Here is a 54,421-nt window from a genome sequence, read left to right on the forward strand (position 1 = left end):
TTCTAATGCGAAGTGACACTTCTACGACTGGTGCACCATAAAGTTTCTCAAATTTTCCGATTTTGTACTGGGTAAATTCACCGTAATGGACTATTGTCTTTAAAGAAAGAGGTATTTCGATCGCTAACTGTTGAGATAAGCGTTGTAATTCCTTCTGAAAATTACCGTAGATAAGCTCTATCTGCACTAATGTCTCTTCAAATGTTGGCATGTTTTGGTATTTATAAAAAAGAATGGCATCGCCTTCAATTTCAGAAATTTCAAAACACAGAATATTACTGTCCATTATTACTTTAAGTAAATTTTCTATTATATATTTTCCAACAAACATATTCGACTTGACTACAAAATCTGTAAAGCCTGAAATATCCGGTATCATCAATACACCTTTTGGGTTATCAGTATGCTGTTCTTGTATCATTTTATCATAATTTCAATTTTAAAAATGTAGAGGCATATTGAGCCTCTACATTAATTGTTAATGATTACTGTTTTATTTGTCCGATGGCTTTGTGATAAACAGCTTCAGCAATTTTGTATCTTACTTTTGCATCCAGCATACTGCTGTACGCACGCTGCCAAAGTGTTTCTGCTATCAATACATCTTCTCCAGTGATAGTTCCTGCTTGAAAACGATCATTACTTAATTTTAGATTTTCATCCGCTTCAATTAGTGAAGCCTGCATTAAATCTATATTGTTTGCCTGCAGTTGAAGGTTAAGTGTTGCTTGCTCTATCTCCACATTAATCTGGCTTTGAAGTTCTTTCAATCCATATTCTGCCGAACGTATGTTAGCTTCCTGTTGCTTTACTTTCTCTCGTTTACTTCCCCAATCGAATACGGGAATTTTTACGCTTAACATTCCGAAATAAGTAAGCATACTGTTTTTGGTTGGATCTCCAAAATTAATACCTTCTTTTCCAAATGCAGCCATTCCGTTAAGTGATAAACCAACTGTCGGTTTTAGATCGGCTCTGAGCATATTCTTTGTAAGTTCACTCATTTTTATGGCACTTGTGGCTAAGTCTACTTCAGGACGATGTGCTTGTGTGCTTTGTAACATCTCATGGTTTCTAAATTCATCGTCACTCAACGTACCAACTACATCAATATCCGTTTGTTCTATTCCAGTTAGCTGGATTAATCTTTTTTTAGCCACTATGAGTTTGTTCTCAGCCGCCTGTAATCGAGCTTCATTTTCATTTTGAAGTACTTTTGCCCGAAGCACATCATTTTTATAAATAATACCTGCCTGGAATTGATTATTTAAAAAAGTATAATGGGAAGCTAATTGCTTTTTGACCTGTTGCTCCATCTTTATTTCTTCTTTAGCCTGTACAACAATCCAATAAGCGGTTTCAGTAGCTAACAATACATCGTCTTCGACCAATCTCTGTTGAGCGATACTCATCTCTATATTGGTTTCCGCCATTTGCTTACCGTACTTAATCTTTCCTCCTGTATAAATTGGTTGAGTAACACTTACCATTGGGGCGAAACCGTACTCAGGAAGCATTGTATTTAAAGGCTCACCAAAGTAAAATGCAGTTGCAGAAGCATCTATTTTGGGTTTTGCCGTTACGTCTGCTATTTGTTTCTCTGATCTGGAAGCAGTTACGTCTTCTCTGGCTTTACCAATCCTGTGATTGTTTTTCAATGCAAGCTCTTTACTTTCTGCAAGGCTCAATTGCTGTTGGGCAAACAGGTTATCTGTTCCCTGTAAAACAGCAAGAGCACATACAAAAGCTTTTACGAATGTTTTATATTTTCTTTGTAACATGATTTATTTTTTTGTCAATTAACTTTCGTGATGAAAATCATATTTATCGTGTATACCTTTATTCAAGGATTTCTTTGACGGTTTTACGAATCTGCTATACAATACCGGAACTATAAATAAGGTAGTAACCATAGAGACTAAAATACCTATTGATATTGTACTCGAGATCGGCCCCCATTCGGGAGAACCACTCGACATTAGCGGGATCAATCCAATAGCTGCTGCCATAGAAGTCAGGAAGATTGGGCGCATTCTTCGCTTAGCTGCTAATAGAGCCGCCTCTTTAATCGTATGTCCATGATCACGCACCAATTCATCAGCGTAGTCTACAAGGATAATTCCGTTTCGAACTACAATACCCAATAAGGCTGTAATACCGATAATTGCCATAAAACCAAATTCATAACCTGTAAGAAATAATCCCAGCATCGCTCCAAGTAAACTCAATGGGAATGATGCCAGTACGATGAACACTTTGCCCACTCGTTTGAATTGGAATAGCAGAACTAAGAATATCAACACGAAACTTATCATAAAAGCTTTTCCCATTTTAGGACCGCTTTCCAGACCATCTTCATACTCTCCTCCATAGGCAATTTTAACTCCTTTTGGTAGTTCTAAGCTATCGATTTTCGGTTGTGCCTCGGCGAACACTTCAGCAGGTTTTCTACCCAATTGTGCTTCAGAAGAAACAGTTAATGTCCGCAATCCGTTACGGTGTACAATAGCTCCCGTATGCCATGAAGGTTGTAAATCCACCACTTGTTTTAAAGGTACTTTCGCTCCAAATGATGAGGTGATGTACATATTTCCCAAAGCATCCAGATTTTGCCTGTCAGCTTCGTCCGTACGCAATAGTATATCTATGGCTTTGTTACCTTCCCACATTTGTGATATAGGAAAACCTTTTATTTTAGCACCTAAAGCCTGTGCAATCTGTGCTTTGGTAACACCTAATCGCAACGCGATATCTTCTTTTACCACAGCCTTAAGACCTACATAATCATCCTGATAATCTGTACGTACCCAATTTGCTCCTTTTGTGTTTTCTAGTATTGTCGCTACTTCTTTGGCTACTTTTTTCTGTTGCGTAATATCTTTACCAATCACACGGATCTCAATCGGAGCAGGCTGTTGTTTTTTACTTAACTGTCTAACGCGGACATATCCATTTGGCAGGAAATTATTGAATTTTTGAACATATTCATCTATCATTTCATTTGTAGCATCATTACTTTCTGTATTGATAAATATTTGCGCAAAATTTTCTCGCGGGTTTTCCGGTGAATATGTTGAATAAAATCGTGGTGAACTTGTACCAATAAAACTTGCTGTGGTAACAATACGCTTGTCTCCTGCGATTTCCTTTTCAATCTTTTTAACCGCTGCTTCTGTTTCGTGAATATTTGTACCGTTGTCCATCCACAATTCAAGATTAAATTGATTTCTTTCCACAATTGGGAAAAACTCGGTTTTCACTTGGCTTCCTACCACAAATGAAAGGAAGAAAATCGCCAGACCTGCAAACAAAGTCGTTTTCTGATATTTCATACAGAACTCTATAGCTCTGTCAAAACCATCCTGCATTCTATCTAAGAAATTCCGTTTTTTAGGTTTTTGTGCATCATGGTTTTTCAATCCTTTTTTAAGGAAATGATAACACATATATGGTGTAAGAAACAACGCGACTAAGAATGAAACTGCCAAGGCTATACTAACCGTAATTGGTATCCATTGTACGAACTCTCGTGTCATTCCTGTTAGTGTAAATGCTAATGGTAAGAATGATAGAACAATAGTAAGTGTCGCAGTGAATATCGGAACCATAAGCTGTGTTGCACTTTGCCAGGCAGCAGTCCATGATGGTACTTTTTCATCTACTTTCTCTATATAGTTGTCTACGACAATTATGGCATCATCGACAACCATTCCAAGTACAATAATCAATGCAGCTAAACTAACCTGGTGCATTTCTACACCTATCATATTCAGAATGGCAAATGTTGCCAAAATGGTTACAGGTGCCGCAATAGCAGAAATAGTAGCTACTCTAAACGGAAGCAAAATCATTACCACCAGAATAACGGCTCCAATGGCAATTGCAAACTCAATAAAGAAATGCCCTAAGTTCATATCTACTACAGCAGGCTGATCTACAATGGTATTGACCTGTACATCTGCAGGTAAAACTTCTTTTACTTCTGTTACTTTTTGGGTCAATGCTTTACCTAAGTCAACAATATTCTGACCAGGTTGCATCTCTACAGTAAGCATCATTACATCATTACCAGCTACAGTAATTTTACTTTTTAGGTCTTCATATCTTCGTTCTATTTTGGCAATATCTTGCAAACGGATATTACCACCTTGAGGAGAACTATATACAATCAGATTGCCGATTTCATTTTCATTTTGGTACTGAGCATCTGTAAAAATCAATAAGCGATTTTTGTCAATTTCAATATCTCCACTTGGGATCGTAACATTCTGCTGGCTCAATGTGGAAGCAATTTCATTGATGCCAAAACCATATTGTTTTAATACATCTTCACGAAGTGTGACATATATCTGTTGCTTCTGACCTCCGTAACGTTTTATTTTTGAAACTTGAGGAATCGTTTTAATACCGTCTTCCAATTCATCCAGATAATTTTCCAATTCGGCATATGTACGTCCAGGTGCAGACACAGCAATCATCTGAACCACCACGTCACCAAAATCACTGTTCACATACGGCCCTTGTACGCCTCGCGGAAGTATCAAAGGCATATTGGCATCTAAACCGTGCTGTAAAGTATTCCAGAATTTTTTAGTATCCTTGACGTAATCTTGCAATTCAACTGTAATTACAACCTGCCCAGGTTTACTTTCTGAATGTGTTTTTTCCTTCTTTATTTCTTCAAAACCGAACAGATATTGTTCCAGTTTATCTGTTACTTCTTTCTCAATCTGTTCTTCGTCACTTCCTGGATAAAAAGCAACGACAAGCCCTTGTCTAACTGTTATACGCGGGTCTTCGCTTCTTGGCATTGTCAATAATGAAATCAGACCTGCAAGCACCATGATAACGGTAATCGCTATCGGTACTTGTGGAAATTTCATTGCCGCTTCAATGAGGTTTATCTTTCTTTTCATAAATTATTCTGTTTTTGCGGTTGGCGCTTTCGCTGAGGCTGTTTCAGTTTTTACTTTTTGTCCTTCTTTCACATTGTTTTGTCCGGCAAGAATAATAGTTTGATTTTCATCAAGTCCGTTGGTTATTATAACCTCATCGCCTGCAATTTTACCCACAGTAACTCTTGTCAGTTTTGCATTGTTATTCTTGTCTATCACATACACATGAGGGATTTTATCAACATTGTTTATGATAGCTGTAAGTGGTACACGCACTTGTTTAACTTTAGCCGGAATACCTGCAGATACTTCGCTAATCATCCCAGGCATTAAAATACCTCCAGAATTGTCAAGACGTACTTTTAAAGTATATGCTTTGGAAATTTCATCAGCGACAGGATTGATAATTGTGATTTTACCTGTGAAATTGCGTTGCAGTGTAGGTATGTTTACTTCTACCTGCATACCTTGTTTGAAGTTTCCTATTTCGCTTTCCGGTACTGAAAACTGAGCGTATACAAGATCTGTTTTAACAATTGTAAAAGCCGGCACTCCTGGTGCTGCCATACCTCCGATTTCAGCTGATTTAACTGTAATTATTCCATTAGTAGGCGACATTAAACGGCTGTCGGCAATACGCTTTTTATTAATTTTTTTATTTGCCTGTGCCTGTGCAACTTTAGTTTTGATATCGATGTAATCTTTTTCAGGAAAACTTCCTTTTTTATACAATTCATCAAACCTTCTGAATGCATCCTCGCTCTGTTCTAATGTAGCATTGGCTATTTGCAAGGCCGCTTCATATTCTGTAGCATCTATACTTGCTAAAAACTGTCCTTTACTAACTTTTTGACCTTCATTGACACTCACATTATTGATTGTTCCGGTAACAGCGAAGCTCACGGTGGTCATATTATCTGGAACGATGGAACCTGAATAAACAACAGATTCTTCTGTTTCTGAACTTTGGATCGTACCTACTGTTACAACCGGAGGCTCATCTTTTAATTGTTTTTCTTCTTTTTGTTTACAACTCTGTATCAAACCTATCCCTATTAGGAAAAGGAATAGTAAACCTATTTTACCTGTTTTCATCATTACATTTATTTTGTTACGTTTATTTTAACTTTAGATTTCAGGGACAAAGGTCGGTTTACAACATACAAACAGCTATACGAAATGACCGCTAAAAGTTGTGAAATTTACTTTTCATAAGGTGTAATAATTGACATAAAACGAAGAGCTACTGAATGATCAGTAGCTCTTCACAGTTACATTTAACTTAAATAACAGGACGTGAATAATTCAGTCTTTTGATTTAAAGAATCAAAGTTTGATTATCCCTATCCTTTAGCTGTTTAAAATAGCTTGATGTAAAGCCTGTATGCTTTTTCAATTGATTGGAAAGGTATGCCTGACTACTATAACCTAATACATTAGCAATCTCGGTCAAAGACATTTCTGTATTCATCAAAAGTTCTTTTACTTTTTCAATCTTACAGTGAATAATGTACTTTTCAAGTGTTATTCCTTCTTCTGAAGAAAACAATGCACTCAGTGTATCGTAATTCTTGTTTAACTTATTACTTATAAGAGCTGTAAATTTTGTAGGTATTCCACTTTCCAATTGCATATTAATACCATTATCAACCAACTCTTTAATATTGTTTATTGCTTTTTGGTTTTTATTATACATTAATTCAAAGCCATTACTTTTCAGCATCGCTTCGATTGCTCCCAGTTTTTGCGAAAAAGCTACTGTATCTTTTATTATCGCTTCTCCTAGTTTTACATCCACTACTTCAAAACCCAAAATAGTTAACTCTTTTTCAAGAACATACATACATCTATTGCACACCATTCCTTTTATTAACAGTGTCATAAGCTCTATATTATATTTAAAAAACAAAATTCAGCATTTACTAAAAATAAGACTTTATGATATTTCGGTTTTCTTTTGTGATATTTTAAGAAAGTATATTCAACAACATTAAATATCATAAACTAATCAAGGAAAAGTATATATCCAGTACCATTAATCATAACGAATTTTGTAATAGACAATATCCATTAAAATGAATAGTAAAGAAATAAACGAACATCCAGTTTTAGATATATTGAAAGATTATAACGCAGGTAAAACCGGTCTGGAACTTTTTGAGAAATATGGTATATATGGTACAAATATTTTTGAATTGAAATCAAAATATAAGGATTTAAGATCCGATATCCTTTTAGAATTGGTAAATTTAAACGAAGAAAATAGCCGATTAAAAATAATGTATGCTGACTTGTCCGTACAACACCGAAAATTAAAAGATTTGTTGCAGGAGGATTTCTAAAAGTACAGCGATAGGATAATAGTAACTTAATAATATTATGATATGACAAATGTAATGTACAAATATGCCACAGTGTTGGTAGCGATTGAAAATCTTCGCAAGGAAGGTTACGATGTAGATTTTAATCTTGAAGACAACTGCTTAATTTGTGGCAACAATAAATATACTATTGATGACTTTGAAATTGAGCAAGTCTACCGATATGAGGGAGATAGCAACCCCAGTGATGAATCTACTGTTTATGGAATAGCCTCAAAAGATGGCTTAAAGGGAATTTTGGTCACTGCTTACGGTGCTTATACAGATGGAATGAGTGCTGCGATGCTTAGGAAATTATCCCTTAAAAATGAGTAGAAATTGTATTTTCAATTAAATTTAAGTACTTAAGAGAAAGTTATTAGAGGAAATTATGTTCACGTTTCAAAAACAATACATTAGCATAACTTTTTGATTAATGAGGATATAAGAAAGCCAGGTTAATTTGTAGTAACTTGGCTTGTGAAAATACATAAATGGGGTTTATTATTTGACTGTTGTTCCACCATCTACGGGTAAATTTACCCCTGTAATGTATTTTGCTTCATCTGATGCCAAGAATAATGCGGCATTCGAAATATCTTCAGCCATTCCCAATTTTTTCATAGGAATAATTCCTAGAAAATAGGCTTGATAGTCTGGACTATTCAAAAATGCCTCGCTCAAAGGTGTTAAGATATAGCCCGGATTAATGGCATTTACCCTAATTCCAAAAGGTCCGAAATCTACTGCAGCCGCTCTGGTAATGGCTGAAACCCCTCCTTTGGAAGCCGTATAAACTCCGGGGCCTGACATTCCAGTTAAAGCGGCAATCGAAGAAATATTCACGATACTCCCACCTCTTTCTTTCAGGTGTGGTAGTGCGGCCTGCATTCCCAGCATCACGCTGTTTATGTTGATGTCATATGCTTTTTTCCAGGTGTCTTCGGTTTGATCTTCAAAAGGAACTGCCACTGAAATCCCAGCATTATTGATTAAAATATCCAGTTTTCCAAAAACGCTGATTGTTTCTGGAAGTACTTTTTCAAACCAGTCTTCCCGTTTTGATACGTTATGTACTAGAGCAATGGCATCACCACCATCTGATTTGATTTTTTGTACAATAGTTTCTAATTTATCTTTTTGAATATCGGTCGCTACTACTTTTGCTCCTTCTTTGGCAAAAGAATAAGCCATAGCTTCCCCCATTCCGGAAGCTGCCCCAGTTATTATTGCTACCTTATTATTTAGTCTCATATATCTTATTATTTTTTTGCTGCGTGATGTGCTATAATATAACCAAATACCAATCCCTGCCCGATGGTTCCGCCAGCTCCGGGATATTTATTTCCAAAAATATTTGAGGCATTATTTCCCAAAGCGTACAAGCCCTGGAAAGCGGCCTGATTGGTTTTCAATACTTGTCCATGTTCGTTTGTCATCATTCCACCGCATGTTCCCAAGTCTGATAAAACGATTTTTACCGCATATAATTTTCCAGAAAGCGGTCGAAGACAATTATTAGGCATTTGTGTTGGATCTCCATAATAACGGTCGTAAGCGCTGTTGCCTTTTCCAAAATCGGTATCTTTTCCTGTAGCTGCAATGGTGTTGAACCTGCCAAATGTTTCCGTAAACGCTTCGACAGGTAATCCCACTTTTTGAGCCAGTTCAGATGCATTTTCAGCCGTAAAAGCAATTTTTGCATCAAACCACTCTTGTGGAATTTTCATTCCCGGAAAAAGTGTGCCGGCAAGCAGATAACTATTTCTGTAGTTCTGATCAAAAATCAACCACATATCTTTTATAGGCGTTCCATACTTTTCCTGTTCTAAAACGATTTGTCCAAAACTCATATAATCCACCGCTTCGTTTATAAACCTTTTTCCCGTATAGTTTACCAAAAATGATCCCGGAAGCGAACGCTCTGCCAATAATACTTGTGGTTCGCCTTCTTCTGTTAATGGAGCTATAGCAGGAAACCACCATGTTGAAGTCATATTGGTAATTTCTGCTCCAATCTTTTCTCCTAACAGAATGGTATCACCTGTATTGCCTTCGCTACCTAAACTTACATTTTTTAAAGAGGGAGATTGGTATTGGTGGCGCATTAGCATATTATGATCAAATCCGCCTCCTGCCAAAACCACACCTTTCTTCGCATTTATCTGAACCAATTTTCCGTTTTGAACCGCTTTTATTCCAGTTACTTTATCACCATCAAACAATAATTCTGTAATTGAAGTATTGGTCCAAACCGGTACACCTGACCGAAGCAAACCAGCAAACATCCCTGAAGCCAGTGCCTGACCACCACCAACTAATCGTTTTCCAATCAACAATCCGCCAATTCCCTGAATTCCTCTTTTCAGCATAATCGGTATAGACTTAAATGGTGTTTTTGTCATTAAGTTGAGCCATTTGTAATCGTAACCTGTCACTGGAACTGGTACAGGTGCCTCAAGTTGACCGGGGCGAAACCTTGCTGTGTCTTTTCCTAATAAGTTCATATTGAAAGGACGACATTCGCAGGTTCTTCCTAAGACTTTACCACCTACAACTTCTGGAAAATAATCTGAATATCCTTTTGCCCAAAAGAATTTCATAGGCGTGGTTCTCTCCAACATTTCTACTGCTGCTGAACCATTTTGCAAGAAGTTTTCCCAACGGGATTTAGGAGCATTATCTCCAACTAAATTCGTTAAATATGTTTCTCCATCTTTCAATGTATCATCGGAACCATCTTGTTTCAAAACAGGATTTGCCGGTATCCAAAATGCACCACCGGAGCGTGCAGTAGAGCCACCAACCAAAGCTGTTTTTTCGATAACTAATACTTTTAATCCTAATTCATGGGCTGCTAGTGCAGCTGCCATACCGGTTCCCGAACCTACAACTACCAAATCTACGGTAATATCTGTGGCTGTTGGCCCCGGGATTATTTCTTTCTTGCTCATATTCAGTCTTTTTTAATTATAATTTATACAGGTAGTTTAGACGAAGTAGCGTATTCGGGTATAAAAACACAGTTGGTTGTCTGAAAAACAGTAGACATACATTTATTGCATTGAATACATCTTCCTCTTCCCAACGGATTATCTTTTAATTTATTGATGATATCGGGCTCGCGAAGTAATGCCCTTCCCATCGCAACAAAGTCAAAACCTTCCTGCATAGCCGTTTGCAAATGCACATAATCATTAATTCCTCCCAACAAAATCAGTTGAGCTTTTTTCACTACTGTCTGGAATTGCCGAGCCGATTTAAGCATATAAAGATGTTCGTACGGGTATTCACCTAACACTAATTTTCCAAACCATTTTACCCCCAATCTGAAAATTCCTTTCTGTGTTTTTGACATGCCCTCTAAATCAGTTTCACCTCTGAACAGATACATTTGATTTTTTACCGAAGATCCCATCGTTAACTCAAACGCATCAACAGCGCCTGTTTCGTCCAGAATTCTTGCTGTTTGTGTGGACTCATCTAACCAGATTGAGTTTTTAATACCATCATCCATAGACATTTTAACAATAATTGCCAAACGGTCTTTCACCCTTTCTTTTACGGCAAGAAGGATTTCTTTTGCAAAACGTGTACGATTTTCAATAGAACCGCCATATTCATCTTTTCTTTTGTTGATCCAAGGACTGAAAAAAGAAGATACCAGATACAAATGCCCAAAATGAAGTTCGATCGCATCAAAATTGGCATCGGCAGCAACTTCTGCGGCATCCGCAAATTGCCTGATAATGGTTTTCATTTCCTCTCGGCCGATTTCACGACAAACCTGAAAACTAGAAGGACTTCTAAACCTTGACGGAGCAATTGGTTGTACACCTGTGATTTGTTTGGTGGCTACGGGACCGGCATGCCCTAACTGTGCGGAGGCTTTTCCGCCAGCCTTATGCATCGCCTGTGTAAATTGTTTGAGGCCTGAAATATTTTCACGAACCATCAAAATTTCTCCCGGTGCTGCAAAACCTTCTGCGGAAATAGCGCAGTAGGCAATAGTTGTCATACCAACCCCTCCTTTTATAAAGCCCTCATGAAAGTCTATTAATGATTGTGTAACTTTTCCGTCAGGGCTTCTGCCTTCACTGGTTGCCGCTTTTATAACCCGATTCGGAAGAGTAATGGGTCCTAATTTTGCGGGTGAAAATACTTTATCAGGATTAATTGCATTCATAGGATATTGAAGTTATTGTTTCTTATCAAAGATAAACAAATAACAAATAAATGTTACATAGTGTAACATTTAAAAAATTATTAATTTTGCACCAATTAAAATCATTATATGAATTTGAAAGCTAGATCCGATTCTGTTCAAAATAAAGTAAAAATTGTAAAAACTGCTTTGAATCTATTCATGGAGAAAGGAATAGATATTCCATTGACTGAAATTGCCAAAGAATCTGATGTTTCCAGAATGACTTTTTATCGTCATTTTCCGGATCGGGAAGCTCTTGTGTCGGCAGTATTTCATTACAATCTAGATCAACTTGATTTATACGCTAAAGCATTGCAAGAAAACAAAAATGGATTCTATCTGTTGTTAAAAAAGGTATTGATACAACGGGTGGAATATCATAACTTTTTACCTTATATCAACGGACAGGAACAAACCTTGACTTCTTCCAGATTGTTTGAGATTTTCGAAAAACCAATTCAACTCGCAAAAAATAGCAACTTATTACGAGATGACTTTTGTTGTGAAAAAGATTTACTGATATTAATATCAATGGTAGGTGGCGCAGTTGCATATGTTCAGATGTCTGGTCAATCTGCCATTGAGCGAACATTAGAATTGCTTATGAACGGAATTAAAGTAGTTACAAAAGAGTAAGTTGCACATCTCTAGCTATTTCGATATGTCGTCAGTATTTTAATATCAAATTAAAGGCTTAACAGCATATTATTTAATCAATATCGTTTTTCTTATTCACGATACAGTTACACATACATCCGCATTTGTCGGATAGCTTTGGCACAATAAAATTATTCCCTCGGCAATATCCTGTTCTGTCAGAGCCCCATTATGGAGCATCCGTACTTCGCCATCTGTTTTTACTGCCCAACAAGCCCCACAGGTTCCGTTTTTGCAGGAACTCGCTACTTTGATATGATGCTCTTTCATTGCATCCAAAAGAGATTGCTTCGGCTGCACCTCAATGAGTGATGTGCATTCATAGGTCTGCTTTTCATCATTCTCGTAGTAGTCCTCATAGTAATTTACAATCACATCTTTTACAACACCGTCAGTTTCCAAATCTCCCACATCAACTGGAACTGGGTCGAAATATTCCAAATGAATATTTTCTTCTGGAATATTCAATCCTGTTAAGGCATTTTTATATAAATCCATTAAGCCGGTAGGTCCACAAATGTAGTAATGGGCATCGTTTATTTCAGGAACAAGTCGTTTGATTATGGAACGAAGTACCAATAGAGAGAATCGTCCTGCAATATGATTGATTTTAGTAGAGATAAATTCGGGGGAAGTAAAGGAATAGCATATTTCGAGACTTTCATTTATCTCTAAAGTTTCCAGTTCATTATAAAAAATAGTTTCACTTGGCGTTTTATTACTGTATATCAGTAAGGGAATTTGACGACTACTATCAATACTATTGAGCATAGAGAATAAAGGTGCGATACCGCTACCACCGGCCAAAAGAACTATTTTGGATTGTCCAGCTATTGTATCTTCCAAAACAAAATTCCCAAACGGTGCTTCAATTTCCCATATTTCTATTTGGTCTGCATTTTCAAAAATATAGTTACTCATTTTTCCTCCAGTTACTCTTTTTACAGTAATAGCTGGATTAGGATCTGAGGGTTTGGAACTAAATGAATACGAGCGAATTACCATCTCTCCATCTATGTTGCATCTGATGTTTAGATACTGACCAGGCAAGTAGGAAAATTGTTGTTGATCGGTTTCAAAGTATATGGTCAGAGTATCCTGTGTTTCCTTCACAGTTTTATGGGTTCGCCATGTAAATTTCTTCATTTTAAATAATTTCTATCTGCTTTGTTATCTTTAAAAGGAAACCTCTACTTGTTGTTCACAAAGAGAGGTTCATCAAAACATGATATTTGATAATTAAATTTCGTTTTACTTTTCTTGCTGTCTTCTGATAATTGCCAGCTTGTTTTTTCTTATCTGTTTGAAATGGGCAGACGTTAATCCTGTATAGGTCTTTAATTGCTCGGTAAGCTCCGAAGCTTTTTTATAACCTAACGATTTTGCAATTTGCGTGATAGTTTGCTCGGTATATACCAGCAATTCTTTTACCTTTTCAATTATTCGCTTTGTAAATATAATTTCAAGGCTGACATCACATTTTAAAAGAAACAGATTGTTCAGTTCTTGATAATCCGTATTGAGTTCGCTTGTTATCTGAATCGCAAACGGAGCAGATGAACCTGTATCCAATTGGGTCTGAATAATCTGATCTGCTACCCGGTGTACTTTCGTTATTACATCCGAACAGTCACCTAATTTTAATTGATGTAACATAACTTTTTATGTTAGAGATTGGGAAACACTGTTTTGGTACCCTAAGAGTAAATGGAGAAAAGCCCAGGGATATATTCAGCAAATCCCCGAGCAATATTGAACTTACACGCAGCAAGAGCAGCTTGACGTTTTTTCGCTATCTCCGCCATCTACTTTGTAGCCAGCTTTCTCAATAGCCTGGACCAACTCTTGTTTCACACTATCATTCTCTATTGAAACAGCAAGTTTCCCTGCTTCTAATTTTTCAATAGTAACGCCATTAATATCTTTGATTGCTCCATTTACTCTTGATTGGCAGTGAGCACTTTGCATGTCTGGTATGCTTAATTCCAAATTTTTCATTTTATCTTATTTTTAATGTTTAACAAATTTCCGTCTTAATTTGATACTTATTATTATGGTATTCCTTGTAAGATTTGTGACTTTTACTGATTTTAAAATTATGATTTTATTCTACAATGAACTTACCCTTCATATAGATGTAGTGGCCTGGGAAAGAACATAAAAAATCATAAGAACCTTTTGCAGGAGCATTAAAAGTAATTTCGGTAGTTTGTCCGCCACCAATCATATCTGTTTTGGTAATAACGGCTTTTTCCATTTCTTTTGGAATATAGTCATTATCTTTAGCATTGATTGCTGCATTAGCGAAAGCATTGAAGTCTGTACCTTGTGCAAGAATAACAACATTATGTCCCATTGCTTCAATTGGTGCTTTTCCGGTATGCTTAAGAATCAACTTTACAGTTTGTCCTTCTTTTACTTTAAGTTCGGTTTTATCAAATTTCATATCATCACCGCCACTGATGGTCAACTCAACTTCGTTTGCTTGTTCCGTCGGGACAGTTGTTTGTTCTAATACAGGCTGATTGTTTTCTTGTACACTTTGTTCTGTTTTCTTATTATTGTTACAAGCAGTAAATATGATTACTGACAAGCCTAAAACTAACTTTTTCATTTTCTATGTATTTTTAAATTGTTATCTTATACTGCAAATTTCAGTACATTTGTTATCCTAAATATTATGCAATTCCTTTTTAGATTTATGATATTTACTGAATTGTAAAATTGTATTGTTGATGCAATGCAAAACCCCCATTGTAATTATTACAACGGGTGTCTGTTCCTCTAATTTTATAAGGTTACTTTTGACTATTTGGAACGCTCAATACGATAATAGTACCAAGAATTGCAGGAATTGCCCATACTGCGAAATTAGCAAAGTTGGACAGTTCTGATGCGATAAGAATACCGCCAAGAATGATTGCAACTGCTGCACCTATACGACCTACTGCAAGGATAGTACCTAAAGCTGTACCACGAGTGGCATCGGGATAATAGGTAGCGATAAAGCCATTCAACAAAATTTGTGCACCTATGGAGCCGAAACCAACTACGGCTACAAGCAAGTAAGTAAGGCTCATAGACCATCCATTACCGTCGCCTGTACTAAAGCCAAGAGCCATTAGGAATAATGCAATGCCTGCCATCGCAAATGCCGCTGAAACAACTCTTTTTGCTCCGAACTTGTCTGCCAATGGGGAAGCAATTAGCGAACCTGCTACTGCTCCAGCATTCGTGACCAACAAGAACGTTAATGCTGAAGTAGCCGAATAACCTGCAATAGTTAATAACGTAGGCAACCACGTATTAAGTCCATAGATTAAAATCTGACCAGAAATAGCTGCGAGCAAAAACACAATTGTAATCAATGCCCAGCGACCTGTAAAGATTGCCAATAAAGGATTGCGTTTTTTTTCGACTTGCCGAACTTCTTTTTTAATTGGCGAAGTTGGTTCTATGGGTGTTAAGCCATATTCTGCTATAATTGTATCTGCTTCTCTAATGCGACCTTTTGATCTTAAATATACCGGACTTTCAGGGAGATAATAGAGTAATAGTGGTACAACGGTAATTAATGGCAATGCACCGATCCCTAACATTCCACGGAAACCAATTGTTTCTACTAAACCGATAGCCAACAATGCGGCGAAAATACCTCCCATAGAATAACCGGAAAACATTAAAGCGTTATTGAAATTTTTACGCCCTGCTCTTGAAAACTCTACTGTTGTAGCTACTGCTGTAGGGATTACACCACCGAGACCTAAACCAGAAATAAAGCGAAAAAGCCCGAACAGAAACGGTGTAGGAGCCAACGCCGTCGCAATCATAAAGAGAGAAAAAAATGTGACTGCTCCAATTAAAACTTTTCTACGTCCAATTAAATCTGTAAGGTAGCCAACAGTAAGTGACCCTATTGCCATTCCCACAAGAGCCAGACTATTTATAGAGCCTGTTTCAGCGGTAGTTAACCCCCATGCTTCATAAGCTAGAATAGATTTTACTATTGTTCCGTATACTACTAAATCATAGCCATCAAATACTAAGACGATAAATGCTAATGCAATAACAATGGATGGGGATTTTTTTATTTTAGTTTTAGAGTGATTGGACAAACCTGTCTCAAGGGCACTCTCTTGAATATTTTGTTTCATTATTAATATTTGTAAGAATTAAAAAATTGTTTATCAATTTGAGTTGGATTGGTATTTGCCAAACCCAGAAAAAGTAAAGTGTATTATCGGGTTTGAATATAGTCCTCAACAGTGACAACAACAATCAGATTTCTCACTGTGGTAGTGAGTTAATCCAAAAATAATTCTATTAATAATGTTCAACATTTTGTTTTTACTTTAATTATAACTTCTATACTGCAAATTTCGGTATTGCAACCAAGCTTTCCATTATACTTTTCTTTATTAGTTTTATGATATTTACTGATTGTACAAGACATAAAAAAAAGAGGATGTAATACCCTCTTTTTTTTAGAAAAATACTTATTAGATTATGCTGCCATCATTTCTTCACAAGCTTGAGCACATTTTCTACAAGCTTCGGCACATTCTCTACAATGCTCCATTCCCATAGCAACATGTTTTTCACATTCTTCAGCACAAGCGTTGCAAATTTCCATACAAAGTTTGCAAATGTCTTTACTAAATTTACCGTCAAGACTTAGAATATTGGCTGCTGCCTGACAAATTGCAACACATTCTAAATTGAGTTGAATACATTTTTTTAGATGAGCTACTTCTTTCTCATTTAAGCAAGCAATAGCACACTGGTTACAGATCGCCACACAGTCAAGGCAGGCTTCTATACACGATTGGAATTTTGTCTGTATCATATCTATATATTTTTGTGAATACTAAATTTAAAACAAAATAAAGTCATTTTAGTTCTTTTTAAGTTAACTTTAATAAACTTCAACGGTATTTTTATAGGTTCTACATCAACATTCCTTTAATATATTCAACTGCAAATACTGTTCCTTAATAAAAATAGCCTCTTTCAATTTGTCATATCGGCTGGGTAATTGTTCTGAAATTTGATAGTAATTTTTGAGTATGATATTTTTTCTAATATATATTGTTCTCAACAAACTTATCTCAGACACCAGATTTTTCCTATCATTCTTATTTTTTATACTTAATCCAATCAGTTCATAAATCTTATCAAGTTCCTCTGCTATTACTAATTCCAATACCGTATTAATCCCACCAAAGAAACTAAAAAACTTACTTTTAGAAATGTTGGCAACTGAGGTAATATCAGATATTTTAACGTCTTGTATGTTCTTTTTCATCAGAACTGTCCTTATATTTCCAATAGCTTGGTATACAAGGCTAGCATTTCTTCTATCAATATTCGTCATATGAAAAATTCCTCCATTTATTTTGACCATACACAAATCTAGTTGTCTGCAAGGTAGCAAAAGTGCAATTTGACTATTAACAATTGTAATTTTTACGGATTTTGGGCAAATAAAAAGCGGTAGTTCCTTTTCAGAAACCACCGCTTTAGCAAACGCAATAAAGCTACTCGACCTTATTATTTTTTCAACTTGTCCGCAGGCGGATTATAATCAGGTAAAGAGGTTACCCTTACCGTATCTACCCCAGTAATATCCCAGGTAATAGGAATCATCGTCATATACTCGCATTTAGGACACATATCACCTTCAGAGCCTACCATTTCTTTATGTCCGGGACAACCGGTAATCAAGTGTCCGTGTGCATCGATCAATTCACCTTTTTCATTTCTGTCTTTGCCCGCAATTTTATCGACAGACTTCTCAACTTGTTGTTCTGTAGCATGGTTATGTCCATCGCCTTCTGCGTGTGCGTGTCCATCTTTTCCTGCTTTTGTATCACCTCCACAAGCAGTAAAGAAAATGGCTAAAGAGGCTAAAGCCGATATCATTAATTTGTTCATTTTCATTTTATTTATTTTTTAAAGATTAAAGCTTATTTAAGTACTATTGAATGATTCTTAAGTTTAATGCTGATGGTCATGTGCTGAAGGAACAGCTTTTACATTACATAATATTGAATTATCATGTTGATGTTGGGGTGTCTCTAATTGAATAGTTACGTGATTAATACCTAAATGTTCCAATTCATGTTCTATTTTCCGAAGAAGTGTCTCACTTTGACCTATTGTCATTTGTTCATCTACCACAGCGTGACAAGTAAGCGCATTTAACCCACTTGTAATTGTCCAAATATGCAAATCGTGAATAGCTTGGACACCCTCGGTTTTTAAGATTTCTTCTGTTACCTTCTCAATTTCGATATTATCGGGTGTCCCTTCCATCAATACATGAACAGATGATTTGGTAACCAGATATCCACTTCTTAAAACCAAGACAGAGACGATAATACTTGCTAAAGGATCTGCCCAACCCCATCCGAAAAACATAATAAGTAAGGCTGCGATAATTGCCCCTACAGATCCTAGCATATCACTGATGACATGCAGATAGGCACCACGCATATTGAGGTTTTCTTTTACATCCGCTCCACGCATCATTATCCAGGCCACTAAGATATTAACCAGTAATCCTATAAATGCTACAATCAACATTCCGCTAGACTGGATTTCTGGCGGACTCTGAAAACGTTCAACAGCCTCATAGATAATATATCCAGAAATCAATATTAGTGTTGCACCGTTGATAACGGCTGCCAATATTTCAAAGCGTTTATATCCATAGGTTTTAGCATAATCGGCTATTTTGCTACTGAATTTAAAAGCCATTAATGCAATGAATAGTGAAATGGCATCACTTAACATGTGTCCAGCATCCGCTAATAAAGCAAGACTATTTGTCAAAAATCCTCCCACAACTTCTACAGCCATATAAGCTGTAATAATCACCAAACTAATGGTTAGTGTCTTTTTGTTTGCGCTATGCGAGTGATTATGCTCTTGTCCCATAATTTTATAATTATTGTTTTGCTGCTGCAAATATCAGCAGCAAAACGTGTTAAACTATTTCGATATTTTTTGTTTGATTTGTAAGATTTACTTCTTCCACTTCAAACGCAAACTGTTACTAACCACACTTACACTACTTAAAGCCATCGCAGCTCCTGCAATCATCGGATTCAATAAGAAACCATTAATTGGATACAATATACCTGCTGCAATTGGAATGCCTATAAGGTTGTAAATAAAGGCCCAGAACAAGTTTTGTTTGATGGTAGCTACTGTTTGTTTAGACAATCTGATCGCTTGTGGAATCTTAGTCAAATCGGAAGAGATGATGGTCATTTTTGCTACGTCCATCGCAATATCCGAACCTTTACCCATTGCGATACTTACATCGGCTGTTGCCAAAGCGGTACTATCGTTGATACCGTCACCAACCATTGCAACTACTTTGCCTTGGGCCTGTAGTTCTTTTACAAATTCTGCTTTCTGATGTGGTAATACTTCAGCTTTGTAATGACCAATTCCAGTTTGCTCGGCAATAGCTTTTGCTGTGGCTTCATTGTCGCCAGTAAGCATATACAGATCAATACCCATATCTTGCAATTCTTTGATTGCAGCTACTGAAGTTTCTTTGATTTTATCAGAGATAGCCACTACAGAAAGTGCTTCTTTACTATTGGCAAACCAAATTACCGTTTTTGATTCTTTACCCCATTCATCAGCTTGAGATTGTAACTGAGCAGGAATACTAATGTTATTTTCAAACAATAACTTTTTGTTTCCAACATAGTAAGTTTCGTTATTGTAGTCGGCTTTTGCACCTTTACCTGTAATACTGTCAAATCCACTCAAACTTACGGTTGATATACCTTCTAAGTTTTTCACCACCGCTTCTGCCAATGGATGTTCTGATTGTTTTTCGATACTCAACAAAATATTTTTAGTCGTATCATCATTGTTCAACCACGTAATACCGGTTACTTCTGGCTTACCTTCGGTAATGGTTCCTGTTTTATCTAAAATGATAGCTTGCACTTTTTTAGCCAATTCCAAACTTTCAGCATCTTTAATTAAAATACCACTCTCAGCCCCTTTACCTACTCCCACCATAATAGCTGTTGGTGTAGCTAAACCTAAAGCACAAGGACAAGCAATAACCAATACTGTAACAGCTGCTAACAGACCTTGTACCACACCATTGTCACCGCCTAAAATTAACCATAGAATAAAGGTAAAAATAGCGATACCAATAACCACGGGAACAAAAATACCTGCAATTTTATCAACCAGTTTTTGCACTGGTGCTTTACTACCTTGTGCATCTTGCACCATTCTGATGATTTGTGCCAACATAGTTTCTTTACCCACTTTCACGGCTTCAAATTGGAAGCTTCCTTTTTGATTGATGGTTCCGGCAAATACTTTTTCTTTCTCTTTTTTCAATACAGGAACGGGTTCGCCACTCAACATACTTTCATCCACATAAGAATTACCAGATATCACCATTCCGTCCACTGCGATTTTCTCACCTGGCTTTACTAAAATAATATCGCCAGCATTTACATCTTCAATAGCCGTTTGTTTTTCTGTCCCATCTTTTTGAATGACGATAACGGTTTTAGGCTGTAATCCCATCAATTTTTTGATAGCAGTCGAAGTATTTCCTTTTGCTTTTTCTTCCAATAATTTACCTAAAAGAATGAAGGCTATAATAACCGCTGCGGCTTCAAAATACACGTGGGGGTGAATGCCTCTTGCCATCCAGAAATCCATAAACACCATATTGAAAACACTGAACAGATAGGCGATACCGGTGCTCAACGCTACTAAAGTATCCATATTGGCAGATTTATTTTTGGTTTGCTTCCAGGCATTGATAAAGAAATCACGACCAATCCATAACACTACCGGAGTAGAAAATACCAACATAATTTCATTGGCATAAGGCATATCCATAAAGAACATTCCTATAACAACTACAGGTAATGATAGAATGATCGCCCAGGTGGTTTTATTTTTTAACTGTTTGAATTTCTTTTCGTGGATGGCTTCTAAAGTTTCCTGTTGTTTAGACTCATCTTCAATCAACAAGTCATAGCCTCCAGCTTGAACAGCTTTTCGAATAGCATTGGCATCTGTCATATTTGGAAAATATTCAACAGATAGATTACCAGTAGCAAAGTTTACAGATGAATTAACCACGCCTGGCACATAACGCACCACACTTTCTGCACTACCTGCACATGAAGCACAAGTCATCCCCAAAACCGGAAAACTAGCTTTTACTGTTGGTACACCATAACCTAAATCTCTTATGGCATTTACAGCATCAGCGACTACTTCTTCATCCTTAACCGTAATAGCCGCTCTGTGATTATTTATTTCTACTTTGTGACTTTCAACTCCCTTTACTTGTGCAAGTCCTTTTTCTACGATTAATGCACAATGTTCGCTTTCTACATCCTCTAGAGGTATGTAAATTATTTCTTTATTTGTTGCCATATTTCGATTGCTTTATTTTACAATACAAAATTGACAATAAATTGATAGATATTTATTGTGAAATTATGGGTTTGATTTGTAAGATTTACTTAAACCTCATCTAAAGGCTTACGTTTGTCTTCTCGAATTTGTTTAAAATGGCTAGGTGTAAGACCTGTTACCTTCTTGAACTGATTACTTAGATAAGCCACACTTGAATAGTTCATGCGATCGGCAATTTCACTTAATGATAACTCATCATAAACTAAAAGTTCTTTTACTTTTTCTACTTTTTGAGCTATAAAATATTTTTCAATAGTTGTACCCTCAATATCAGAAAACAAATTAGAAAGATAATTATAATCATTATGTAATGCATCACTTAAAACATCGGAAAGATTTGTTTTTACGTCATTGTCCTGATGATGTACCAATTCAATGATAACGTTTTTTATCTTCTCAATCATGCGACTTTTCTTGTCATCAATGACCTGAAAACCTAAGGGATCTAACGCACTTTCTATTGCTTCTCGTTCTTTTGTAGTCAGATCTTTCACGAGAGAAACTTCTCCCAATTTTATATTACTAGCCTCTAAACCGAGCTTATCGAGTTCGTTCTGAACAACGAGAATACAGCGGTTGCAGACCATATTTTTTATAAACAATGTCCCCATATATCACAAAGTCAGTTTTTAATTTACATAAATACACAAATACAAATTTATGATTAATAATTTAGTATTTATCGTTTATGGGTGGTTAAGTGATAAACCGCCGATGAAAAACGATTAAAATCTTTCCCATTGTAGGGACACATTGGTTATTAAATTACTATTTATTGGTAAAATTTGTGTGATACCGATATTGATAGTAAAATCTTCCTTTATGAGAAAGTCAATAAACAATATTGTTAGCGAAATTCAGGAGCAAGAACGGAAACTCTCAGTCACGTGCTCGGGACTAATTGAAGAAGCTTTTCAAATGACGGTCTTTCTTCAGGAGCTATTGGTTTCGGCAAAAGAATATGTGTTAAGTTCGGGATTTGAGAACGAGGCAAAAGAGATTGAATTCTTTAAAATGACTAAGCCCCAAATCCTCGGAAAGCTAATTTACTATAATAAACTGTACCGGATAGAAACCTCGTGCCCGGTCAATAATGGAAAAATCTACCGCAACTATTTCTCGAAACATTTAACAGAGCTGAAGATTGAGTTCAGGGAACATATCTGCAATTCCCACTTTTACCGATACTACCGTTCAGGCAGAATAGATAAAGATCAAGAATATTTTAAACGGGGGCAGATAAATTACCTCGAAGGGCTTAATAGTTATGTGTTTGAAATCGACCCGCTTTTCTCAACCTATTACGATTACAAATTAGCTCGTATTCTCTCCAACGACCTGTTATATGCCTACCTCTTAACCAAAATCAGTCCCGAAGAAAACTCTGATACATTTTTCAGCAGCACCAGCGAAATTAAAGAGCTATCTTGGACGGACAGCAAGAATGCTTTGATTGAGCTAACGTATGCCCTATACGCATCTGGTGCTATTTCGGACGGTAAGTTAGGCATCCGGAAGCTCACTGCTATTTCACAAGTGTTGTTTCGAATACCACTGACCGATGTGCATCACGCATTCCACCGGATGAAAACCCGTGCAGGTTCTCGAACCTTGTTTTTAGATCAGTTGAAACAGGCATTGGAAGAATATATGGATAAAGACTTATAAACACTCCAATCAATAAAGAGTTTGAAAGCGATACGCATCCCGTATTGCTTTTTTGTGTTTGCATCTGCCCATATATGCCAACTGGCATAAGGGCTTGTTTTACCATGGCTCAAATCGGAAAATCTAACGAAAGCCTTATTTAATAAGGCTTTCCGTCAAATTGTAAAATTTTCAAAAAACCGCTAAACCAATTGGCAAGGCTTGGCAGACAAACACTGCCACCTTTCTCAATTTTGCATTGTAAACATTAAAGAGCAATGCGATGAAAATTATAACTATTGAAGCAGCAGCAGGGATACAGCTTAATAACTGGATAAATACTATTGCTGATTATCTACAAAGGCTGAATGATACAAGCTATGATGACTTATGGCAAAAGGCAGAAAGCTGAAAACAGACAAAAAAATAAATCCTTAAAAACATGTGCTATGAATATTGATAGAATGGAATTTATATCGTGGATGGAACGCATCATGGACAGATTTGATATGTTGGGCGACAATATTAACGATTTAAAAAAGAAACGAAATACCATTGATGGAGAGGAACTACTCGACAATCAGGATATTTTGCAAATGCTGAAAGTCAGTAATCGTTCTCTGCAACGTTATCGCTCTATTGGGAAGCTCCCATATTACACGATTAGCGGGAAATTGTATTATAAATTATCAGATGTACATCAGTTTATCAGAGAGAGCTTTAATAAATAGAACAGAACGCCAATGAAAGCCAAACATTTCCATTGACTGCCACTTTAGGCTAAGCAGGAAGCACTTCCTTTACTTTCGGCATAAAAACTTTAAAATTTTCAGATTATGAGCGAAGAAACAAAGAAACAGGAAACTTCCGAGCAATCTGTTCAGAACGTACCAGAACAACTGTCGGACATACTGTTAATATTGGATAAGGAAAAAATGAAAATCCAAGCCGTAAAGAGCATTGACGAAAACGGCAAAATGGAAACCGTTGACCCTACCAAAAAGAACCAATCTGATTTTATGCGTGTGGACAAACACGGCGATTTCGTTTCCAATTTCCTATCCAATTTTTGGAGACAGCTAAAAGATCCTACCAATTTCACATTCTTTAAAGTGCCGGCAGGAGAAGCTGTAGAAAAGGCAAAAAAATTTCAAAAGCAGGTAGATAACCCTACACCGGAGGGTAAAAAAGAAATGGAAAAACACGAGGTGAAAAATGAACCCGAAAAAGAACAAAAACAAGAAAATAAAAATGATATGGCAACAACACACACAACACCAGAAACAAACGAATACCGTTTCAAGCCGGAACAGATTGATTGGGAAACAATGAACAATCTCGGATTAAGCAAGGAATACCTTGAAAAAAAGAACCTCCTTGAACCATTATTGAAAGGTTACAAGACTAATGAGCTTGTACCTATTAGTATTAATCTTGGCGGTGCAGTAGTACGCACAGATGCCCGTTTATCGTTACAGCCTACACCAGATGGAAGTATCGTGGCGGCAGTACATGGTATCAGACGTGAACCCAACCTAAACTTTGAGTTCTTTGGACACAAGTTTAACGAAGAAGACAAAAAGAACTTGCTCGATACGGGTAATATGGGGCGTGTGGTAGATTTGAAAAATCCCAAAACAGAAGAAATGATGCCGTCCATTATCAGTGTGGACAGGCTTACCAATGAGCTGATTGCTTTAAAAACAGAATTTATCAAAATCCCTGATGAATTAAAGGGGATAAAACTGAACGATGTGCAAAAGCAAACCTTAATGGAGGGGAAACCTCTGTTTATCGAGGGAATGATTTCTACAAAGGGAACCACCTTTGATGCAAATGTTCAGTATAATGCTGACAAAAGATTTGTTGAGTTTTTGTTTGACAGAAACAACAATAACCAGCAATCCCAAAATAAGCAACAAAGTAATAAGCAAACCAGTCAACAAAAGCAATCGCACGAAGCTCCGAGAACTTTCAGAGGTAAGGAACTGACTGATGAGCAGTACAACAAATTCAAAGACGGACAAACCGTATATATTGAGTTGAAAGACAAAAAGGACCAGCCCTACCAGGGTTACATCACTTTCAATAAACAAGATGGAAAAACCAATTTTGAGTTCCCAAATCAATATAAGGAACGTGTAAAACCTACCGAAGCTCACAAAACACAAACTGCGGTTAATTCTGAAGGAAAAACCAACGAAGCAACCAAAAATGTGAAAGAACCTTTGCAAAAAGAACAGCAAAAACCGAAGAATGAAAAGCAACAGGAGCAACAGGAAAAACCGAAAGCTCCAGCAAAATCAAAAGGTAAAAAAGTGAGTTAATTATGAAAACAGTTATCGCAGAAAAACCAAGCGTAGCAAGAGAAATAGCCAGCCTGTTGGGAGCATCTGATAAAAAAGACGGCTACTTAACGGGTAATGGCTATTTTATTACGTGGGCATTCGGTCATTTAATTGGCTTAGGAATGCCCGAAGATTACGGGATTTCGGGGTTTGATAAGACTTCATTGCCTATCCTCCCGAACCCGTTCATATTGACCGTTAGAAAGGTCAAAAAAGACAAGGGCTACCAAGCCGATACGGGAGCATTAAAGCAACTGAAAATCATCAAAGAATTGTTCAACAAAAGCGACAGCATTATCGTTGCTACCGATGCAGGACGTGAGGGCGAGTTGATTTTTAGGTATATTTACGAGCATCTAAAATGCTGTAAACCCTTTGAGCGACTTTGGATTAGTTCACTTACCGAAAAGGCAATCAAGCAAGGCTTTGATAGCTTGAAAGACGGCAAAGAATTTGACGGATTGTATCAGGCTGCGCAAGGCAGAAGCCGGGCCGATTGGTTGGTGGGCATCAATGCTACACAAGCATTGAGTATTTCGGCAGGCAATGGTATTTATTCGTTAGGTAGGGTGCAAACGCCTACATTGGCTCTTATTTGTAAACGCTATTTGGAAAACAAAAATTTCTCTATTAAGAAGTATAGGCAAATTCAGCTATCACACAACAAAGAAAATGTTGATTTCAAAAGCCTTTCCAAAACCAAATGGGAAAACCAAAAACTTGCCGATGATACATTGAAAGCCATTCAGCGAAGCGATACGGCAACAATTACATCGGTAGAAACCAAAAGCGTTACAGAGCAACCGCCTTTGTTGTTTGACCTTACAGGACTGCAAAAGGAAGCTAATAAAAAGCTCAACCTTTCTGCCGAAGAAACCCTGAATATTGCCCAAAGCCTTTACGAAAAGAAGTTTATCACTTACCCACGCACCGGAAGTAAATATATCCCTGAAGATATGTGGGCTGAAATTCCCAACCTTGTAAGAGCATTGCAGAATAATGAGCAATTTAAACAAGCGGTATCAAAAGTAAAATGGGGTCGGTTTAATAAGCGTATCGTAAACGATTTACGTGTGACAGACCACCACGGTTTACTTATTACCGACAAAATTCCGTCTGCTCTCAAAACGGACGAAACGAAAGTTTATAATATGATTGCCTTTCGACTGCTCGAAGCCATATCACAACCTTGTATCAAAGAAGTAACAGATATAGCGTTGCAAGTATCGCATTACGATTTTACGTTGAAAGGCTGTAAAGTTTTGGAAGCAGGTTGGCGTTTGATAAAGGGAACTTTCTCGGACGAAGACACTGAACCAATTCAGGACTTACCCGATTTAAAAAAAGGTGACGAACTGAACATTAAGGAAGCCATTTGTTTAGAAAAGAAAACCAAACCGCCTGTGCTTTATACAGAAGCCGGGCTATTGTCGGCAATGGAAAATGCAGGAAAGGAAATTGAAAACGAGGACGAACGGAAAGCCCTGCAAAATATCGGTATTGGCACGCCTGCTACAAGGGCAGCGATAATCGAAACGCTGTTTACCCGCAACTATATCCAACGAGAAAAGAAATCCCTGATACCCACTGAAAAAGGATTGCAGGTATATGAACTAGTAAAAGACCGCAAAATTGCAGATGTGGCAATGACCGCTGAATGGGAACTTGCCTTGCAGAAAATAGAAAACAATGAAGCTGATGTCGGAGCATTTCAAACAGAAATGGAAAAATATGCAATATCTATTACCGATGAACTATTGCAAACTTCCATTGCTCAAAACAACCTGCCTAAACTGAATTGCCCGAAATGTAAAAGCCAGCAACTCATCATCCGGGATAAAATTGTAAAGTGCCCTGATGAAGTTTGTAATTGGATACAGTTCCGTAATGTGTGTGGCGTACAAATTAGGATAGCCGATATTGAAAGTCTTATCAATAAAGGTAAAACTTCACTTATTAAAGGAATGAAAAGCAAGGCAGGAAAGAAGTTCGATGCCTTTATCATATTGGATGAAGAATACAAAACCTCTTTTGAATTTGAAAAAAACAAAAGTTACAAAAAGTAATGGAAAACAAACCTACCATTAGCACAATGGAAATCAAGAGCCTGATTTATTCCTTACGTGGAAAGCAAGTAATGCTAGATAGCGACCTCGCTTCCTTACACCAAGTGGAAACAAAGAACCTCAACAAAGCGGTAAAAAGAAATATGAAAGGTTTCCTATTTCATTTTGCTTTCAATTGACAGATGAAGAATTTGAAAACTTGAGGTTCCAAATTGGAACCTCAAGTTTAAACTATGGTGGAAGACGTTATCTACCTTATGCTTTTACCGAACAAGGTATTGCAATGGCATCTGCTATACTTCGTTCACATATTGCTATTAAAGTGAGCGTTGAAATTATGGAAGCTTTCGTAGAAATGAGAAGAATGCTAATCAGTAACGCCTCTTTATTTCATCGTTTGGATAAGATTGAATTGAAGCAATTACAAGCCGATCAAAAATTTGAGAAAATCTTTAAGGCTTTGGAAAACGACAAGCTCCACAGCGAAAAAGGTATCTTTTACAACGGACAGGTTTTTGATGCCGATGCTTTTGTTTCTGATATTATCCGTAGTGCTGGAAATTCCATTATCCTGCTTGATAATTATGTGGATGATACGGTGCTGACCTTATTGAGTAAGCGCAATACAAATGTAGCCTCCACCATACATACCAAATCTATCAGCAATCAATTACGGCTGGATTTACAACGGTACAACATCCAATATCCTCCCATTATTGAGATTGAGATTTTCTCCGATGCTCACGACCGATTTTTGATTATTGACGATACGGAACTTTACCATATCGGGGCATCACTCAAAGACCTGGGCAAAAAATGGTTTGCCTTTTCACGAATGGATATTGAAGTTTGCAGGATGCTTCAAATATTGAATAAACAATAAAAACCTCTCGTTTCTATAAAGAGTTTGTTTATACCATTCTCAAATTTCAATTGAATGATTTTCTAAATTCTAAAGGAGATTGGTTAGTCTTACTTTTGAATATTCTATTAAAAGATTGAGAATGCTCAAAACCTAATCCATATGCAATTTCACTAACCGTCAAATCTGTTGTTGAAAGTTTTTCTTTAGCTTTTAAAATCAGTTTATCGTGAATGTGTTGCTGCGTGGTCTGTCCTGTCAATATTTTAAGTAAGCCACTTAAATAGTTTGGCGACACGTTTAATTTATCCGATACATATTGAACTGTAGGAAGTCCTCTTGAAGCCAGATCGTTGTCGTTAAAGTAATCGTTTAATAATTTATCCAGTCTGTCCAGGATTTGATGATTAGTGATTTTTCTTGTCAGAAACTGCCGCTCATAAAACCGTTCGGCATAATTGAGCAACGTTTCTATTTGTGAAATAATAATATGCTGGCTGAACTTATCCATATTCGTGTGATACTCCTGCTGAATACCCAGAATAATATTCTTCAATAGTAATTCTTCCTTTTCCGATAGGAATAATGCCTCGTGTACATCATAACCAAAGAACTCGTATTTTAAGATCTTATCAGCGAGGCTCGTATGCCATAAAAAGTCAGGGTGAACAAGCAATATCCACCCTGAAAAATCGGGCGTTGCCTCTTTATCTATTTCAAAACTAAATAACTGCTTCGGTGCAGAAAAATACATAATCCCCTCATCAAAGTCATATTCCTGTTGCCCATATATTGCCTTAGAATACGAAGACCGTTTGAGCGATATGGAATAAAAATCGAGCATCCATCTATAATCACATACGTTGCCTATATGTCGAATGTCGGCACAATTAATCACACTGATAAGAGGGTGCTGTGGCTTGGGCAACTCCCTGACCTTATGGTATTCGCTAATGGTTTTTATTCGATATGTAGGCTTATTTTGCACAGTATAAAGATATTTATTTTTTATTGAAGACGGTTGCAAATTCGCCTGCAAAATCGGTCAATTTTACTTTACCCAATGATTGCGGTTTGTACAAATTGTAATCTTCGTAGGCATCCGTTCTTCGGCTGGCGTTCATTTCTGTATAACCTTTGGCAACCTGTGGATTGAAACCAATAGCCAACAGAGCATTTAAAAATTGTTCATCAGAAACCATCTGCCATTTCAGATCGGGTTTTCCAATTGCCTCGCCCAGCACTTGAGCCACTTTGTTTGGAGAAACTTCATCGCTGGCAATATAACGAATTGTCCTGCCGTTAAATGGTTTTTCCATCTCTTCTACAATGGCACTGGCAATATCTAAAGGCGAAACCCAAGGTTCTTTTTTATCGCCACCATAATTTTGGATAATTGCCCCCTGTGATTTGATAGCAGGTATAAATGCAAACATGTTATAGTAAAAGCCAACAGGTCGCATTTCTTTCAGGGAAACCGATTCCGGTAATTCTTTTAAAATCTGCTCTACCTCATAATGAATTCGGAGCATTCCGTTTCCGTGATCTGTATGTGCACCGATACTGCTCAAATGCACCACTTTGGTTACACCTGCCAATAGAATAGCCTGTACGTAAATATTAGCTATCCTTATCCTGTGTGCGTAAACATCGATAGTTTTATTGAAATAATTTGCGGGCGGTTCCATCAGATAAACGATGTTTGCACCTGTAAAAGTTTTCACAAGAAAACCTACGTCTTCAAGCGAGCCAACAGCAGGAACTGCCCCAATAGCTTCGATCTCATTTTGTCTGCCGACATTACTGCTGATAACCGTTACGGAATGTCCTTTTGCTACCAACCCTTCTGCAAGTGGTTTTCCGATATGCCCTAAAGAACCTGTCAATACAATTTTCATATTTTAAAATTTAATTATTGACAAAGTTCAGTGGTTTAAAAATCCGGGATGTAACCAAATCTATCTTTGTTGTAACCGAAAAAATAAGTATAAAAATTTCTCTATATCAACGACCGTTTTTAAATTATTGACAAGACAGAGCTTTACCACATCGGGTCATCACTCAAAGACCTCGGCAAAAAATGGTTTGCCTCTTCCCGAATGGATATTGAAGTCGGCAGGATGCTTCAAATATTGGGTAGTCAGTAAGTGTGTTAGCAATTTAAGTGGATTTAATATTTTTATCCTTTACAAATTGTTTATTTATGATTTCCATTGAGTTCAGTTAAGCGTTTTCCTTGGTGATTTGAAAATCTGCGGTTCTTTGGTTCGCCAATCATTTGTTTACCGTAAATACTAGTGTGGCCTGACAAGAGATACGAAATTACACAAGCGATAGCTACATATACACCACATTCAACACCAAATAGTTCAATTGCCATAATAATACAAGCTAATGGTGTATTGGTTGCTCCTGCAAATACAGCAACAAATCCCATTCCTGCCAAAAGTCCTGTTGGTAACGGAATGAATAAACTTATAGTATTTCCCAAAGTTGCTCCGATAAAGAATAACGGCGTTATTTCGCCGCCTTTGAAACCTGCCGAAAGTGTGATAATAGTAAAAGCCATTTTCAACGCAAAATCATATGCAGGTAATTGTTGGTCAAACGAGTGAACAATAGTTGGAATACCTAACCCAATGTATTTTGTTGTGCCGATTGCCCAAACCGCAAAAGCCACAATCACTCCGCCAACTAAGGGACGAAAAGGAGCAAATTCAATTTTTGATTTAAAAATCGCACTTGTTTTATGAATGACCTTGCTAAATGTTGCGGAACATAACCCAAAAATAATCCCTGCAATAATTGCATATATAATATTTAGAAATGAAATGTTGGGTACAAAATTGATGTGATAATGTGTGTGATGTGTCTGCCAAAGTTTGGTAACTAAATCGGCAATAATTCCTGCGGCAAATGCAGGAAAAATAGCATCATATTTCAGTCGTCCGATTAGAAAAACTTCCAAACCAAAGACTGCACCTGCTAATGGTGTTCCGAATACGGAGCCGAAACCTGCGGAAATAGCCGAAATAATTAAAATTTTTCGTTCGCTCTCTGTCAATCGAAAAGGTTTGACAAATTGGTCGGCAATAGCACCCGCCATTTGTAAAGCCGTCCCCTCACGTCCTGCCGAGCCGCCAAAAAAATGCGTAGCAATAGTTCCGATATACACATACGGAGCCATTCGGAACGAGATAATTTCTTTTGGATTGTGAATGGTGTCAATAAGCAAATTATTTCCTGCTTCAATGTCTTTGCCCAAATAGTAATAGAGCAAACCGATGAAAAAACCACCAATTGGCAATAATGCAATTAACCATAAATGATTTTCACGATAATTTGTAACCCAGTCCAATGATTGCAGAAAACCTGCTGAAGCACTACCAACACAAAGTCCGATAAGCAAACATAAAAATGTCCATTTAAGGATGTAGGAAATTGAAGGATACTTTCTGAAAAATACTTTCGTAGATAAATTGATTTTTTGACCGAATGACTTTTTGTTATTTATTGACATAACCAACCCGATTAAAATGTTAAACATTTAATTTAATCAGGCGTCATCAGCTTTTAAAAGCGGTTGGGTAAGGAAGAACACCATTTCCTTTTGGAACGACAAATGTATTAAAAAAATATTATAATATATCTGCCGTAAAGAAATATCCTTTTTGTCTTTTCATTCTATTACGCCAAATACCGCCTCTCAACGCCAAACCTTGCAACATTCACAAAGGCATTTGCTTCCGCTTATAATTTTAGGCTTCAAGCAAAATTCTAAACAAAATTATAGTATGAGTACACAGCAAAAAGACCTATCGTATTTCAGGTTACGACTGCAAGAATTATTAAACAGCAGCTTCCCTGAAAAGGCACACGACCAAAAGTTTATCGACCAACGTTCATCGTGGGCTGCCAATGCTTATGAGGTGGCTTTCCGTTCGGGAAACGTAGTTGAGCAATGCAACGAGATTGCCAATTATATCCTGTTTGAAAATCTGCATTTCTCCAAATTCGATACGGTTTTCCAAGTCGTATGCAATGAGTTTGATACCCTAATGGCAGACGAAGAACTACGACCGTTCGCTCTTAAAATGTTCACCGTCTGTGAGCCTGTTTTCTCCAACTATAAATTAACTGATGATTTCGCTTACACCTATGAGTTTGATGCTCTTTATACCGAAGTAACTGGAACCATTGCAATATGGATAGAGAAAAATGGGCTTCAGTAAAAAGCAACATCTCCAACAAAACATTGATGCCTTACGAATTGCTTTTAAACTGGAAAAGGAGAACCGTCAAGCCACCGTAGGCGAAAGACTGCTAATGATGCAATACAGCGGATTTGGCGGTCTTAAATTCGTGCTGAACCCCATAGCGGATGATATAGACATCAACCATTGGAGAAAAACCGAACATAACCTTTTCCCGATTGTGCAGGAACTCCACCAACTGCTAAAAGAAAATCCCCAAGACGAAAAGCAATACCGCAGGTACGTGGACAGTATGAAAAGCTCGGTACTAACCGCTTTTTATACACCACCGCAGGTGATAGATGCCATTTCGCAATCAATGCGTGATAAGGGTTTGCACATTGACAAGTTCCTTGAACCATCGGCAGGTATCGGATCATTTGTCGAATCCTTTGCAGGGAACGAAACCAAAGTTACAGCCTATGAAAAAGATGTGCTCACAGGAAAAATATTAAAACAGCTTTATCCCGAAAGCACTGTCCGTATAAGCGGTTTTGAAGAAATACCCGAAAAAGAACAAAACAGTTACGATGTTGTTGCCAGCAATATCCCTTTTGGCGATACTTCTGTTTTTGACCTTTCGTATTCTCGTAGTAAAGAGAGTGCAAAAGTTCAGGCTGCCCGAAGCATTCACAATTATTTCTTTCTGAAAGGTAACGATATGCTCCGTGAGGGCGGTTTACAGGCTTTTATTACCTCACAAGGGATTTTAAACAGTCCGAATAACGAGCCTATACGCAGAGCGTTGATGGAAAACAACGATTTGGTATCCGTAATTCGCTTACCCAATAATCTATTTACTGATTATGCAGGTACTGAGGTCGGCAGTGATCTTATCATTCTCCAAAAGAATACAGCAAAACAAAATCTGACCGAAAGAGAAGATTTATTTTGCCAAAGTACGAAAACAGGCTACGGTACGCCAAGCAATGCTTTGTTAGATAAAAGTGGACAAATTGTACATACACATTGGAAAGTAGCTACCGACCCTTACGGGCAACCTGCTTTAATCTATACACACAACAAGGGTGTTGAGGGCATTGCAAATAGCCTTGAACAGATGCTTTCCGATGATTTTGGAAAGCATTTAAACTTGTCTTTGTACAAAGAAAAACGGAATGATGAACCTATTGTTCAAATTCCGACACAGCCCATTGTTACACCTCCAGTTATTGAACGTGAAATTCAAGAGCGTGAAATCATTCAGCCGGAACAACATCGTTTAACACAATCAGCCATCATACTGGAAAGTCCGCAGGAATTAAAACAGTTAAGCATTTTCGACCTGTTTGAAAATGATGATGAAAACATAGCGGTTTTAACTCCACCAAAGAAAGCAACGAAATCTAAAAAGCAAACTACCAAAAAACAACGGGCTAACATTGGTCGCCAAATCGACCTGTTCAGTTCAGCAATGCAGCAACCTTATACGCCTTCAGTTTCCAATGGCTCGGTCAATAGAACCGTTCCACCCAACGGAACAAAACAGGAAATTATTCGCGATTTATTTTCGCAGTCTAACGGAAATGACCAGGCTGATAAACCAGCTATTTCCGTACCTGTTCTTGCAGCCATTCCTAAGCCTGCTCCGTATAGTGGCGAATTGCAATCGTTCCATCGTAACGATTGCCTTGTGGTTGATAATGGTTGGGTAGGTCATTTACAGGAAGTAGATAAAGTGGATAAAACTGCAATGTTCTACCCATTGCAATTACCTTCTTTACAGAAAGCAAGAGCCGAAGCGTATATCGGAGTACGTGATATTTACCAACAGCTTTACAATAAAGAAGCGGAACTACAAACCGAACATAAGGCAGAAAGAGAAAATTTAAACCAACTGTACGATGCTTTTGTAAAAAGGTACGGTAGTCTGAACAGTGCCGATAATATCAAGCTGATTAAGACGGATAGTGCCGGAAAAGAAATCCCTTATTTGGAGCGTGTAAAAGGGAGTGTTATCCATAAAGCGGATATTTTCAGCCATCCTGTAAGTTTTTCCACGACAACATTAGCAACCGATAATCCCGAAGAAGCATTAGCATCCTCATTGAATAAATACGGAAGTGTTGATTTGGACTATATGTCCGAAATCAGCAGTATGTCTGCAGATGCCTTGAAAGATGCTCTGCACGGTCGTATTTTTTATAATCCCCTGCAAAGTGAATACGAAATTTCCGAACGCTGGATAGCCGGTAACGTGGTAGAAAAAGCACAGGAAATAATAGAATATGTAGAAAGCAATCCCGAAAATACCGAAGCAAAGCACAGCCTTATGGTATTGGAAGAAGCCCGACCAAGACGTATCGAATTTGAGGAACTGGACTTTAACCTTGGTGAACGCTGGATACCCACAGGTATTTATGCCAAATTTGCTTCGCACCTGTTCGATGCGGAAGTGAATATCCATTATTCCGACAGTTCCGATAATTTTTCCGTAATCTGTAATCGGGGCAATCAAAATATATGGGTAAAATATGCGGTAAAGGCTGAAAGCAGGACGTTTGATGGCGTTGCTCTGCTCAAACACGCTCTTGTCAATACGACGCCCGATATCACCAAAAAAGTCGAAATAGACGGCAAGGAAGTCAAAGTAAAGGATATGGAAGCCATACAGATGGCAAACACTAAAATTGACGAAATACGTACCGCTTTTACCGATTGGTTACACGCACAGAGCAATGAGTTTAAAAAAAGGCTAACCGACCAATACAATGATAAGTTTAATTGTTTTGTTCGCCCAAACTATGATGGAAGCCATCAGGAGTTTCCGGGATTAGACCGTAAAGCATTGGGCATTGAAGACCTGTACGGAAGTCAAAAAGATGCCGTATTGATGATTAAACTCAATAACGGTGCTATCTGCGATCACGAAGTAGGTGCAGGAAAAACATTGATAATGTGTACGGCAGCACAGGAAATGAAGCGTTTGGGACTTGCTCATAAACCAATGATAATCGGGCTGAAAAGTAATGTGCACGAAATCGCCGAAGCCTATCGCACTGCCTATCCACACGCTAAAATCCTCTTTCCGGGCAAAGAAGATTTTACACCGCAAAAACGCCTGCGAATTTTCGGAGATATTAAAAACAACGATTGGGACTGTGTGATTTTAACACACGACCAATTCGGTATGATACCGCAATCGCCAGAAATTCAAAAGGAAATCCTCGAAATAGAATTGGATAATGTGGAGCGAAACCTCGATGCGATGCAGTCGCAGGGAGCTGAAGTAACAAGAGGTATGCTTGCCGGGTCCATTAAACGGAAAGAAAACCTCGAAGTAAAGCTAAAGACTTTACAGCACGATATTGAAAATCGCAAAGATGATATTGTCGATTTTAAAATGATGGGCATAGACCATTTATTTATCGACGAGAGCCATCAGTTTAAAAACCTGATGTTTAACACCCGTCACAGCCGTGTAGCTGGATTGGGTAACGTGGACGGTAGCCAAAAAGCGTTAAACCTGCTGTTTGCAATCAGAACCATACAGGAGCGTACCGATGCAGATATGGGTGCAACCTTTCTTTCGGGTACAACTATCAGCAATTCATTGACGGAATTGTACCTGCTCTTTAAATACCTGCGACCACGGGCATTGGAAAAACAAGGTATTAACTGTTTTGATGCGTGGGCAGCAATCTATGCCCGAAAAACGACTGACTATGAGTTTTCGGTTGCCAACAATATTGTGGCGAAAGAACGTTTTCGATACTTTATCAAAGTACCCGAGCTTGCACAGTTTTACTCGGAAATTACGGATTACCGTACTGCAAAGGATATTGGTATCGACCGACCTGTAAAAAATGAAATCCTGTATAACATTCCACCAACTCCCGACCAGGATGTATTTATTAAAAAACTGATGGAATTTGCCAAAACAGGAAATGCAGTCTTGTTGGGAAGACCGCCCTTATCTCCAACAGAAGAAAAAGCAAAGATGCTGATTGCTACGGACTATGCCCGTAAGATGTCATTAGATATGCAAATGGTAAGCGGAGCTTACAAAGACCATCCCGATAGCAAGGCTTCACATTGTGCAGGTAATATTGCCAAATATTACAACAAATTCAACGCACAGAAAGGAACGCAGTTCGTGTTCTCGGATTTGGGAACGTATAAGCCTAATGAATGGAATGTGTATTCCGAAATTAGACGCAAACTCGTGGAAGACCACGGTATACCTGCAAACGAAGTACGCTTTATACAGGAAGCAAAAACGGACAACCAACGTAAGGAACTGATTAAAGGAATGAATGAGGGCAAAATCCGTGTGTTATTCGGCTCAACAAGTATGCTCGGTACAGGTGTCAATGCACAGAAAAGAGCTGTTGCCATTCATCATCTGGACACACCTTGGCGACCAAGTGACCTTGCCCAACGTGATGGTCGAGCAATCCGCAAAGGCAATGAGATTGCCAAGTTCTTTGCCGATAATAAAGTAGATGTAGTTATCTATGCCGTTGAAAAATCACTAGATAGTTATAAGTTTAATCTGTTGTTCAATAAACAGTTATTTATCGACCAATTAAAATCCAATAATCTCGGTAAACGTACTATTGATGAGGGCAGTATGGACGAAAAATCGGGAATGAATTTCTCAGAATATGTAGCAATTCTTTCGGGAAATACTGACCTGTTGGATAAAGCCAAAGTAGAAAAACAGATTGCTGGATTGGAAAGCGAAAAACAGGCGTTTAACCGTTCCAAATCAAGTGCGAAATACAAGCTGGAAGATTTTACGGCAGAACTGGGTAAAGCTCAATCCCGCTTTGACAGGATGAGCCTTGATTGGACTAACCTTCAAGGACGTATTCAGAAAAAGCAGGACGGTACGATTATTAATGCTGTTCAGTTAGCCGACCTACCAGCTAATGCAAACCCAAAACAGATTGGAACTAAACTCAATGAGCTTGCGGACAAAGCTCGTACAGGTGGAGATTATGAAGAAATCGGAAATCTTTACGGTTTTCAGCTTTTGGTTAAAACCGAAGCCACACAAAAAGATAGTAGCAGTCTTGTAGAAAAACATAACCGTTTCTTTATTCAGGGCGAGGGAAATATCAAATATACCTTCAACAGTGGTGTAATGGCAAAAGAACCCGAAACCGCATCATTGAACTTTTTGAGGGCATTGGAAAAACTGCCAACTTACATAAAAAAAGAGCAAGAGAATATCATAGAGTTCCAAAAAGATATACCTATACTTCAGCAAGTAGTAAACGGAACCTGGGCAAAGGAAAAACGACTAAGCGAACTCAAAACCGAATTAGCAGGTATTGACCGGAAGATACAATTATCCCTTTCGCCAGATAAAAAAGCAGATGCTCTGGAGCAAGTGGAAAAGCAGAAAGAAACTCCAAAATTTCAGGAAGGCATTATACGGACAAAAGGTATTCATATACCTCGTAGTATATTTTAGTAACATAGTATACGGGCAAAATAAAAGGGAGATCTAACATCTTCCTTTTATTTTATCACTCTTGCACCAAATACTGCAAATCTGGATCGTTTTTAATTCGCTCCAATTCACTTTCAATTATATGAACTACGTCTGATTTTATCTGCCGATAGTTTTTTTCAATCTCTTGTTTCATATTATCTGTACCGTTCTTATCTGTGAAAGATAAAATCTGCGGTATTTTTTGATAGGCTTTAGTTTCGGAAGCTACTTTGTCATTATCTACTACGATTTCACAGTGAAATATTTTCTGTTCAATACGTTCATCAAAATTGTCTGAAATTGCTCCTACAAACATCCCTTGTGTTAGCGTCGATATTTTAGATGCCGGTATTAAACTATCTAACTGAGTTGAAATAGAAGTAGATTTATCATTTCGGTTGATGGTCATACTCTGGCGTTTCTGCAACACTTTACCGAAGCGTTCGGAAAGGCTCTTTGCCGTTTCGCCTACAACCTGCCCACTGAAAACATTACCGACGGTATTCTGAATAACCTTGCTTTCCTTATCGCCGTAATCTCTTGTTAATTGCGAAAAGTCCTGAAAACCCAGGCATACCGCCACCTTATTACTTCTCGCCGTTGCGATGAGATTGTCCAGTCCTCTAAAATATATCGTCGGCAGCTCGTCGATGATGACGGAGCTTTTTAACTGTCCTTTTTTGTTGATTAATTTTACGATCCGGGAGTTGTACAAACCCAAAGCTGCCGAATAAATATTTTGGCGGTCGGGGTTATTACCTACGCACAAAATCTTTGGTTCTTTCGGGTTATTGATGTCGAGCGTAAAATCGTCGCCCGTCATAACCCAGTACAGTTGCGGGCTAATCATTCTTGATAAAGGAATTTTTGCCGATGCTATCTGACCTTGTAATTGGTCTTGTGCGCCACTTTGCCAAGCGTCCATAAACGATGACAAATAATTTTCTAAATCGGGATAGGAAGTTAAAATCGTGAACACGTCCGAATACTTTTTATTCAGCAATTCGATGGCGTGCGGGAAAGTGCAATACTTCCCGTTTTCGTAGATTTTGAGATACCAAATAATGGCTGCAAGCAATATAATTGGGCTTTCCACGAAGAAATCCCCTTGCTTCAAAATCCACGACTTGTTAAGATTTAGCATTATCGTATATGCCGCTTCGTAGGCATCCGATATGTCCGTCATAAATTCGGGATTGAGTGGATTACAACGGTGGCTCTTGCGTGGGTCGTCGAAGTTTATCACGTAGAATTTGGGTTGTACTTCGTACTTATCCCGATGCTTCAGTAAGTGATTGTAGGCAATAGTAGAAAGGTCGTCGAACTTGAAATCGTAGATGTACATACTAAACCCTTTCTCTATCTGCTGCTTGATGTAGTTGTTTACAATTGCATAGCTCTTGCCCGAACCTGGTGTGCCCAACACAATCGAGGCTCGAAAAGGGTTCACGATGTTAATCCAACCGTTGTTCCATTTGTTTTTGTAAAAGAACTTTGTGGGTAGATTGACGGAATATTCGTTTTCCATCAGCTTTGTTTCCTGTTGGAAGCTCTCGTTTTCATTATTGAAAACGTCGTCCATCAGGTTGTTCTTTAATAGTCTGCTCATCCATACACCCGCCATCAGCAAAGCGATATAGCCTAACGATATAGTCAGGATATACAGGAACGTGCCTACTGCCGGGGATAGCTTTAGCAATGGTGTGTTCAGGAAAAACAGCACGAAACCGATACCCAAAGTCACGTAAATTTTAGTCCAGGTTATCTTCTCATTCTTTACGCCCTTAGTGCCTAAACAGCTTAAAGCGAGCAATACCAAAGCAAAGGCTTTGGTATATAGGGTATGTGAGAACAAACCCGCCGTTCTGTCGAAATTGCCTAAAATCTTGTTGATTACTTCCAGTGTCCAGCCACGTTCTAAAAAGAACCCGTAGCAGAACCAATAAAGGTGCATCAGTACCAATAGAATACTGACTGCCCGCATAAAAGCCATTATCTTGGCTAAGCCTCTTAAATCGTCCTCTCCCTGCATTATTTTGAGTTTTAATGTTCGGGCGTGAATTTAAAGTCTGTGCGGAATAGTTATAAGATTGTGGTAGTCTAAGGCAGTACGTGGCGGTATTTGGCTTAATCAGTGTATTTATTTAGGAGCGGATTTCATTAATGATTTATAGGAAGTAAGGAATGCGGACAAACTCTTGTATCCTACTTTGAATGCTACTTCTGTAAGGGTATATTTTTTAGTATCAATTAGTTCAATACTCTTCAAAATACGGGTAAGCTGTATATATTTCTGTATGGTTATCCCCGTTTCATTTTTAAAGATACGTTGTAAATTGCGTACCGACATATTCGCAATTTCTACATAATCTTCGACTTTAAACTCATATCTGAAATTTTCATTGATATGACTGCAAATCGGAATTAGTCGCTCGTCTGAAGGTACAGGGATTTCCAAAGCATTATTTTTCTGATAAAAATCTGGAAGGTTTTGCAAAATGGCTAATAAAAAGACTTTCTGATTATCATCTTCAATAAGTTGTTTATTCCACTTAGTTGCATAATTGAGCATTTCGTGTAAGACAATAGGAACACGGAAAATCTTTACGGAATTGTAAAATTGATTTTGCGGAATATACTTAAAGAGCAATACTGTCAGATTAACGGTTTCTGCTGATGATGATATGCGGTGTTTTATATTTGACGGTATCCATATTGCGTGATTTTGAGGTACAAAATAAACCTTATTCTCTATGTAAAAATACTGAAAACCCTCTGTAACATAGGATAGCTGATAACGTGCGTGAGAATGCTCGTAATCATCGTGTTTCCAGTTTTGTTGCTGCCATATATAAGCATCGCTTATAACATCATCTGAATAATTGCCAGGAGTTGTTTCCTTAAGACCACATTTTAGCATTGCGTTTTAAATATACTTTTTGGCAAAGCTAATAAAAACGAAATATTTAATTTTGCAATATTATTAGAAAAATTTCCTGTGCAATGAATAAAACAATCTCATTTTTAGTTTTCACGCTCTCCTTTTTATTATCAATCAACACTACTGCTATGGCTCAAAATAAGAAAACAAACATACTGGTGCTTATCCATTCTGATAATGGCGGCACTTATGAACTGGCAAAGAACATTACCGAAGGAATTGAGAAAAATAGCGATGCTAATGCTACTATAAAGTTGGTGAAAGCATCAGATAATGTCAAGTTGAAAGACATTCCCGTAGCCAACGTTGATGAATTAAGTTCCTACGATGGCATAGCTTTTGGCTCGCCTGTGTACTTCGGGAATATCAGTACGGCAATGAGCGAATTTTTATCAAAAACGGTAGATGTCTGGACAAAACACGAATTAGAAGGTATGCCTGCAACTGTTTTTATGTCTGCAGGAAGCGGAGCCGGAAAAGAACTGGCATTGCAATCTTTCTGGAATAGTCTGGCAGTACACGGTATGATACTGGTATCAAATGGTATTCGTGGATATGAAAACATAGAAAAAAATATACCGCAAGGGAACTCGGTGTTAGGTACAACTAGTCTGGCTTCCTTAAAAGATGTGACAAGACCAAGCAAAAGCGAACGTTATCTTGCCAAATTCCAGGGAGAAAATTTTGCTAAAGTTTCCACGGCATTAAAAGGAACTTTCAAACAAAAGTCAATCGAAACTAAATCTGCATACACAGTGGATATCAACGAGGTATTGAAACAGAAAAATATTGTTTTACCTGAATTACCAAAACCTGTAGGAAACTACGAGCTTTTTTCGCGTTCCGGGAATTTAGTATTTATCAATCAGGTTTCACTTAAAGACGGAAAGATTTTATATCCTGGAAAAGTCGGTATTGATGTTACTGAACAACAAGTAGAAGAAGCGACCAAAGTTACTATGCTCAACATTATTGCAATTTTGAAAGAGGCAGTGGGAGGCGATTTGAACAAAGTAAAAAAATGTGTGCAATTGATTGGCGTTTTTAATACTCCTGAAACATATACGCAGCACGCTATGTTGATGAATGCAGCTTCTGACCTGACAGTGGAAATATTCGGAGAAAAGGGAAAGCATACACGAAATACATCGGGGGCATATTCCTTACCAGTTGGTTCTTCTGTATCTATTCAGGCAATTTTTGAAGTTGAGTAGATAGCTGTTATACGCAGATAGATAATTATTGATAATGAGAAAAATAATTCTGATTACCATTCTTTCATTCACTATGTTGCAATATACTGTCTTTCAGAAAGGTCAGCGTAATGTTAAAGAACGAATCCAATATATTTTTAGTGAACTATAAAAGGAAGAATTACATTTTTTTCTTCCTTTTCTTCTTCATCTTGTTAGCAAAATCCTGTTCCTCATAATCCTCGCCCTGGGCTTCGGGTAGCAAACCGCCCAATGCTTCAATCAAACCATCTTCGTGTTTTTCCGTAGTTAAGAAGTCGAACAAATGGTGTGGTTCTTCCGCAGGAAGATCCGCATCATTTGATGTGGATAGTTTGGGGATTGGTACAGCAGCTTCTTTTATATCCGGTTTGATATTATTATTCCAGTAATCATTAAAGACATTGGCAGAAAGCTCCTTGTCTAAACGTGAACCGTTCCAAACTGCTTTGGAATTATGGTCTATGAATGTGATACCATAAATACGACCTGTATCGTTCTGTCGTACCACCACGTTAATGCCCTGTTCAATTAGCTGCTTTTTAAAAGCCTGCTCGTCGCTCGTGGTTTTCAGGGCAACGGTAACGGCAGCTTTTAGGGTCTGCTTGCCTGGGTGGTCTTTCAAAGCCGTTTTGCATTTCGCAAAATGCAATTCCAAAGCCGGAAGCCCTGCGCTCTTTCCGAACAGGGAAGCCTTGAACGGATGCCCGGCTTTTTCGCCATTTTCATTTAAGGGGATGTACAGTAAACCCTGCCGCATCTTTTTGTGTAGTTCGCCCTCCACTTTTTCGGTGGTAATATTGAACAGGGATAGCAGGGCATTGTATTCGCCCAAAGTCTGGTACTGGTAATAGTTTGGCAGGTGACGAACAACCGAAGCGATTTGGCTCTTTACGTCGCCTGCCTTATAATCTATCGGGAGGAAAACATTGTCATTTTGGTTACGCTCTTTATCGGTTGCGGGTATCAATCCATGTTTCTGCTCCAGTTCACGGCACAGGTTCATAGACCGCATTTTCTCGAATTTGTCCGAAATCTTTTTGCCTTGTTCATCAACACAAACCGATACAATATGAATATGGCTTCGGTCAATATCAGTGTGCTTGAATACCACAAAAGGCTGTTCTTCATAACCCAGCTCCCGCATATACTGTTGTGCTATTTCCCGATATTTATCATCACTAACATTATCTTTCGGGTCGGGATTGAGTGAAATATGCAAAGTATGTTTCTCAGTTTTTTGATTTGCCAGAAGATAAGGAGCAAAAGATTGTGCCAATTGCGCAACGGAATATTGCCCGCTTGCCGTTTCAATAATCTTATTTGTAAACAAGATTTGTCCGTTTTCTTTCTCTACTTTTAGATTATTATATGCCAACGCACCGTACAAATTTGCACTTCTACCGATTTTTGCTATCATTTCTGTTATTTTTTGAGGTATTTCTTGTCAAATTCCTCGGTTATTTCCAGCACTTTTTTAAACAGCTCAACCATTTCTGTCGTCTGCTTTTCTAATTTATACAGGTATGCCGATGCTTTTTTCTCCGAAAAGCTCTTGTACAATAGCTTTACAATCTGGTTATAATTGACACCAATAGAACGAAACTGACTGTGAAACGAAGTCAACCGCATATAGAAATCAACCGTTCCTTTGTCAATCTGAACGGACTTCATTTTGTTTCCGAACAGTTGTGTAATGATAAATTTTGCTTTGTTGGGCATTCCTGATCCTTCAAAAAGCGATAAAAATTTGGCGTTTTCTTCGTCCGTAAGACGAAAAACGTGACGGTGGGTACTTGGGTCAAGCTTTGGCTTACGACCGCCCTTATTTCGTTTGTTATTATTGCTCTCGTTCATCACTAATCCATTTTTTAATCCGTACAAAACCTCGACTTCGGAGAGTGTTTTTCAGCTCCCAGCAGGGCAAGTTGTTTTGAGGCACGAACTCGGTTTCGAGTGCCTCAAAACACAACTTGCCGTGTTCTGTTGAACACAAAAATCCGCCCTGCGGGACGGATTGATTTTAACAGGGAAAAACGGCTCGATGCCGTGGCTGTTAAACTCCATTTTGTCCATTCGATTTTGCATAAATCCGTTAATAAAAATCATTATACAAAGTAAAGACCTGTTTTTGAAAGCATTGTACTGTGATACAGTGCCAAACAATGCCTTTGAACGCCAAACAATGCCACATTGAAAGAACTGCTTATTTATCTCTTTTTATTTGTACCAACAAAAGGATATAAGTGCATAAATAGTTATGCACGTAACAACCTAAGTATATAACTATCGAGGTAGATAGATAAAAAAACAAGTACATAGGAAAGTACATGTTCAGATACCTATCTGTGTAATTCTACATGTAGAGATGCAGGCACATCAGTAAATAGGTTTTTCGATACAAACTTACTTACCTGCACACCTACAGAGGTATGTGTTTAGGTGTATAGATACCTGCCTAAATATATCTGTATTGAGTAACATATCTATATGCAGAGATAAATAGGTAGCAGACTGCAAACATAGGCACCTACGCAAATAGGTAAATGAGTATATAAATAATTAAAAAAAAGTTAAAGAGATGAATGCAAAACACAAAACAGTTTTTATCGCCTTTTCTTCTCAAAAAGGTGGCGTAGGTAAGAGTACGTTTACAACACTTGCGGCAAGCATCCTGCATTATCGTTTGGGCTACAATGTAGCTGTATTTGATGCAGATTTTCCACAGCATAGCCTGTTGAAAATGAAAGAGCGTGATTTGAAAATGGTAATGGAAAACGAGGCTTTGAAAAAGCTGGCGTATAAACAGTTTACCACCATCAACAAAAAGGCGTACGAAATTATTCAGCACAGAGCGGATAGCGTACTGGAAGCAGCCAACGAATTTGTTGAGGCTTCTCCGGTTTCAATTGATGCTGTATTTTTTGACCTTCCGGGAACGGTAAACACGCCGGGTATTCTGAAAGCATTGGCGGGAATGCACCACATTTTTACGCCAATCACGGCAGATCGTGTAGTAATGGAAAGCACGCTCGTTTTCACACAGCTCTTGCAAGACGTGATTATGAAAAAAGGCGAAACGTCCATAAAAACGATCAACCTGTTCTGGAACCAGGTTGATGGCAGGGAGAGCACACCTTTATACGATGTGTATAACAACCTTATCAATGATTTGGGATTTAGCCTGATGCAAAGCCAAGTAAAAAACAGCACACGCTTTCGCAAAGAAAGCGAAGTGAACAGCAAAGCTATTTTTCGCTCAACGCTGATGCCTCCGGACGAAAGGTTGATGAACGCCTGCCAACTAGACCTTTTTATGAACGAATTTTTAAAAATCATTCAATTATAATCCCTATGGAAAAAGATAATAAGAAAAAAATTACTCCTGATATTGACGAGGAGCTAATGATGAACCTGATGGTTGACGGTGTAAAGAAAGAAGGGTTACAGCTTCCACCGGAACCTGAACCAAAAGCAACCGAAACTGTGGTCGTTAAGCCAAAGGAACTATCACAGGATAAACAGGCTGTCAAGGATAAGAGCCGTAGTAAGAGAACTTCTGAAATAGATTACGAAAATACATTTTTTAAGAAATCAGACACCAATGCCCGTGACGGAAAAACAGTTTATATCAGACCAGAATTTCATGAAAAATTGACACGCATCATACAGGTGATTGGCGAAGATAAGATTACTATTTATGCTTATTTGGACAACTTACTGGATTATCATTTTCAGGAATTTAGCGAACAGATTACCAAAAGTTATAACGACAAGTATAAACCTATTTAATAATTATGGAAACATTAATTGTAATATGCCTGCTGATAGTCATTGGGCTATTGTTGCATGATAAGATTGTTATCAAAAAGAGGTCGGAGCAAAAGCCGAAACAGGAAAAAGTCAATCCTAATCTTCCAGATATAATGGGGCAACCGAAACCTATAAGATGCCAATTAGTGCCAAACACCGCCACTGAACGCCAAATGGAGGATCTACAGTTTAATCCTGCTAATTTAGACATAGAATACGACGAGAATGAAAACTTAGGTATTCAAATTCCGCAGGAAGAACTGGATGAGGTTTTTAGTAATACGCCTGATTTTGAGGAAGAGGAAGAAGAATGGAACAGGTATGGAATATCCGGTGGCAATAATGGTTTAGCCCAAGGGGTTACTTTTGAAGAACTAAGCTCCGTGGGGGTATTGCTCCAAAAAGAAAAATTGGAAACAGCCCAAAAGGAAACAGCGATAGCTATAGTTCATAAAATACAGGGAACCGAATTATTCAGCCTACTGGAAAATTCCATGGACGGTGCATCCAGAAAAATTGCGGAGCTTTTGGATAATACAATCATTTCTGAAACGGATGCCGGTTCTTCCACTTTGCGGAAAAGTGATTTGAATGATTTTGACATTGGGGAGTTTGTTTAACTCCCCAATGTTTTATGAATGAACCTTAATCAATATCAATCACATTAGCATCTCCAAACCATTCTTTAGCTTTTGCAATAACTTGTGCATCTGGATTGTGAAAGAAAACCGCTAAATTTTCTTTAGCCCTTGTACAACAAACATAGAATATTTTTTGAGTTCTATCCAATACAGTTGCTGACCCTGTTTCTAAGAAAAGATTACCAAAATTATAATTATTCCAACCGCCATTATCAAGTATAACTAAAACATTGTCAAATTCTGCACCTTTGGTTTTATGCTGTGTTGAAAACGGTGTTTGTCCTTCAAGGTATTCATATAGTTTTTGAAATTCACTGAACTTAACATCCTTCACTCGATTATACAAATACTCTTTGTTCTCTTTAAAAGCAATCAGCTTATCATCAATCAAACAAATTCTCTTTTCGTTAGCGTCATTAATAACTTGTTCAATCGTATTATCTCCAACATTCACAAGGCTTTCAATATTTTCTTTTAAGGCTTTTTTGCTTGCAATATTTGTTATTTTAAAATGATAATCTGTGGCTCTTAAAAATTCATTGTACTTTTTATTTTGATACAAAGAAATATTATTCTGAATTTTAAATAAGTGTTTTATAAGATTATCTCTTTTTGAACCTTTCTTGTTTTCATCATCTTCATCTTGCTTTTTATCATCAAGTAATTGGTCTTTGTCAACATACATTTTGGAAAATTCAAGAAACTTTAATGATTTGGCATAATTATACAATTCGGCATTACCATCAATAAAAATCTGCATTGTATTTGTTGGACGAACAGCGTTTAAATCTCTGCCACTTTTTCCTTGCTGTAATACTTCAATTACTTCTCCAAATGTATTTTCTGAAAAATCATTAGCTACGTTATTATCTTTAATGTATTTCTTAATTCTATCTCTATAGCTTAACACGTGGTCTCTATCATAAATATCCATCAAGGTTCTAAAACCAGCCTTACCTGCTATTAAATTGTGAGTAAGGTTCAGTTCTTTTGTTTCCTTTGAATTATTGAAGTCCCAAGCATAATTTGCTGCTAAAAACTCTTCAACCTTATTGATGTTCCCATCAGTGGAATGCAGAAACAAAACAGTGCCTTGCTTTATTACACCACCAGCCATATTAGGAGCTTTCGGGTCGGCAGATGGCTCTTGAGTTATACCATCGGTACGAAGTTTGTTCGCCAAATCAATAATAAGTTTGGGATTTCTTCTATTTTGCTTCTTTGGAATTTCGTTTACTTTTTCAGCATCTTCTCCTTTATAATCGTCTAAGTTACCAATGCCATCTTCATAAATTGATTGCATAGCATCTCCAAAAAAACCTACGATATTCTTTCTTTCACTTTTCTTGAAATGTGTAAGAAATGTTTCTACAACAGCTTTATTTGTATCCTGATATTCATCAATGAAAATGAATTTGTATTTATCTTTTACTATACTGCTAAGTTTGGGGTATTTTTCAAAGAGATAGTTGGCTACTGTAAGTAATTCATCGTGGGATATAATTCCTTCACGTATTCTAACAAACTCTTTGTACTGTACACCATCAGGCAAAACTGCATAATAATCATCTGGAACAGGATTGACTTCTTCAATAGAAATTTTGGTTACTTCGTCATTGTTCGCTAAGGAAATAAGAGCTTCTTTAAGTTCTTTTTGAAAATGTTTAATACTATCCCATAAGAAATCGTGTATAGTGGATACATTAAGATTTTTATGGTTTACCCTTTCTTCAATTTCTTTAACTGCTGCATTAGTGTATGTCATACAAGCAACCTTAGCTGTTGGATTTTCGGCTATTGCTTGACGAATAACACTTACTAATGAATATGTTTTACCACTTCCTGCACCGCCGCTTAATAGGAAATTCCTGCCGTTATCAATTGACTGAAAAATTTCCTGTACTTCCGGTTCTAAATTTAATCTTCCTTCAGCCATAACAAACCATTTTTAATGTAAGCCGGAATATTCCAATTACTAAAGTTTTCATCACTATGATACAATATATCTAAAGCGAAATGGGTTTTCTTCTTAACACACTTATCTGCTAAATCATAAGGGCTTTTCTCATCGTCATCAAAATCAGAAGCGTTTTTTATTCCTTGGAAAGTATCTTTATTTTCTTTTACAAATGCTCTATTCAGATGTATAAAAGCATCTTCAAAACTCCTTGCGTGATAGGTGTTTTCTTCCTGCTGATAGCATATACAAATTGTAGAACTCCCGACAATAATTGTTCTACCTCCAACAGGCAGAGCTTTTAAATCTTCCCAAGTTACAGCATTTAAGAAATGACCAATTGCAGAATTACTTGTTTTGGTGCCTTCTTTAACAGGACAAGCTCCCCAAACATCATCGCCTTTGGTATTTTTACCTGTCACTTTAATAGCATCAATATCTGTTAATATCAATGATTTGATACCTAAGAAATCGATAAACTTCTCAAATATGTGTGAATATGCACCAACTTCTATAATTGAAATATTTTGAGACAGAAGTGGTAAGAATGTATCTGCATTACCTTCTGCTTCTAAACGAACAACTTCTTCTAAGTCTACTTTTCGCATAAAAGTCGGTATCAAAATTCTTTCTGTATCTCCTTCGATTAGGACTGCCTTATCAGCAAAAAAGATTTCAGCTCTGCTAATTGTAAGATATTGTTTTAAGAATTGATAGTGTTTCGGGTCTTTATCATATAGAGCCACTAAATCCTTTAAATTTTTAGCATTCACATCATTTTTTGCTATTGCTTTCAAATATTTTATATCATTGAAATCACTATCTGCAACAATGTGTGATGAATGTGTTGTAATAATGTACTGCAATGGTCTATTTATCCCATCATCTCTTTTAACACCCTCCTTAAGTAGCTTTTTTATATTTTTTATAAAGACGTATTGCATTTGGGGATGGGTATGAGCTTCAGGTTCTTCTATGATAAGTAGATTTATGTCTGCTGGCTTTTTGTCTTTATCCTTTTTGAAATCCTGTACTAAAATTTCAATTTCAAAAATCATACTTATAAGGTTCATATATCCTAAACCATTATAGTGCTCGGGTAATTTATGGTCATCGTGAGTGTAAACCACTGTAGTATTTCCTTCAAGTAATTCTCTGTGTTGTAATGTTGAAATAATTTCAATGTCAGTATCATTTAACTTAACGCCACCAAAATCCTGTACTTTTTTTATCACATCTTTAAATAGGTCTTTGTAGATCTCGCTTAATGTACTATCGGTTTCTGAAAGCTGGTCTTTAAAGTCTTCTGTAGCCTGAGTTTTATCGCTACTATCTTCTTTCTTCTTATAGAGGCTTGAGGTTTGTTTTGATAGTGTGTTTTCCTTTTCCTTATTTGTCACATCTCTCCTTGCACTTATGTACTTGAAACTAATGATGTCTTTTAAATTAATATTTTCACTAACAAGGTCAATTGGTTTAGTGTCAGTAATCTTGTTTGTTGCTGTGTCGTATTCAAAAGAGAATTTATGAATTTTAAAATAAGCTTCTAAGTTTTGCTTTAAAAAATATTTTAGCTCCCTTGGTTTATATTCTTTCTTCTTAACATTTTTTGCATTTTCACTGGCTGCAAAGCCTGCATAATCAGCTTTTATTCTTAAAAAATCATCATAACTTACAGTGTATTCAAAACCTAAAACAATATTGTTATTGTCAGGGTCTAAATCCATTAATACTCTGCTGACATTAGATAAATCATCAGTATCACTATATTCAATATAAACTTTTAGCTTAATGCCTTTGGAAAGAAATTCATCTGGAACATCACCCGACTTAATTAAACCTTCAATTTCGTTTTTGAAATCAATATTAAAGTCATCGTAAGAAAATCTACTTTTCTCATTTATAAATTTATCCAGAACTGATAGAATGGAAGTCTTTCCTGTATTGTTTTTTCCGATAACGAGAGAAAGCTCATCTTCGAGGTCCATAGAGAAAGTCTTCAGCAATCGAAAGTTTTCAACTTCTATTTTTTTTATCTTCATAATAGCTGGTTATAGTATTTGATTATTTTTTATTCTCCTCTTTTTTTAATCTTTTTTGAGATATTTTTAAAACCTGTTTGCTTACAGGCTCATTTTTCAGCAACTCAATTATCTTATCCGACAGCCATAGTATCAATAACTCATTAATCGGAATTTTATAAAATTCTGCAAGCCTTTCAATATGTTTTCTTGGCAATGGTCTTTCTTCATTTTCAACCTTACTGATAAAAGCACTATCCAATTCTAATGCAGCTCCAACTTCTCGTAGAAATAAGCCTTTATCTTCTCTTAGTTCTTTTATATGTTTACCAAATGCCATTTTGCTTTTTTAAGACTTGTCTAAATAAGTCAAATTTAAGTATTTTTTTCTGATAAGTATATATTGTAAAGCCATTAACCGCCAAATAATTCCTCTGACTGCCAATTTGTTAGACTGCCTCGTTTTCCGAAACACCTTTGTCCCGAAAGCCCGCATGGTGCGGGTGAACTTAACAAATTAATGTGTTTCAATTATGGAAAAACAAAGAAAAAAAGTTTTGCTGGCAACTGTAGCGATGTTGTCAGGAATTGGTGCGTTTGCACAGGGAAATGGTTCGGCTGGTATTAATGAGGCAACCCAAATGGTAACGTCGTATTTCGATCCTGCAACTCAACTCATCTATGCCATCGGTGCAGTTGTAGGGCTCATCGGAGGTGTTAAGGTGTATAACAAATTTAGTAGTGGAGATCCTGACACAAGCAAGACGGCAGCTTCTTGGTTCGGTGCTTGTATCTTCCTGATTGTAGCAGCTACCATTCTGCGTTCATTCTTCCTTTAATCCTTTGCCTTATGAATTACAATATCAACAAGGGCATCGGAAGAACGGTGGAATTTAAGGGACTGAAAGCACAGTACCTGTTCATCTTCGCTGGAGGATTGCTCGGTACCTTAATCTTCGTGATGATAATGTATATGGCAGGTGTAAACTCTTACATCTGTCTACTGCTCGGAACCGGAGGTACTTCGCTTATCATCTGGCAGACCTTTTTACTGAACAGGAAATATGGTGAACACGGACTAATGAAGTTGGGAGCCATAAAAAGGCATCCCCGTTACATCATCTGCCGCAAGCCTGTACACAGGTATTTAATATTCACTCCTAAATCCAAAAACGTATGAGAAATGTAGCTAAGACAGCCACATTGGAAAACAAATTTCCTTTGCTGGCAGTAGAGAACAACTGCATTCTTTCTAAAGATGCAGATATTACCGCCTGTTTTGAAGTACGGTTGCCGGAACTATTTACCGTTGCATCGGCAGAATACGAGGCTATTCATTCCGCTTGGCACAAAGCAATCAAAACCTTACCAGACTTTACCGTCATTCACAAACAGGATTGGTACATCAAAGAGAATTACGCTCCCGATTTGGTACAGGAAGACCAGAGCTTTCTGTCAAAATCCTACCAACGTCATTTCAACGAACGACCATTCCTGAACCATTACTGCTATTTGTTTCTGACAAAGACCACTAAGAATAGAATGCGTATGCAAAGCAATTTCAGTTCGCTTTGTAAAGGCACACTCATTCCAAAGGAAATCAATAAAGAAACGATACACCGATTTATGGAAGCGGTGGCTCAGTTTGAGCGGATTGTGAACGATAGCGGATTTATAAGCCTGCGACGTTTGACCGAAGACGACATCATTGGTACGGACGAAACACAGGGATTGCTGGAGCAATACTTAACGCTGTCAAGAGAAAACGGAACGGCAATGCAGGACATCGCACTCAGTGCTGAAGAAGTCCGTATTGGAAACAAAAGGTTGTCCTTGCACACCTTGTCCGATACGGACGACCTGCCTGCAACCGTTTCGGCTGATACCCGGTTTGAAAAACTCTCTACCGACCGAAGCGACTGTCGATTATCGTTCGCTGCACCTGTAGGATTGCTCCTTAGCTGTAACCATATCTATAACCAATACCTGTTTTTGGATAACAGCGAGGATAACCTGCAAAAGTTTGAGAAATCTGCCCGTAACATGCACTCGTTGGCTCGGTACAGCCGTGCCAACCAAATCAACAAAGAGTGGATTGAGAAATACTTGAACGAAGCACATTCATTCGGACTTTCTTCTGTTCGTTCACACTTTAATATTATGGCTTGGTCGGAAGATCCCACGGAACTCAAACAACTAAAGAATGATTGCGGTAGTGCATTAGCATTGATGGAATGCAAGCCACGTCACAATACAACGGATGTAGCCACCTTGTATTGGGCTGGAATGCCAGGCAATGCAGGTGATTTTCCGAGCGAGGAAAGTTTTTACACATTCATAGAACCTGCCTTATGTTTCTTTACCGAAGAAACCAACTACCACAATTCGCCTTCCCCATTTGGTATCAAGATGGCTGACAGGCTTACAGGAAAACCTATCCATTTAGATATTTCGGATTTGCCGATGAAACGAGGGATTATCACTAACCGGAACAAGTTCATACTTGGTCCGTCAGGTTCGGGAAAATCTTTTTTTACAAACCACATGGTTAGGCAATACTACGAGCAAGGTGCTCATGTATTGCTGGTAGATACAGGAAATTCTTATCAAGGATTGTGTGAATTGATTAAGGGAAAAACCAAGGGCGAAGACGGTGTTTACTTCACTTATACCGAAGATAACCCGATTGCCTTTAATCCATTTTACACCGATGATGGTGTGTTCGACATTGAAAAGCGTGAGAGTATCAAAACTTTGATACTCACGCTTTGGAAACGTGACGATGAACCGCCTACAAGGTCAGAGGAAGTTGCCTTGTCCAATGCCGTTTCAGGTTATATCGACCGAATAAAAAACGAGGGCATTTTCCCATCATTCAATGGCTTTTATGAATATGTAAAAGGAGATTACCGCAGGGTACTCGAAGAAAAACAGGTTCGTGAAAAAGACTTTGATATAGCAAATTTCCTCAACGTTTTAGAACCTTATTACAAAGGTGGCGAGTATGATTATCTGCTGAACTCGGACAAGCAGTTAGACTTGTTATCCAAACGCTTTATCGTGTTTGAGATTGATGCGATTAAAGATCACAAAATCCTCTTTCCGATAGTTACCATCATCATTATGGAGGTCTTTATCAACAAGATGAGAAGACTGAAAGGTATCCGAAAGCTCATTTTGATTGAGGAAGCGTGGAAGGCAATTGCAAAAGAAGGAATGGCTGAGTACATAAAGTATCTTTTTAAAACAGTAAGAAAATTCTTCGGAGAAGCTATTGTCGTAACCCAAGAAGTCGATGATATTATCCAGTCGCCTATTGTAAAAGAGAGTATCATCAACAATTCCGATTGTAAAATCCTCTTAGACCAGCGTAAGTATATGAACAAGTTTGATGATATACAAGCAATGCTTGGGCTCACGGATAAAGAAAAAGCACAGGTACTATCCATCAATATGAACAACGATGCCAGTCGCTTGTACAAGGAAGTTTGGATTGGATTGGGCGGAACACACTCGGCAGTGTACGCAACGGAAGTAAGCCTTGAGGAATATTTGGTGCGCCCATAAGGGCATATAGTGAATGTGGTTTGGCAACCAC

The 54,421-nt window shown here is 37.6% G+C and carries 46 protein-coding genes, 1 pseudogene and 1 riboswitch; of the genes and pseudogenes, 18 read left to right on the plus strand and 29 right to left on the minus strand.

Annotated elements, in window-relative coordinates; translation table 11 throughout:
* From BGP15_RS21485 to BGP15_RS21505, 5 genes are all read right to left on the minus strand, one after another.
* The coding region (locus BGP15_RS21485; protein ID WP_286770723.1) for a DUF2652 domain-containing protein at window positions 1–421 on the minus strand (421 nt) is incomplete at its 3' end.
* A 64-nt stretch (window positions 422–485) separates the two neighbouring features.
* On the minus strand, window positions 486–1,781 hold the full coding sequence (locus BGP15_RS21490; protein ID WP_038330936.1) for a TolC family protein: 1,296 nt from the start codon (window positions 1,779–1,781) through the stop codon (window positions 486–488).
* A gap of 18 nt (window positions 1,782–1,799) precedes the next feature.
* A complete protein-coding gene (locus tag BGP15_RS21495) occupies window positions 1,800–4,916 on the minus strand; it encodes an efflux RND transporter permease subunit (protein WP_083206663.1) in 3,117 nt (1,038 codons plus the stop codon).
* A gap of 3 nt (window positions 4,917–4,919) precedes the next feature.
* Entirely contained in the window at window positions 4,920–5,993 is a 1,074-nt protein-coding gene (locus tag BGP15_RS21500; protein WP_083206664.1) for an efflux RND transporter periplasmic adaptor subunit, read from the minus strand.
* 220 nt (window positions 5,994–6,213) lie between these two features.
* Window positions 6,214–6,777: a helix-turn-helix domain-containing protein gene (locus tag BGP15_RS21505; protein WP_038330931.1), complete on the minus strand. Its 564-nt coding sequence runs from the start codon at window positions 6,775–6,777 to the stop codon at window positions 6,214–6,216.
* A 193-nt stretch (window positions 6,778–6,970) separates the two neighbouring features.
* Between BGP15_RS21505 and BGP15_RS21510 the strand changes: the two genes are divergently transcribed.
* Both BGP15_RS21510 and BGP15_RS21515 read left to right on the plus strand, forming a co-directional pair.
* The gene (locus BGP15_RS21510) at window positions 6,971–7,237 is read left to right on the plus strand and encodes a hypothetical protein (protein WP_038330929.1); all 267 of its coding nucleotides are present in this window, start codon (window positions 6,971–6,973) and stop codon (window positions 7,235–7,237) included.
* Window positions 7,238–7,279: 42 nt separating this feature from the next.
* The gene (locus BGP15_RS21515; protein WP_052217456.1) at window positions 7,280–7,591 is read left to right on the plus strand and encodes a hypothetical protein; all 312 of its coding nucleotides are present in this window, start codon (window positions 7,280–7,282) and stop codon (window positions 7,589–7,591) included.
* 168 nt (window positions 7,592–7,759) lie between these two features.
* Here the strand turns inward: BGP15_RS21515 and BGP15_RS21520 are convergent, their stop codons facing one another.
* From BGP15_RS21520 to BGP15_RS21530, 3 genes are read right to left on the minus strand one after another with little or no spacing between them, the layout of a single operon-like run.
* Window positions 7,760–8,509, minus strand: a complete 750-nt coding sequence (locus tag BGP15_RS21520; protein WP_038330926.1) for an SDR family NAD(P)-dependent oxidoreductase — start codon at window positions 8,507–8,509, stop codon at window positions 7,760–7,762.
* An 8-nt stretch (window positions 8,510–8,517) separates the two neighbouring features.
* Window positions 8,518–10,209 (minus strand): 3-ketosteroid-delta-1-dehydrogenase, encoded by a 1,692-nt coding sequence (locus BGP15_RS21525; protein WP_038330924.1) that lies wholly within the window; start codon window positions 10,207–10,209, stop codon window positions 8,518–8,520.
* 23 nt (window positions 10,210–10,232) lie between these two features.
* Window positions 10,233–11,441 (minus strand): NADH:flavin oxidoreductase, encoded by a 1,209-nt coding sequence (locus BGP15_RS21530; RefSeq protein WP_065720937.1) that lies wholly within the window; start codon window positions 11,439–11,441, stop codon window positions 10,233–10,235.
* Between the two features lie 108 nt (window positions 11,442–11,549).
* On the opposite strand from BGP15_RS21530, the gene BGP15_RS21535 reads away from it, so the two are divergent.
* Window positions 11,550–12,098, plus strand: coding sequence for a TetR/AcrR family transcriptional regulator (locus BGP15_RS21535; protein WP_052217454.1), 549 nt, complete (start codon window positions 11,550–11,552; stop codon window positions 12,096–12,098).
* Window positions 12,099–12,194: 96 nt separating this feature from the next.
* On the opposite strand, the gene BGP15_RS21540 is transcribed toward BGP15_RS21535, so the two are convergent.
* The 11 genes from BGP15_RS21540 to BGP15_RS21590 all read right to left on the minus strand — a co-directional run bounded on the left by BGP15_RS21540 (window position 12,195) and on the right by BGP15_RS21590 (window position 22,210).
* Window positions 12,195–13,265, minus strand: a complete 1,071-nt coding sequence (locus BGP15_RS21540) for an iron-sulfur cluster-binding domain-containing protein (RefSeq protein WP_038330919.1) — start codon at window positions 13,263–13,265, stop codon at window positions 12,195–12,197.
* 105 nt (window positions 13,266–13,370) lie between these two features.
* Window positions 13,371–13,775: a helix-turn-helix domain-containing protein gene (locus BGP15_RS21545; protein ID WP_052217452.1), complete on the minus strand. Its 405-nt coding sequence runs from the start codon at window positions 13,773–13,775 to the stop codon at window positions 13,371–13,373.
* 102 nt (window positions 13,776–13,877) lie between these two features.
* Entirely contained in the window at window positions 13,878–14,117 is a 240-nt protein-coding gene (locus BGP15_RS21550) for a heavy-metal-associated domain-containing protein (protein WP_038330917.1), read from the minus strand.
* Window positions 14,118–14,223: 106 nt separating this feature from the next.
* Window positions 14,224–14,733 (minus strand): plastocyanin/azurin family copper-binding protein, encoded by a 510-nt coding sequence (locus BGP15_RS21555; protein ID WP_038330915.1) that lies wholly within the window; start codon window positions 14,731–14,733, stop codon window positions 14,224–14,226.
* A gap of 184 nt (window positions 14,734–14,917) precedes the next feature.
* Window positions 14,918–16,273 (minus strand): MFS transporter, encoded by a 1,356-nt coding sequence (locus BGP15_RS21560; protein ID WP_083206665.1) that lies wholly within the window; start codon window positions 16,271–16,273, stop codon window positions 14,918–14,920.
* A gap of 350 nt (window positions 16,274–16,623) precedes the next feature.
* A complete protein-coding gene (locus BGP15_RS21565; protein WP_038330913.1) occupies window positions 16,624–16,965 on the minus strand; it encodes a four-helix bundle copper-binding protein in 342 nt (113 codons plus the stop codon).
* A gap of 105 nt (window positions 16,966–17,070) precedes the next feature.
* Complete coding sequence (locus tag BGP15_RS21570) at window positions 17,071–17,523, minus strand: hypothetical protein (RefSeq protein ID WP_038330911.1); 453 nt, start codon at window positions 17,521–17,523, stop codon at window positions 17,071–17,073.
* Between the two features lie 146 nt (window positions 17,524–17,669).
* The gene (locus tag BGP15_RS21575; RefSeq protein ID WP_260031553.1) at window positions 17,670–18,053 is read right to left on the minus strand and encodes a hypothetical protein; all 384 of its coding nucleotides are present in this window, start codon (window positions 18,051–18,053) and stop codon (window positions 17,670–17,672) included.
* Window positions 18,054–18,116: 63 nt separating this feature from the next.
* On the minus strand, window positions 18,117–19,058 hold the full coding sequence (locus tag BGP15_RS21580; RefSeq protein ID WP_038330906.1) for a cation diffusion facilitator family transporter: 942 nt from the start codon (window positions 19,056–19,058) through the stop codon (window positions 18,117–18,119).
* A gap of 87 nt (window positions 19,059–19,145) precedes the next feature.
* Window positions 19,146–21,557 (minus strand): heavy metal translocating P-type ATPase, encoded by a 2,412-nt coding sequence (locus tag BGP15_RS21585; RefSeq protein ID WP_038330904.1) that lies wholly within the window; start codon window positions 21,555–21,557, stop codon window positions 19,146–19,148.
* An 89-nt stretch (window positions 21,558–21,646) separates the two neighbouring features.
* Complete coding sequence (locus tag BGP15_RS21590; protein ID WP_038330902.1) at window positions 21,647–22,210, minus strand: helix-turn-helix domain-containing protein; 564 nt, start codon at window positions 22,208–22,210, stop codon at window positions 21,647–21,649.
* 211 nt (window positions 22,211–22,421) lie between these two features.
* Between BGP15_RS21590 and BGP15_RS21595 the strand changes: the two genes are divergently transcribed.
* The 6 genes and pseudogenes from BGP15_RS21595 to BGP15_RS21620 all read left to right on the plus strand — a co-directional run bounded on the left by BGP15_RS21595 (window position 22,422) and on the right by BGP15_RS21620 (window position 28,543).
* Window positions 22,422–23,267: an RteC domain-containing protein gene (locus tag BGP15_RS21595; RefSeq protein ID WP_038330900.1), complete on the plus strand. Its 846-nt coding sequence runs from the start codon at window positions 22,422–22,424 to the stop codon at window positions 23,265–23,267.
* A gap of 262 nt (window positions 23,268–23,529) precedes the next feature.
* Window positions 23,530–23,658: a hypothetical protein gene (locus BGP15_RS21600; protein WP_257213780.1), complete on the plus strand. Its 129-nt coding sequence runs from the start codon at window positions 23,530–23,532 to the stop codon at window positions 23,656–23,658.
* A 37-nt stretch (window positions 23,659–23,695) separates the two neighbouring features.
* Window positions 23,696–23,977: a helix-turn-helix domain-containing protein gene (locus tag BGP15_RS21605; protein WP_038331140.1), complete on the plus strand. Its 282-nt coding sequence runs from the start codon at window positions 23,696–23,698 to the stop codon at window positions 23,975–23,977.
* Between the two features lie 105 nt (window positions 23,978–24,082).
* Window positions 24,083–25,573: a DUF3945 domain-containing protein gene (locus BGP15_RS21610; protein ID WP_038330898.1), complete on the plus strand. Its 1,491-nt coding sequence runs from the start codon at window positions 24,083–24,085 to the stop codon at window positions 25,571–25,573.
* 2 nt (window positions 25,574–25,575) lie between these two features.
* The gene (locus BGP15_RS21615) at window positions 25,576–27,660 is read left to right on the plus strand and encodes a type IA DNA topoisomerase (protein WP_038330896.1); all 2,085 of its coding nucleotides are present in this window, start codon (window positions 25,576–25,578) and stop codon (window positions 27,658–27,660) included.
* A 71-nt stretch (window positions 27,661–27,731) separates the two neighbouring features.
* Window positions 27,732–28,543: pseudogene (locus BGP15_RS21620) on the plus strand (ORF6N domain-containing protein).
* Between the two features lie 46 nt (window positions 28,544–28,589).
* Here BGP15_RS21620 and BGP15_RS21625 read toward each other — a convergent pair.
* From BGP15_RS21625 to BGP15_RS21640, 3 genes are all read right to left on the minus strand, one after another.
* Window positions 28,590–29,510, minus strand: a complete 921-nt coding sequence (locus tag BGP15_RS21625; RefSeq protein ID WP_038331139.1) for a helix-turn-helix domain-containing protein — start codon at window positions 29,508–29,510, stop codon at window positions 28,590–28,592.
* A gap of 13 nt (window positions 29,511–29,523) precedes the next feature.
* Window positions 29,524–30,420, minus strand: a complete 897-nt coding sequence (locus BGP15_RS21630; protein WP_038330895.1) for an NmrA family NAD(P)-binding protein — start codon at window positions 30,418–30,420, stop codon at window positions 29,524–29,526.
* Between the two features lie 299 nt (window positions 30,421–30,719).
* On the minus strand, window positions 30,720–32,042 hold the full coding sequence (locus BGP15_RS21640; RefSeq protein WP_084106827.1) for a voltage-gated chloride channel family protein: 1,323 nt from the start codon (window positions 32,040–32,042) through the stop codon (window positions 30,720–30,722).
* A gap of 30 nt (window positions 32,043–32,072) precedes the next feature.
* Window positions 32,073–32,139: riboswitch (Fluoride riboswitch) on the minus strand.
* Window positions 32,140–32,316: 177 nt separating this feature from the next.
* On the opposite strand from BGP15_RS21640, the gene BGP15_RS21645 reads away from it, so the two are divergent.
* Together BGP15_RS21645 and BGP15_RS21650 are read left to right on the plus strand one after the other, a co-directional pair.
* Window positions 32,317–32,754 (plus strand): DUF1896 domain-containing protein, encoded by a 438-nt coding sequence (locus tag BGP15_RS21645; protein ID WP_038330892.1) that lies wholly within the window; start codon window positions 32,317–32,319, stop codon window positions 32,752–32,754.
* Window positions 32,741–38,197, plus strand: a complete 5,457-nt coding sequence (locus tag BGP15_RS21650; protein ID WP_038330890.1) for a helicase-like domain-containing protein — start codon at window positions 32,741–32,743, stop codon at window positions 38,195–38,197. Before BGP15_RS21645 ends, BGP15_RS21650 begins: the two co-directional genes overlap by 14 nt.
* A gap of 55 nt (window positions 38,198–38,252) precedes the next feature.
* Here BGP15_RS21650 and mobC read toward each other — a convergent pair whose 3' ends face one another.
* Both mobC and BGP15_RS21660 read right to left on the minus strand, forming a co-directional pair.
* Window positions 38,253–40,250 carry a conjugal transfer protein MobC gene (gene mobC, locus BGP15_RS21655; protein WP_038330888.1) on the minus strand — a complete coding sequence of 666 codons (1,998 nt, stop codon included), beginning with the start codon at window positions 40,248–40,250 and terminating at the stop codon, window positions 38,253–38,255.
* A 108-nt stretch (window positions 40,251–40,358) separates the two neighbouring features.
* Window positions 40,359–41,138, minus strand: coding sequence for a helix-turn-helix domain-containing protein (locus tag BGP15_RS21660; RefSeq protein ID WP_038330885.1), 780 nt, complete (start codon window positions 41,136–41,138; stop codon window positions 40,359–40,361).
* Window positions 41,139–41,221: 83 nt separating this feature from the next.
* Between BGP15_RS21660 and BGP15_RS21665 the strand changes: the two genes are divergently transcribed.
* On the plus strand, window positions 41,222–42,373 hold the full coding sequence (locus BGP15_RS21665) for an Atu1372/SO_1960 family protein (RefSeq protein WP_038330883.1): 1,152 nt from the start codon (window positions 41,222–41,224) through the stop codon (window positions 42,371–42,373).
* 160 nt (window positions 42,374–42,533) lie between these two features.
* On the opposite strand, the gene mobB is transcribed toward BGP15_RS21665, so the two are convergent.
* Both mobB and mobA read right to left on the minus strand, forming a co-directional pair.
* A complete protein-coding gene (mobB, locus tag BGP15_RS21670; protein WP_038330880.1) occupies window positions 42,534–43,811 on the minus strand; it encodes a conjugal transfer protein MobB in 1,278 nt (425 codons plus the stop codon).
* A gap of 5 nt (window positions 43,812–43,816) precedes the next feature.
* Window positions 43,817–44,248, minus strand: coding sequence for a conjugal transfer protein MobA (gene mobA / locus BGP15_RS21675; protein ID WP_038330878.1), 432 nt, complete (start codon window positions 44,246–44,248; stop codon window positions 43,817–43,819).
* 724 nt (window positions 44,249–44,972) lie between these two features.
* Here mobA and BGP15_RS21680 point away from each other — a divergent pair.
* The 3 genes from BGP15_RS21680 to BGP15_RS21690 are packed head-to-tail and all read left to right on the plus strand — an operon-like array spanning window position 44,973 to window position 46,824.
* Window positions 44,973–45,740: a ParA family protein gene (locus BGP15_RS21680; protein ID WP_038330876.1), complete on the plus strand. Its 768-nt coding sequence runs from the start codon at window positions 44,973–44,975 to the stop codon at window positions 45,738–45,740.
* Between the two features lie 5 nt (window positions 45,741–45,745).
* Window positions 45,746–46,183 carry a DUF3408 domain-containing protein gene (locus BGP15_RS21685; protein WP_038330874.1) on the plus strand — a complete coding sequence of 146 codons (438 nt, stop codon included), beginning with the start codon at window positions 45,746–45,748 and terminating at the stop codon, window positions 46,181–46,183.
* A gap of 5 nt (window positions 46,184–46,188) precedes the next feature.
* Window positions 46,189–46,824: a hypothetical protein gene (locus tag BGP15_RS21690; RefSeq protein ID WP_038330872.1), complete on the plus strand. Its 636-nt coding sequence runs from the start codon at window positions 46,189–46,191 to the stop codon at window positions 46,822–46,824.
* 25 nt (window positions 46,825–46,849) lie between these two features.
* On the opposite strand, the gene BGP15_RS21695 is transcribed toward BGP15_RS21690, so the two are convergent.
* Genes BGP15_RS21695 through BGP15_RS21705 form a run of 3 tightly spaced genes read right to left on the minus strand, consistent with a single transcriptional unit; the run spans window position 46,850 to window position 51,163 of the window.
* Window positions 46,850–48,781 carry an ATP-dependent helicase gene (locus tag BGP15_RS21695; RefSeq protein WP_038330870.1) on the minus strand — a complete coding sequence of 644 codons (1,932 nt, stop codon included), beginning with the start codon at window positions 48,779–48,781 and terminating at the stop codon, window positions 46,850–46,852.
* Window positions 48,763–50,844: an ATP-dependent endonuclease gene (locus BGP15_RS21700; protein WP_038330868.1), complete on the minus strand. Its 2,082-nt coding sequence runs from the start codon at window positions 50,842–50,844 to the stop codon at window positions 48,763–48,765. The genes BGP15_RS21695 and BGP15_RS21700 overlap by 19 nt, the downstream gene beginning before the upstream one ends.
* Before the next feature lie 22 nt (window positions 50,845–50,866).
* Window positions 50,867–51,163, minus strand: coding sequence for a helix-turn-helix domain-containing protein (locus BGP15_RS21705; protein ID WP_038330866.1), 297 nt, complete (start codon window positions 51,161–51,163; stop codon window positions 50,867–50,869).
* A gap of 193 nt (window positions 51,164–51,356) precedes the next feature.
* Here BGP15_RS21705 and BGP15_RS21710 point away from each other — a divergent pair, with 193 nt between their 5' ends.
* From BGP15_RS21710 to BGP15_RS21720, 3 genes are read left to right on the plus strand one after another with little or no spacing between them, the layout of a single operon-like run.
* Window positions 51,357–51,662: a DUF4134 domain-containing protein gene (locus BGP15_RS21710; protein WP_038330864.1), complete on the plus strand. Its 306-nt coding sequence runs from the start codon at window positions 51,357–51,359 to the stop codon at window positions 51,660–51,662.
* 11 nt (window positions 51,663–51,673) lie between these two features.
* Window positions 51,674–52,003 carry a DUF4133 domain-containing protein gene (locus BGP15_RS21715; RefSeq protein WP_038330861.1) on the plus strand — a complete coding sequence of 110 codons (330 nt, stop codon included), beginning with the start codon at window positions 51,674–51,676 and terminating at the stop codon, window positions 52,001–52,003.
* Window positions 52,000–54,390, plus strand: coding sequence for a TraG family conjugative transposon ATPase (locus tag BGP15_RS21720; protein WP_298939173.1), 2,391 nt, complete (start codon window positions 52,000–52,002; stop codon window positions 54,388–54,390). The genes BGP15_RS21715 and BGP15_RS21720 overlap by 4 nt, the downstream gene beginning before the upstream one ends.
* The last annotated feature ends 31 nt before the right edge of the window (window positions 54,391–54,421 follow it).

It is taken from the genome of Sphingobacterium sp. 40-24 (genome assembly GCF_001899705.1).
GTDB classification, from domain to species: Bacteria; Bacteroidota; Bacteroidia; order Sphingobacteriales; family Sphingobacteriaceae; genus Sphingobacterium; species Sphingobacterium multivorum.

Coding starts and splice junctions, on each gene's coding strand:
- BGP15_RS21550 (WP_038330917.1), bottom strand. CDS start 14,117: ATGAAAAATTTGGAATTAAGCATACCAGACATGCAAAGTGCTCACTGC.
- BGP15_RS21560 (WP_083206665.1), bottom strand. CDS start 16,273: ATGAAACAAAATATTCAAGAGAGTGCCCTTGAGACAGGTTTGTCCAAT.
- BGP15_RS21710 (WP_038330864.1), top strand. CDS start 51,357: ATGGAAAAACAAAGAAAAAAAGTTTTGCTGGCAACTGTAGCGATGTTG.
- BGP15_RS21610 (WP_038330898.1), top strand. CDS start 24,083: ATGAGCGAAGAAACAAAGAAACAGGAAACTTCCGAGCAATCTGTTCAG.
- BGP15_RS21530 (WP_065720937.1), bottom strand. CDS start 11,441: ATGAATGCAATTAATCCTGATAAAGTATTTTCACCCGCAAAATTAGGA.
- BGP15_RS21680 (WP_038330876.1), top strand. CDS start 44,973: ATGAATGCAAAACACAAAACAGTTTTTATCGCCTTTTCTTCTCAAAAA.
- BGP15_RS21510 (WP_038330929.1), top strand. CDS start 6,971: ATGAATAGTAAAGAAATAAACGAACATCCAGTTTTAGATATATTGAAA.
- BGP15_RS21705 (WP_038330866.1), bottom strand. CDS start 51,163: ATGGCATTTGGTAAACATATAAAAGAACTAAGAGAAGATAAAGGCTTA.
- BGP15_RS21640 (WP_084106827.1), bottom strand. CDS start 32,042: ATGTCAATAAATAACAAAAAGTCATTCGGTCAAAAAATCAATTTATCT.
- BGP15_RS21665 (WP_038330883.1), top strand. CDS start 41,222: ATGAATAAAACAATCTCATTTTTAGTTTTCACGCTCTCCTTTTTATTA.
- BGP15_RS21545 (WP_052217452.1), bottom strand. CDS start 13,775: ATGTTACATCAATTAAAATTAGGTGACTGTTCGGATGTAATAACGAAA.
- BGP15_RS21520 (WP_038330926.1), bottom strand. CDS start 8,509: ATGAGACTAAATAATAAGGTAGCAATAATAACTGGGGCAGCTTCCGGA.
- BGP15_RS21570 (WP_038330911.1), bottom strand. CDS start 17,523: ATGGTCAAAATAAATGGAGGAATTTTTCATATGACGAATATTGATAGA.
- BGP15_RS21695 (WP_038330870.1), bottom strand. CDS start 48,781: ATGGCTGAAGGAAGATTAAATTTAGAACCGGAAGTACAGGAAATTTTT.
- mobB (WP_038330880.1), bottom strand. CDS start 43,811: ATGATAGCAAAAATCGGTAGAAGTGCAAATTTGTACGGTGCGTTGGCA.
- BGP15_RS21575 (WP_260031553.1), bottom strand. CDS start 18,053: ATGAACAAATTAATGATATCGGCTTTAGCCTCTTTAGCCATTTTCTTT.
- BGP15_RS21595 (WP_038330900.1), top strand. CDS start 22,422: ATGAGAAAGTCAATAAACAATATTGTTAGCGAAATTCAGGAGCAAGAA.
- BGP15_RS21650 (WP_038330890.1), top strand. CDS start 32,741: ATGGGCTTCAGTAAAAAGCAACATCTCCAACAAAACATTGATGCCTTA.
- BGP15_RS21490 (WP_038330936.1), bottom strand. CDS start 1,781: ATGTTACAAAGAAAATATAAAACATTCGTAAAAGCTTTTGTATGTGCT.
- BGP15_RS21495 (WP_083206663.1), bottom strand. CDS start 4,916: ATGAAAAGAAAGATAAACCTCATTGAAGCGGCAATGAAATTTCCACAA.
- BGP15_RS21500 (WP_083206664.1), bottom strand. CDS start 5,993: ATGATGAAAACAGGTAAAATAGGTTTACTATTCCTTTTCCTAATAGGG.
- BGP15_RS21590 (WP_038330902.1), bottom strand. CDS start 22,210: ATGGGGACATTGTTTATAAAAAATATGGTCTGCAACCGCTGTATTCTC.
- BGP15_RS21615 (WP_038330896.1), top strand. CDS start 25,576: ATGAAAACAGTTATCGCAGAAAAACCAAGCGTAGCAAGAGAAATAGCC.
- BGP15_RS21660 (WP_038330885.1), bottom strand. CDS start 41,138: ATGCTAAAATGTGGTCTTAAGGAAACAACTCCTGGCAATTATTCAGAT.
- BGP15_RS21535 (WP_052217454.1), top strand. CDS start 11,550: ATGAATTTGAAAGCTAGATCCGATTCTGTTCAAAATAAAGTAAAAATT.
- BGP15_RS21580 (WP_038330906.1), bottom strand. CDS start 19,058: ATGGGACAAGAGCATAATCACTCGCATAGCGCAAACAAAAAGACACTA.
- BGP15_RS21585 (WP_038330904.1), bottom strand. CDS start 21,557: ATGGCAACAAATAAAGAAATAATTTACATACCTCTAGAGGATGTAGAA.
- BGP15_RS21565 (WP_038330913.1), bottom strand. CDS start 16,965: ATGATACAGACAAAATTCCAATCGTGTATAGAAGCCTGCCTTGACTGT.
- BGP15_RS21645 (WP_038330892.1), top strand. CDS start 32,317: ATGAGTACACAGCAAAAAGACCTATCGTATTTCAGGTTACGACTGCAA.
- BGP15_RS21600 (WP_257213780.1), top strand. CDS start 23,530: ATGAAAATTATAACTATTGAAGCAGCAGCAGGGATACAGCTTAATAAC.
- BGP15_RS21605 (WP_038331140.1), top strand. CDS start 23,696: ATGAATATTGATAGAATGGAATTTATATCGTGGATGGAACGCATCATG.
- BGP15_RS21515 (WP_052217456.1), top strand. CDS start 7,280: ATGACAAATGTAATGTACAAATATGCCACAGTGTTGGTAGCGATTGAA.
- BGP15_RS21525 (WP_038330924.1), bottom strand. CDS start 10,209: ATGAGCAAGAAAGAAATAATCCCGGGGCCAACAGCCACAGATATTACC.
- BGP15_RS21690 (WP_038330872.1), top strand. CDS start 46,189: ATGGAAACATTAATTGTAATATGCCTGCTGATAGTCATTGGGCTATTG.
- mobA (WP_038330878.1), bottom strand. CDS start 44,248: ATGAACGAGAGCAATAATAACAAACGAAATAAGGGCGGTCGTAAGCCA.
- BGP15_RS21505 (WP_038330931.1), bottom strand. CDS start 6,777: ATGACACTGTTAATAAAAGGAATGGTGTGCAATAGATGTATGTATGTT.
- BGP15_RS21540 (WP_038330919.1), bottom strand. CDS start 13,265: ATGAAGAAATTTACATGGCGAACCCATAAAACTGTGAAGGAAACACAG.
- BGP15_RS21555 (WP_038330915.1), bottom strand. CDS start 14,733: ATGAAAAAGTTAGTTTTAGGCTTGTCAGTAATCATATTTACTGCTTGT.
- BGP15_RS21685 (WP_038330874.1), top strand. CDS start 45,746: ATGGAAAAAGATAATAAGAAAAAAATTACTCCTGATATTGACGAGGAG.
- BGP15_RS21700 (WP_038330868.1), bottom strand. CDS start 50,844: ATGAAGATAAAAAAAATAGAAGTTGAAAACTTTCGATTGCTGAAGACT.
- mobC (WP_038330888.1), bottom strand. CDS start 40,250: ATGCAGGGAGAGGACGATTTAAGAGGCTTAGCCAAGATAATGGCTTTT.
- BGP15_RS21720 (WP_298939173.1), top strand. CDS start 52,000: ATGAGAAATGTAGCTAAGACAGCCACATTGGAAAACAAATTTCCTTTG.
- BGP15_RS21715 (WP_038330861.1), top strand. CDS start 51,674: ATGAATTACAATATCAACAAGGGCATCGGAAGAACGGTGGAATTTAAG.
- BGP15_RS21630 (WP_038330895.1), bottom strand. CDS start 30,420: ATGAAAATTGTATTGACAGGTTCTTTAGGGCATATCGGAAAACCACTT.